Annotated in this window: 64 protein-coding genes and 5 tRNA genes (1 of these 69 only partly in view); 16 read left to right on the top strand and 53 right to left on the bottom strand. The window is 58.1% G+C overall.

The genetic code is table 11. The features are described 5' to 3' along the window. From rplK to QEP12_RS05330, 10 genes are all read right to left on the bottom strand, one after another. Positions 1-399, bottom strand: the 5' portion of a protein-coding gene (rplK, locus tag QEP12_RS05375) for a 50S ribosomal protein L11 (RefSeq protein WP_174862222.1). It extends 33 nt beyond the left edge of the window; the window shows 399 of its 432 coding nt (coding positions 1-399); it begins with the start codon at positions 397-399; its stop codon lies off the left edge, out of view. A gap of 93 nt (positions 400-492) precedes the next feature. Continuing rightward, the gene (nusG, locus tag QEP12_RS05370; RefSeq protein ID WP_219163545.1) at positions 493-1,083 is read right to left on the bottom strand and encodes a transcription termination/antitermination protein NusG; all 591 of its coding nucleotides are present in this window, start codon (positions 1,081-1,083) and stop codon (positions 493-495) included. Beyond that, positions 1,083-1,466 (bottom strand): preprotein translocase subunit SecE, encoded by a 384-nt coding sequence (gene secE / locus QEP12_RS05365; protein ID WP_284213583.1) that lies wholly within the window; start codon positions 1,464-1,466, stop codon positions 1,083-1,085. The genes nusG and secE overlap by 1 nt, the downstream gene beginning before the upstream one ends. An 88-nt stretch (positions 1,467-1,554) precedes the next feature. Beyond that, positions 1,555-1,630 (bottom strand) — tRNA-Trp (locus tag QEP12_RS05360). Positions 1,631-1,644: 14 nt separating this feature from the next. Beyond that, positions 1,645-2,835: an elongation factor Tu gene (gene tuf, locus QEP12_RS05355; RefSeq protein ID WP_174862220.1), complete on the bottom strand. Its 1,191-nt coding sequence runs from the start codon at positions 2,833-2,835 to the stop codon at positions 1,645-1,647. Positions 2,836-2,910: 75 nt separating this feature from the next. Next, a tRNA-Thr gene (locus QEP12_RS05350) sits at positions 2,911-2,985 on the bottom strand. A gap of 30 nt (positions 2,986-3,015) precedes the next feature. Continuing rightward, positions 3,016-3,089: transfer RNA gene (locus tag QEP12_RS05345), tRNA-Gly, on the bottom strand. 56 nt (positions 3,090-3,145) lie between these two features. Then, a tRNA-Tyr gene (locus QEP12_RS05340) sits at positions 3,146-3,231 on the bottom strand. Positions 3,232-3,301: 70 nt separating this feature from the next. Continuing rightward, positions 3,302-3,377 (bottom strand) — tRNA-Arg (locus QEP12_RS05335). Between the two features lie 78 nt (positions 3,378-3,455). Then, positions 3,456-4,094 (bottom strand): TetR family transcriptional regulator, encoded by a 639-nt coding sequence (locus QEP12_RS05330; RefSeq protein ID WP_174862219.1) that lies wholly within the window; start codon positions 4,092-4,094, stop codon positions 3,456-3,458. A gap of 195 nt (positions 4,095-4,289) precedes the next feature. Between QEP12_RS05330 and QEP12_RS05325 the strand changes: the two genes are divergently transcribed. The 4 genes from QEP12_RS05325 (at position 4,290) to QEP12_RS05310 (ending at position 10,772) form a co-directional block, all read left to right on the top strand. Continuing rightward, positions 4,290-5,555: an efflux RND transporter periplasmic adaptor subunit gene (locus QEP12_RS05325; RefSeq protein ID WP_284213582.1), complete on the top strand. Its 1,266-nt coding sequence runs from the start codon at positions 4,290-4,292 to the stop codon at positions 5,553-5,555. Positions 5,556-5,571: 16 nt separating this feature from the next. Next, complete coding sequence (locus QEP12_RS05320; RefSeq protein ID WP_284213581.1) at positions 5,572-8,727, top strand: efflux RND transporter permease subunit; 3,156 nt, start codon at positions 5,572-5,574, stop codon at positions 8,725-8,727. After that, positions 8,720-10,135 (top strand): efflux transporter outer membrane subunit, encoded by a 1,416-nt coding sequence (locus tag QEP12_RS05315; protein WP_284213580.1) that lies wholly within the window; start codon positions 8,720-8,722, stop codon positions 10,133-10,135. The genes QEP12_RS05320 and QEP12_RS05315 overlap by 8 nt, the downstream gene beginning before the upstream one ends. 118 nt (positions 10,136-10,253) lie before the next feature. Further along, a complete protein-coding gene (locus QEP12_RS05310) occupies positions 10,254-10,772 on the top strand; it encodes a c-type cytochrome (RefSeq protein WP_174862218.1) in 519 nt (172 codons plus the stop codon). A 72-nt stretch (positions 10,773-10,844) separates the two neighbouring features. Here QEP12_RS05310 and QEP12_RS05305 read toward each other — a convergent pair whose 3' ends face one another. Next, positions 10,845-11,378: a DUF2946 family protein gene (locus QEP12_RS05305; RefSeq protein ID WP_174862217.1), complete on the bottom strand. Its 534-nt coding sequence runs from the start codon at positions 11,376-11,378 to the stop codon at positions 10,845-10,847. 147 nt (positions 11,379-11,525) lie between these two features. On the opposite strand from QEP12_RS05305, the gene QEP12_RS05300 reads away from it, so the two are divergent. Genes QEP12_RS05300 through QEP12_RS05290 form a run of 3 tightly spaced genes read left to right on the top strand, consistent with a single transcriptional unit; the run spans position 11,526 to position 13,598 of the window. Beyond that, positions 11,526-12,113 (top strand): LemA family protein, encoded by a 588-nt coding sequence (locus QEP12_RS05300; RefSeq protein WP_174862216.1) that lies wholly within the window; start codon positions 11,526-11,528, stop codon positions 12,111-12,113. 45 nt (positions 12,114-12,158) lie between these two features. Next, on the top strand, positions 12,159-13,049 hold the full coding sequence (locus QEP12_RS05295) for a TPM domain-containing protein (RefSeq protein WP_431308062.1): 891 nt from the start codon (positions 12,159-12,161) through the stop codon (positions 13,047-13,049). 3 nt (positions 13,050-13,052) lie between these two features. Beyond that, positions 13,053-13,598, top strand: coding sequence for a TPM domain-containing protein (locus QEP12_RS05290; RefSeq protein ID WP_174862215.1), 546 nt, complete (start codon positions 13,053-13,055; stop codon positions 13,596-13,598). 105 nt (positions 13,599-13,703) lie between these two features. Here QEP12_RS05290 and QEP12_RS05285 read toward each other — a convergent pair whose 3' ends face one another. The 10 genes from QEP12_RS05285 to QEP12_RS05240 all read right to left on the bottom strand — a co-directional run bounded on the left by QEP12_RS05285 (position 13,704) and on the right by QEP12_RS05240 (position 21,671). Then, positions 13,704-14,378 carry a DUF1294 domain-containing protein gene (locus tag QEP12_RS05285; protein WP_284213578.1) on the bottom strand — a complete coding sequence of 225 codons (675 nt, stop codon included), beginning with the start codon at positions 14,376-14,378 and terminating at the stop codon, positions 13,704-13,706. A gap of 155 nt (positions 14,379-14,533) precedes the next feature. Beyond that, positions 14,534-14,950, bottom strand: coding sequence for a F0F1 ATP synthase subunit epsilon (locus tag QEP12_RS05280; RefSeq protein ID WP_219163533.1), 417 nt, complete (start codon positions 14,948-14,950; stop codon positions 14,534-14,536). A gap of 76 nt (positions 14,951-15,026) precedes the next feature. Further along, on the bottom strand, positions 15,027-16,436 hold the full coding sequence (gene atpD, locus QEP12_RS05275; protein WP_219163532.1) for a F0F1 ATP synthase subunit beta: 1,410 nt from the start codon (positions 16,434-16,436) through the stop codon (positions 15,027-15,029). 34 nt (positions 16,437-16,470) lie between these two features. Beyond that, a complete protein-coding gene (gene atpG / locus QEP12_RS05270) occupies positions 16,471-17,340 on the bottom strand; it encodes a F0F1 ATP synthase subunit gamma (RefSeq protein ID WP_219163531.1) in 870 nt (289 codons plus the stop codon). A gap of 18 nt (positions 17,341-17,358) precedes the next feature. After that, a complete protein-coding gene (gene atpA / locus QEP12_RS05265) occupies positions 17,359-18,918 on the bottom strand; it encodes a F0F1 ATP synthase subunit alpha (protein WP_219163530.1) in 1,560 nt (519 codons plus the stop codon). Between the two features lie 44 nt (positions 18,919-18,962). Further along, positions 18,963-19,499, bottom strand: coding sequence for a F0F1 ATP synthase subunit delta (locus QEP12_RS05260; protein WP_174862211.1), 537 nt, complete (start codon positions 19,497-19,499; stop codon positions 18,963-18,965). A 10-nt stretch (positions 19,500-19,509) separates the two neighbouring features. After that, entirely contained in the window at positions 19,510-19,980 is a 471-nt protein-coding gene (locus tag QEP12_RS05255) for a F0F1 ATP synthase subunit B (RefSeq protein ID WP_219163529.1), read from the bottom strand. A gap of 35 nt (positions 19,981-20,015) precedes the next feature. After that, positions 20,016-20,264, bottom strand: coding sequence for a F0F1 ATP synthase subunit C (gene atpE / locus QEP12_RS05250; RefSeq protein ID WP_011803767.1), 249 nt, complete (start codon positions 20,262-20,264; stop codon positions 20,016-20,018). A 46-nt stretch (positions 20,265-20,310) separates the two neighbouring features. After that, on the bottom strand, positions 20,311-21,174 hold the full coding sequence (gene atpB / locus QEP12_RS05245; protein WP_219163528.1) for a F0F1 ATP synthase subunit A: 864 nt from the start codon (positions 21,172-21,174) through the stop codon (positions 20,311-20,313). 20 nt (positions 21,175-21,194) lie between these two features. Beyond that, the gene (locus QEP12_RS05240; RefSeq protein WP_284213576.1) at positions 21,195-21,671 is read right to left on the bottom strand and encodes an ATP synthase subunit I; all 477 of its coding nucleotides are present in this window, start codon (positions 21,669-21,671) and stop codon (positions 21,195-21,197) included. Positions 21,672-21,956: 285 nt separating this feature from the next. Between QEP12_RS05240 and QEP12_RS05235 the strand changes: the two genes are divergently transcribed. The 3 genes from QEP12_RS05235 to lipA all read left to right on the top strand — a co-directional run bounded on the left by QEP12_RS05235 (position 21,957) and on the right by lipA (position 23,952). Continuing rightward, positions 21,957-22,247, top strand: coding sequence for a YbeD family protein (locus QEP12_RS05235; RefSeq protein ID WP_284213575.1), 291 nt, complete (start codon positions 21,957-21,959; stop codon positions 22,245-22,247). A gap of 71 nt (positions 22,248-22,318) precedes the next feature. Beyond that, positions 22,319-22,960 carry a lipoyl(octanoyl) transferase LipB gene (gene lipB / locus QEP12_RS05230; RefSeq protein WP_257469268.1) on the top strand — a complete coding sequence of 214 codons (642 nt, stop codon included), beginning with the start codon at positions 22,319-22,321 and terminating at the stop codon, positions 22,958-22,960. An 11-nt stretch (positions 22,961-22,971) separates the two neighbouring features. After that, entirely contained in the window at positions 22,972-23,952 is a 981-nt protein-coding gene (gene lipA / locus QEP12_RS05225) for a lipoyl synthase (RefSeq protein ID WP_284213573.1), read from the top strand. A 393-nt stretch (positions 23,953-24,345) separates the two neighbouring features. Here the strand turns inward: lipA and ptsP are convergent, their stop codons facing one another. The 4 genes from ptsP to QEP12_RS05205 all read right to left on the bottom strand — a co-directional run bounded on the left by ptsP (position 24,346) and on the right by QEP12_RS05205 (position 27,558). Continuing rightward, a complete protein-coding gene (gene ptsP, locus QEP12_RS05220; RefSeq protein ID WP_284213572.1) occupies positions 24,346-26,103 on the bottom strand; it encodes a phosphoenolpyruvate--protein phosphotransferase in 1,758 nt (585 codons plus the stop codon). Positions 26,104-26,192: 89 nt separating this feature from the next. Continuing rightward, positions 26,193-26,462: an HPr family phosphocarrier protein gene (locus tag QEP12_RS05215; protein ID WP_284213571.1), complete on the bottom strand. Its 270-nt coding sequence runs from the start codon at positions 26,460-26,462 to the stop codon at positions 26,193-26,195. Beyond that, positions 26,431-26,892 carry a PTS sugar transporter subunit IIA gene (locus QEP12_RS05210; protein WP_284213570.1) on the bottom strand — a complete coding sequence of 154 codons (462 nt, stop codon included), beginning with the start codon at positions 26,890-26,892 and terminating at the stop codon, positions 26,431-26,433. The genes QEP12_RS05215 and QEP12_RS05210 overlap by 32 nt, the downstream gene beginning before the upstream one ends. A 93-nt stretch (positions 26,893-26,985) precedes the next feature. Further along, positions 26,986-27,558, bottom strand: a complete 573-nt coding sequence (locus QEP12_RS05205) for a hypothetical protein (protein ID WP_174862202.1) — start codon at positions 27,556-27,558, stop codon at positions 26,986-26,988. Positions 27,559-27,697: 139 nt separating this feature from the next. Here QEP12_RS05205 and QEP12_RS05200 point away from each other — a divergent pair, with 139 nt between their 5' ends. Continuing rightward, positions 27,698-28,201 (top strand): TlpA disulfide reductase family protein, encoded by a 504-nt coding sequence (locus QEP12_RS05200; protein WP_219163520.1) that lies wholly within the window; start codon positions 27,698-27,700, stop codon positions 28,199-28,201. A gap of 160 nt (positions 28,202-28,361) precedes the next feature. Here the strand turns inward: QEP12_RS05200 and QEP12_RS05195 are convergent, their stop codons facing one another. Beyond that, a complete protein-coding gene (locus QEP12_RS05195; RefSeq protein ID WP_174862201.1) occupies positions 28,362-28,823 on the bottom strand; it encodes a c-type cytochrome in 462 nt (153 codons plus the stop codon). A gap of 150 nt (positions 28,824-28,973) precedes the next feature. Between QEP12_RS05195 and QEP12_RS05190 the strand changes: the two genes are divergently transcribed. Both QEP12_RS05190 and QEP12_RS05185 read left to right on the top strand, forming a co-directional pair. Beyond that, positions 28,974-29,660: a cytochrome b/b6 domain-containing protein gene (locus QEP12_RS05190; RefSeq protein ID WP_174862200.1), complete on the top strand. Its 687-nt coding sequence runs from the start codon at positions 28,974-28,976 to the stop codon at positions 29,658-29,660. Between the two features lie 123 nt (positions 29,661-29,783). Continuing rightward, positions 29,784-30,227 carry a GNAT family N-acetyltransferase gene (locus tag QEP12_RS05185; RefSeq protein WP_174862207.1) on the top strand — a complete coding sequence of 148 codons (444 nt, stop codon included), beginning with the start codon at positions 29,784-29,786 and terminating at the stop codon, positions 30,225-30,227. 64 nt (positions 30,228-30,291) lie between these two features. Here QEP12_RS05185 and QEP12_RS05180 read toward each other — a convergent pair whose 3' ends face one another. The 21 genes from QEP12_RS05180 to QEP12_RS05080 all read right to left on the bottom strand — a co-directional run bounded on the left by QEP12_RS05180 (position 30,292) and on the right by QEP12_RS05080 (position 44,989). After that, the gene (locus tag QEP12_RS05180; protein ID WP_174862199.1) at positions 30,292-30,798 is read right to left on the bottom strand and encodes a peroxiredoxin; all 507 of its coding nucleotides are present in this window, start codon (positions 30,796-30,798) and stop codon (positions 30,292-30,294) included. A 134-nt stretch (positions 30,799-30,932) separates the two neighbouring features. Next, entirely contained in the window at positions 30,933-31,202 is a 270-nt protein-coding gene (rpsQ, locus tag QEP12_RS05175) for a 30S ribosomal protein S17 (RefSeq protein WP_174862198.1), read from the bottom strand. A 9-nt stretch (positions 31,203-31,211) separates the two neighbouring features. Continuing rightward, a complete protein-coding gene (gene rpmC, locus QEP12_RS05170) occupies positions 31,212-31,409 on the bottom strand; it encodes a 50S ribosomal protein L29 (protein WP_174862197.1) in 198 nt (65 codons plus the stop codon). Between the two features lie 11 nt (positions 31,410-31,420). Continuing rightward, positions 31,421-31,837: a 50S ribosomal protein L16 gene (rplP, locus tag QEP12_RS05165; protein WP_042418921.1), complete on the bottom strand. Its 417-nt coding sequence runs from the start codon at positions 31,835-31,837 to the stop codon at positions 31,421-31,423. 2 nt (positions 31,838-31,839) lie between these two features. Beyond that, complete coding sequence (gene rpsC / locus QEP12_RS05160; protein ID WP_219163516.1) at positions 31,840-32,700, bottom strand: 30S ribosomal protein S3; 861 nt, start codon at positions 32,698-32,700, stop codon at positions 31,840-31,842. A 16-nt stretch (positions 32,701-32,716) separates the two neighbouring features. Further along, positions 32,717-33,049, bottom strand: coding sequence for a 50S ribosomal protein L22 (gene rplV, locus QEP12_RS05155; RefSeq protein ID WP_042418925.1), 333 nt, complete (start codon positions 33,047-33,049; stop codon positions 32,717-32,719). Positions 33,050-33,058: 9 nt separating this feature from the next. Beyond that, a complete protein-coding gene (gene rpsS, locus QEP12_RS05150; RefSeq protein WP_174862195.1) occupies positions 33,059-33,334 on the bottom strand; it encodes a 30S ribosomal protein S19 in 276 nt (91 codons plus the stop codon). A gap of 10 nt (positions 33,335-33,344) precedes the next feature. Then, complete coding sequence (rplB, locus tag QEP12_RS05145; RefSeq protein WP_219163515.1) at positions 33,345-34,169, bottom strand: 50S ribosomal protein L2; 825 nt, start codon at positions 34,167-34,169, stop codon at positions 33,345-33,347. Between the two features lie 2 nt (positions 34,170-34,171). Continuing rightward, positions 34,172-34,486: a 50S ribosomal protein L23 gene (gene rplW / locus QEP12_RS05140; RefSeq protein WP_174862193.1), complete on the bottom strand. Its 315-nt coding sequence runs from the start codon at positions 34,484-34,486 to the stop codon at positions 34,172-34,174. Further along, on the bottom strand, positions 34,483-35,106 hold the full coding sequence (rplD, locus tag QEP12_RS05135; RefSeq protein WP_219163513.1) for a 50S ribosomal protein L4: 624 nt from the start codon (positions 35,104-35,106) through the stop codon (positions 34,483-34,485). Before rplD ends, rplW begins: the two co-directional genes overlap by 4 nt. After that, positions 35,106-35,780 carry a 50S ribosomal protein L3 gene (gene rplC / locus QEP12_RS05130; protein ID WP_174862191.1) on the bottom strand — a complete coding sequence of 225 codons (675 nt, stop codon included), beginning with the start codon at positions 35,778-35,780 and terminating at the stop codon, positions 35,106-35,108. Before rplC ends, rplD begins: the two co-directional genes overlap by 1 nt. Before the next feature lie 203 nt (positions 35,781-35,983). After that, entirely contained in the window at positions 35,984-36,295 is a 312-nt protein-coding gene (gene rpsJ / locus QEP12_RS05125) for a 30S ribosomal protein S10 (RefSeq protein WP_005796953.1), read from the bottom strand. Between the two features lie 25 nt (positions 36,296-36,320). After that, positions 36,321-37,511: an elongation factor Tu gene (gene tuf, locus QEP12_RS05120; protein WP_174862220.1), complete on the bottom strand. Its 1,191-nt coding sequence runs from the start codon at positions 37,509-37,511 to the stop codon at positions 36,321-36,323. 175 nt (positions 37,512-37,686) lie between these two features. Then, positions 37,687-39,795, bottom strand: a complete 2,109-nt coding sequence (gene fusA / locus QEP12_RS05115; RefSeq protein WP_219163512.1) for an elongation factor G — start codon at positions 39,793-39,795, stop codon at positions 37,687-37,689. 151 nt (positions 39,796-39,946) lie between these two features. Further along, positions 39,947-40,420, bottom strand: coding sequence for a 30S ribosomal protein S7 (gene rpsG, locus QEP12_RS05110; protein ID WP_219163511.1), 474 nt, complete (start codon positions 40,418-40,420; stop codon positions 39,947-39,949). Between the two features lie 169 nt (positions 40,421-40,589). Further along, on the bottom strand, positions 40,590-40,967 hold the full coding sequence (gene rpsL, locus QEP12_RS05105; RefSeq protein WP_003059441.1) for a 30S ribosomal protein S12: 378 nt from the start codon (positions 40,965-40,967) through the stop codon (positions 40,590-40,592). 161 nt (positions 40,968-41,128) lie between these two features. Next, the gene (locus QEP12_RS05100) at positions 41,129-42,298 is read right to left on the bottom strand and encodes a D-alanyl-D-alanine carboxypeptidase family protein (RefSeq protein ID WP_284213567.1); all 1,170 of its coding nucleotides are present in this window, start codon (positions 42,296-42,298) and stop codon (positions 41,129-41,131) included. A 60-nt stretch (positions 42,299-42,358) separates the two neighbouring features. Further along, positions 42,359-42,991: an alpha/beta hydrolase gene (locus QEP12_RS05095; protein ID WP_174862190.1), complete on the bottom strand. Its 633-nt coding sequence runs from the start codon at positions 42,989-42,991 to the stop codon at positions 42,359-42,361. An 87-nt stretch (positions 42,992-43,078) separates the two neighbouring features. Further along, positions 43,079-43,423, bottom strand: a complete 345-nt coding sequence (locus QEP12_RS05090) for a (2Fe-2S) ferredoxin domain-containing protein (protein ID WP_174862189.1) — start codon at positions 43,421-43,423, stop codon at positions 43,079-43,081. A 12-nt stretch (positions 43,424-43,435) separates the two neighbouring features. Continuing rightward, positions 43,436-44,533, bottom strand: a complete 1,098-nt coding sequence (locus tag QEP12_RS05085) for a VanZ family protein (RefSeq protein WP_246253893.1) — start codon at positions 44,531-44,533, stop codon at positions 43,436-43,438. A gap of 39 nt (positions 44,534-44,572) precedes the next feature. Further along, positions 44,573-44,989: a CopD family protein gene (locus QEP12_RS05080; RefSeq protein WP_174862205.1), complete on the bottom strand. Its 417-nt coding sequence runs from the start codon at positions 44,987-44,989 to the stop codon at positions 44,573-44,575. 257 nt (positions 44,990-45,246) lie between these two features. Between QEP12_RS05080 and hemB the strand changes: the two genes are divergently transcribed. Both hemB and QEP12_RS05070 read left to right on the top strand, forming a co-directional pair. Continuing rightward, positions 45,247-46,257, top strand: coding sequence for a porphobilinogen synthase (gene hemB / locus QEP12_RS05075; RefSeq protein WP_284213566.1), 1,011 nt, complete (start codon positions 45,247-45,249; stop codon positions 46,255-46,257). Positions 46,258-46,376: 119 nt separating this feature from the next. After that, entirely contained in the window at positions 46,377-47,507 is a 1,131-nt protein-coding gene (locus tag QEP12_RS05070; protein ID WP_423119301.1) for a magnesium transporter CorA family protein, read from the top strand. Positions 47,508-47,631: 124 nt separating this feature from the next. Here QEP12_RS05070 and QEP12_RS05065 read toward each other — a convergent pair whose 3' ends face one another. After that, positions 47,632-48,324 (bottom strand): dienelactone hydrolase family protein, encoded by a 693-nt coding sequence (locus QEP12_RS05065; protein WP_219163506.1) that lies wholly within the window; start codon positions 48,322-48,324, stop codon positions 47,632-47,634. Between the two features lie 134 nt (positions 48,325-48,458). On the opposite strand from QEP12_RS05065, the gene QEP12_RS05060 reads away from it, so the two are divergent. Further along, positions 48,459-49,091: a MarC family protein gene (locus tag QEP12_RS05060; protein ID WP_174862188.1), complete on the top strand. Its 633-nt coding sequence runs from the start codon at positions 48,459-48,461 to the stop codon at positions 49,089-49,091. Between the two features lie 95 nt (positions 49,092-49,186). On the opposite strand, the gene QEP12_RS05055 is transcribed toward QEP12_RS05060, so the two are convergent. The 5 genes from QEP12_RS05055 to QEP12_RS05035 form a co-directional block, all read right to left on the bottom strand. Continuing rightward, a complete protein-coding gene (locus QEP12_RS05055) occupies positions 49,187-49,714 on the bottom strand; it encodes a hemerythrin domain-containing protein (RefSeq protein ID WP_174862187.1) in 528 nt (175 codons plus the stop codon). Between the two features lie 180 nt (positions 49,715-49,894). After that, on the bottom strand, positions 49,895-50,551 hold the full coding sequence (locus tag QEP12_RS05050) for an ABC-type transport auxiliary lipoprotein family protein (RefSeq protein WP_284213564.1): 657 nt from the start codon (positions 50,549-50,551) through the stop codon (positions 49,895-49,897). 11 nt (positions 50,552-50,562) lie between these two features. Further along, positions 50,563-51,540, bottom strand: a complete 978-nt coding sequence (locus tag QEP12_RS05045; protein WP_219163504.1) for an MlaD family protein — start codon at positions 51,538-51,540, stop codon at positions 50,563-50,565. A 2-nt stretch (positions 51,541-51,542) separates the two neighbouring features. Beyond that, positions 51,543-52,340 carry an ABC transporter ATP-binding protein gene (locus QEP12_RS05040; RefSeq protein ID WP_284213563.1) on the bottom strand — a complete coding sequence of 266 codons (798 nt, stop codon included), beginning with the start codon at positions 52,338-52,340 and terminating at the stop codon, positions 51,543-51,545. 3 nt (positions 52,341-52,343) lie between these two features. Next, positions 52,344-53,471: an MlaE family ABC transporter permease gene (locus QEP12_RS05035; protein WP_174862185.1), complete on the bottom strand. Its 1,128-nt coding sequence runs from the start codon at positions 53,469-53,471 to the stop codon at positions 52,344-52,346. Positions 53,472-53,547: the final 76 nt, after the last annotated feature.

Genomic DNA, 53,547 nt, shown 5'->3' with positions numbered 1-53,547 from the left:
AGCAGAACCAGCCAAAGTGCGCACCGCAGCGTCAACGTCCGCAGCGTTCATGTCCTTCAACTTGGTCTTGGCGATTTCTTCCAGCTGTTCGCGAGTGATCTTGCCAACCTTAGCCTTCAGAGGGTTCGAAGAACCCTTGTCCAGCTTGACAGCCTTCTTGATCAGCACGGTCGCAGGAGGCGTCTTAATGACAAAAGTGAAGCTCTTGTCAGCAAAAGCAGTAATCACCACAGGCAAAGGCAGTCCTGGCTCAACACCTTGAGTCTGCGCATTGAATGCCTTGCAGAACTCCATGATGTTCAGCCCACGCTGACCCAGCGCAGGACCGATTGGAGGGGATGGGTTGGCCTTACCAGCTGGCACTTGCAGCTTGATGAAGCCGACGATTTTCTTCGCCATTTTTAGCTCCTTACGGGTAATAACGCTGAAGCGATTTCAGCTCCCCGAGGGTTAACGCCCCTTTGTTTCAACACGCGGGGCTACAAACGTACCTCAGGTCTTTTCAACCTGAGAAAACTCGAGCTCAACAGGCGTTGAGCGACCGAAAATCGCGACAGATACGCGCAAACGGTTTTTCTCGTAATTCACCTCTTCAACACTACCGTTGAAGTCTGTGAAAGGACCTTCTTTCACACGCACCAATTCGCCCACCATAAATTCAATCTTATGACGAGGCTTATCGGAGCCTTCTTGCATCTGACTCACAATTTTTTGAACTTCTGCTTCAGAAATAGGAGCAGGGCGGTTTTTAGCACCACCGACAAAACCAGTCACTTTGCTAGTGTGCTTCACCAAGTGCCAAGTGTCATCTTCCATGACCATTTCAACAAAGACATAGCCAGGAAAAAGGCGACGCTCTGTGGTCTTGCGCTGACCGTTCTTCATTTCCACCACTTCTTCGGTGGGAACCAAGATACGACCAAACTTATCTTGCATACCTGCTCGATTGATACGCTCAGTAATATTGCGCTCTACAGCCTTCTCCATACCCGAGTAAGCATGGACGATATACCAGCGCAGATCAGGATTGACAGGAGTAGACGCACCAGCCTCGCCGGACACAGGTTCAATCGCATCAGTCATTAGCTTCTCCAGCCCAAAACGAGATCATACAGAACCCATTCGAGCGTTTTATCCGTCAGCCACAGAAACAGAGCCATGACCACCACAAACGCGAAAACGTAGAGGGTCATCTGCAAGGACTCCTTGCGAGTTGGCCACACTACTTTTTTGACTTCTTTCCAAGAGTCTTTGCCAAAGCCAAGCAATTGCTTACCCTGCTCTGAAACAAGAAAGGTAGCAGCAGCAGCAATCAACCCCACCGCTAAAACACCCCATTGAGCTGCAGCACCTTGCTTGGACAGCAGATAAAAGCCTGCAATAGAGGCTATCACCAAAAGCAAAGCTGCGACCAATTTAGCCTTATCGGCGCCTGAGCTAACTGTTTCTACTTGCGACGTGGCCATATCTCTCTTTTCTATCTGCAGCAAATGCTACAGCACAAGACACTTAAGCCCGCCAGTAACTGGCGGGCTTGGTGCTACCACTACATGGTGGCAGGGGCAGTAGGAATCGAACCTACAACCTTCGGTTTTGGAGACCGACGCTCTGCCAATTGAGCTATACCCCTAAACCCGTAATAAATTAGGCAATGATCTTAGCAACCACGCCGGCGCCAACAGTACGACCACCTTCGCGGATAGCGAAGCGCAGACCTTCTTCCATAGCGATAGGAGCGATCAGCTTCACAGTGATGGAGACGTTATCGCCAGGCATCACCATTTCCTTGCCTTCAGGCAGCTCAATGGAACCGGTCACGTCAGTTGTACGGAAGTAGAACTGAGGGCGGTAGTTGTTGAAGAAAGGAGTGTGGCGTCCGCCTTCGTCCTTAGACAGCACATACACTTCGGAAGTGAAGTGGGTGTGGGGCTTGATGGAGCCAGGCTTGCACAGCACCTGGCCACGCTCCACGTCTTCACGCTTGGTGCCGCGCAGCAGCAGACCCACGTTGTCACCAGCTTGACCTTGATCCAGCAGCTTGCGGAACATTTCCACGCCTGTGCAGGTGGTCTTTTGGGTGTCCTTGATACCGACGATTTCGATTTCTTCGCCAACCTTGATGATGCCGCGCTCGATACGGCCTGTCACCACGGTACCGCGACCGGAGATCGAGAACACGTCTTCCACGGGCATTGCAAAGGCACCGTCCACAGCACGCTCAGGTGTGGGGATGTAGGAGTCCAGCGCCTCAGCCAGCTTCAAGATAGCAGGCTCACCCTTGTCGGAAGTGTCACCTTCCAGGGCCAGCTTAGCGGAGCCACGGATGATAGGTGTGTCGTCGCCGGGGAAGTCGTACTTGTCCAGCAATTCGCGGACTTCCATTTCCACCAGCTCCAGCAGTTCTTCGTCGTCCACCATGTCGCACTTGTTCAGGAACACGATGATGTAAGGAACGCCAACCTGACGAGCCAACAGGATGTGCTCACGAGTCTGGGGCATTGGGCCGTCAGCAGCGGAGCAAACCAAGATAGCGCCATCCATCTGAGCAGCACCAGTAATCATGTTCTTCACATAGTCAGCGTGACCAGGGCAGTCAACGTGAGCGTAGTGGCGAGTAGCAGTTTCGTACTCAACGTGCGAAGTGTTGATGGTGATACCACGTGCCTTTTCTTCAGGCGCGTTATCGATCTGCGAGTAGTCACGTGCTTCGCCGCCGAAGTGCTTGGACAGCACGGTAGCGATAGCAGCTGTCAGGGTAGTCTTACCGTGGTCAACGTGGCCAATAGTGCCCACGTTCACGTGGGGCTTGGTGCGCTCGAACTTTTCTTTTGCCATTTTTTCGACTCCGAAAAAAACCAAATGCTAACGAGTTATCGGCGCAACCATCTAACACAGAAGCACCATCTAAATTGGTGCCCATGGGCAGGATCGAACTGCCGACCTCTCCCTTACCAAGGGAGTGCTCTACCACTGAGCCACATGGGCATAAGTTGCGCATGCAAACTTATGAATCTTTGGAGCGGGAGACGGGAATCGAACCCGCGTCATTAGCTTGGAAGGCTAGGGTTCTACCATTGAACTACTCCCGCAAACCTATGGTTTGCGCACACTGCCAGGCAGTGCCAAATCTCCCACCCAATAAAGGTGGTGGAGGGAACTGGATTCGAACCAGTGTAGGCGTAAGCCAACAGATTTACAGTCTGCCCCCTTTAGCCACTCGGGCATCCCTCCACAGAGATTTCTATTGTAGCAGATTTTTTGCTCTTAAAAATATTTTGAGTATTTTTTAGACGCTTTAGGCTGGTGCGGCTGGCGGGGATCGAACCCACGACCCTTGGCTTCGGAGGCCAATACTCTATCCACTGAGCTACAGCCGCTACGACGCCCGCTGCACGCGAACTTCCAAAAATCTACAGCGCAGATTCTAACCTGCACTTTTCATCTGCTCAGGAAGATTACGCAAATTCTTTCTCAACATCGAACCCCAGTCCCTTGATGTAAGTCTGAACCGCCAACATCCCCTCTTTTTCTAGATCAAATAATTGCTGCTCATGCAAAAGCCAAGACAGCAACACACCATCAAATACAGCACGCAGACCACGCGCAGCACTGGCAGGTGATTGCTGCAGCACGATCCCGGCATCTTTCGCTGCCAACTCTAGAAATACCTGGATGCGCAACGCGAACCTCTCCATATTTTCTATACGCCACGCACGCACCGCCTGCATCTCGCCTGCGTACTCCACCTTGTACAGCGCAATATCAAATACTCTCCGGGTCACAGGGTCTCTCACCACCTGGCGAAAAACCATTTCAAGCACCGCCGTCAATTGACGCAACGCCCGTCCTTTTTGCTCACCAAGGGCACTGTCGAGCGCAGCTTCAAAGGGCAGCGCAGAGCGCGAAATCAAAGCACCGAACAAGTCCATCTTGTCTTTGAAGTGCCAATAAATCGCCCCCCTGGTAACAGATGCAGCAACTGCCACATCCGTCAAAGACGCACCAGCCACGCCTTTTGCATGAAAAACCTCCAAGGCAGCATCCAGCAATTTATTGCGTGTTGCTTCCGCATCTTCCTTTGTTCGTCTCGCCATTGGATCTCTTCGCCCCCTTTGCATGGCATCAAAAATGCATCTTCGTCTATAGCACCGCTACAATTAGCACCATATACATTCAGTATTGTATGTATATCCAAATTCTGAATAAACGCAGGCCTGATGGCTGACGCCAGCGTAATTTGTGCGCGTGTAGCGTTCGTTCAAACTCTTTAGAGCACCCGAAAGAAAAACATGACTCTCTTTAGTACCGCTCCAGCTAGCTCATGGGCGCGCCTGATTCGTCCCGCTCCGATTGCGCTGGCTTGCGCACTTGTCTTGACTGCTTGCGGCAAAGATAACGCCAGCTCTCCAACTACAGCTGCGCAAAACGGTGCTCCACAAGTGCCGGTTGGCGTTATTACAGCCTCTTCCGGGGAAGTCGGGTTGGTCACTGAGCTACCCGGTCGCGTTGAAGCTTCTCGTGTTGCACAAGTGCGCGCGCGCAGTGCAGGTATTTTGCAAAAACGCCTGTTCAAAGAAGGCTCTGATGTCAAGGCTGGCCAAGCCTTGTTCCAAATTGATGCTGCGCCCTATGAAGCATCCGCCCAGAGTGCACGCGCAAGCTTGGCACGCGCTGAAGCCAACTTGGTACAGACCACCGCACAGCTGGAACGCTTTCGGCCATTGGTTGAAGCCAATGCCATCAGCAAGCAAGATTTTGTCAACGCCGAGTCCGCTCAGAAACAAGCACAAGCAGAGGTGGTGGCCGCCAAGGCTGCGGTCCGCACAGCAGACATCAACCTGGGGTACGCCAAAGTGACCGCGCCAATTTCTGGCCGCATCGGCCAAGCCTTGGTTACAGAAGGCGCTTTGGTTGGACAAGGGGAAGCCACTCCACTGGCTGTGATTCAGCAAATTGACCCCGTGTATGTGAATTTCACGCAATCCGCTACCGATGCATTCAAGCTACGCAAAGCCATGGATGAAGGTCTGCTGAAATCAGCGGGCCCACAAGCGGCAGAGGTACACGTTGTATTGGATGACGGTTCTGAATACGGAACCGCAGGCAAGCTGTTATTCAGTGATTTAACTGTAGATCCGAGCACGGGCCAAGTCACTTTGCGCGCCGAAATCCCCAACCCGAAGGGACTTCTGTTACCAGGCCTTTATGTACGCATCCGCATGGAGCAAGCACAGGCCACCAACGCGATTACCGTACCTCAGCAAGCAGTCACTCGCACGGAACAAGGTGACAGTGTCCGCGTCGTTTCCCCAGAAGGCCAAGTCAGCACACGCCCCGTCAAAGTCAGCATGGCCAGCGGCAATCGCTGGGTGATCCAAGAAGGCCTGAAAGATGGCGAAAAAGTGATGGTGGACGGATTCCAAAAGCTGCAAATGTTGCCACCGGGCACGCCCGTCAAAGCAGTGCCATGGACGCCTGCAGGCGCTTCTGCTGCACCAGCGCAACCTGCAGCACCTGCACAGTCGACGTCCGAACCCAGCGCTCAAGCCAAGTAAATAAGGACTCTGTCACATGGCTAAATTTTTTATTGAGCGCCCCATCTTCGCGTGGGTGGTTGCGCTTTTCATCATGGTGGTCGGAGCCGTCTCCATCACCCAATTACCGATCGCGCAATACCCTCCGGTTGCGCCCCCCGCCATTGTCGTGAGCGCGGTGTACCCCGGCGCCTCTGCACAGACACTCGAAGACAGTGTGCTCTCTGTGATTGAGCGTGAGATGAACGGTGCGACAGGCCTGCTCTACATGGAGTCCGTTGCCCAATCCAACGGCACAGGCTCCGTCACCATCAGCTTTGAGCAAGGCACCGATCCAGAAATGGCCCAGGTGGACGTGCAAAACCGTTTGTCGCGCGCCACGCCTCGTTTGCCTTCGGCCGTCACGCAGCAAGGCGTCAAAGTTGACAAGTCTGCCTCCAACTTTTTGCTGTTTTCGCTGCTGTCCTCGTCCAACCCAGACTGGGATGTGGTGCGCATCGGCGACTATGCCTCGCGCAACGTAGTGCCGGAAATTCAGCGTATTGAGGGCATCGGCCAAGTTCAGCTGTTTGGCTCCGAGCAAGCGATGCGCGTCTGGATTGACCCCGCCAAACTGGAAGGTTTCCAACTCTCCAGCGCCCAAGTCATTGCCGCGATTCGTGCACAAAACGCGCAAGTTTCATCCGGCGCTATCGGCGACCTGCCTGGCATCGCAGGGCAGGGCATTACGGCGACAGTGACCGTTCGCGGACAACTCTCTACCCCGGAAGAGTTTGGCAACATCATTTTGCGCGCCAACACAACGGGCGCCGCTGTACGCTTGAAAGACGTTGCCCGGATTGAAATTGGCGGTCAGACCTATGCAACCACTGCGCGTTTGAATGGCCAGCCCGCGGCGGGTATCGGTGTTCAACTCTCGCCATCGGGCAATGCTTTAGCGGCAGCCACGTCCGTGCGCGCCAAGATGGAAGAGTTGTCAAAGTACTTCCCAGAAGGGATGACCTACTCCATCCCCTACGACAGCTCTAACTTCGTGAGCATCTCGATTACCAAGGTGGCACACACGCTGCTGGAAGCGGTGGCTTTGGTGTTCCTGGTGATGTTCCTGTTTCTGCAGAATTGGCGCTACACCATCATCCCCACGATTGTGGTCCCCATCGCTTTGCTGGGCACATTTGCCACGCTGCTGGCGCTGGGCTTTTCCATCAACGTGCTGACCATGTTTGGCATGGTGCTCGTGATTGGTATCGTCGTCGACGACGCGATTGTTGTGGTGGAAAACGTTGAGCGCATCATGAGCGAAGAGGGCCTTCCACCCAAAGAAGCCACACGCAAAGCCATGGGCCAAATCTCCGGGGCCATTATTGGCGTGACCGTGGTACTGATCTCCGTGTTTGTGCCACTGGCTTTCTTCTCTGGGTCCACCGGCAATATTTACCGCCAATTTGCTACGGTGATGGTGGCGTCTATTGGCTTCTCCGCCTTCATGGCCTTGTCGCTGACACCCGCGTTGTGCGGCACCTTGCTCAAGCCCGTAGAAGCAGGCCACCACTTGGAAGGTAAAGGCTTTTTTGCCTGGTTTAACCGAAATTTCGCCAAAGGCGCAAAACGCTATGAAAGCTTGGTGGGACGCATGCTTAACAAGGCTGCGCGCTACTTGGTAATTTATGCGGCCATCATTGCTGCCGTTGCGCTGCTTTACAACCGCTTGCCCACCTCTTTCCTTCCAGGAGAAGACCAAGGCACAGTGCTGGTGAACGTGCAGCTTCCTGCGGGTGCTACCGCTGAACGCACCGTGGAGGTCATGAAGCAAGTCGAAGGCTTTGTGCTCCAGCAGCCTGAAATAAGCAGCATGGTGAGCGTGATTGGCTTTAGCTTCTCTGGCCAAGGTCAAAACGCCGCGCTGGCATTTATTACCCTCAAGGACTGGAACGAACGAAGCGCCCCCGGGCAGCATGCCGATGCCGTTGCAGGCCGCATCATGGGTGCCATGATGGGAGTGCGCGATGCCTTCATTTTCGCGCTCAGCCCCCCTCCTATTCCTGAGCTGGGCGTGTCCTCAGGCTTTACGGTGCGCCTGCAAGACCGTGGCAGCTTAGGGCACGATGCCCTGGTGAATGCCCGCAACATGTTCTTGGGCATGGCGGCTAAAAGCCCCATCTTGTCCCAAGTGCGTCCTGACGGCCTGGAAGATGCGCCTCAAATCCGCATCGACATTGACCGTGACAAAGCGAATGCCTTGGGTGTCGGTTTTGACAGCATCAATACCGCGCTGTCAACAGCCATGGGCTCTGCCTATGTGAACGACTTCCCCAATCGCGGACGACTGCAACGCGTGGTGGTACAGGCCGATGCCCCATCCCGCATGCAGCCCGCCGATTTGCTCAAGATCACCGCACCCAACAGCAAGGGTGAGGCTGTTCCACTGTCTGCTTTTGCGACCGTGAACTGGGTCATGGGTGCACAGCAGACCGTACGCTACAACGGCTATCCGGCCATGAAGCTTTCCGGCGCTCCTGCAGCGGGCTACAGCACTGGCGAAGCCATGGCTGAAGTAGAGCGCATCGTTGCACAATTGCCTGACGGCTTCGGCTTTGAATGGACAGGCCAGTCCTACGAAGAAAAGCAAGCAGGTTCCCAATCACTGATCTTGTACAGCTTTGCCATCTTGGCGGTTTTCCTGTGCTTGGCCGCGCTGTATGAGAGCTGGACGATCCCTCTCGCAGTGATTTTGGTCGTGCCGCTGGGCGTGATTGGCGTGTTGCTGGCTACTTGGATGCGCGGTTACGCCAACGACGTGTATTTCCAAGTCGGCTTGATCACGGTGATTGGTTTGTCGGCCAAGAATGCGATCTTGATTATTGAGTTCGCCAAAGACTTGCAGGCCGAAGGCAAAGGCATTATTGAAGCTGCCTTGGAAGCCGCCCACCTGCGCTTCCGCCCCATCATCATGACCTCCTTGGCGTTCGGCCTCGGCGTTGTGCCATTGGCGATTGCTACGGGCGCCAGCTCGGCCAGCCAGCGTGCAATCGGCACGGGCGTGCTGGGAGGCATGTTCACCGGCACCTTGCTGGCGGTATTCTTTGTGCCCGTCTTCTTTGTCGTAGTGCGCACGCTGTTTAGCGACAAGCGCGCCACTCCCCCCACCCCAACGCCCTCCGCTGGCACAGCAGGAGCGGACCACCATGCCTAAGCATTTATCTTTGATGGCCCTGGCCGCCGCTGCGGCCTTGTCTGGCTGCTCACTCATCCCGAACTATGAGCGCCCTGCCGCTCCGGTCCCTGCGGCTTATACCCAGGCAGCGGCGGAAGGTGCGAGCTCCGCCATCGCTTGGCGTGACTATTTCACCGACCCGCGCCTGCAGCAGCTGATTGACTTGGCTTTGACCAACAACCGCGACCTGCGTATTGCCACGCTGAACTTGGAGCAAGCCCGCGCCCAATTCCAGATTCAGCGCTCTGCGCTATTCCCTAGCGTTGGAGGCATCGCATCGGCCAACCGTGGCAATAACCAAATCACTGGTGATCTGGGCAGCACCTTCACGGCAGGACTGGCGATATCCGCCTGGGAAATTGATTTTTTCGGGCGTATCAACAGCCTCAAAGAAGCGGCTTTGGCCCAGTACCTTGCGACCTATGAAGGCCGCAAGGCCTACGAGCTCACGCTGGTTACCAGCGTGGCGCAAGGCTGGCTGACCTTGATTGCAGATGAAGAATTGCTGGACATTTCACGCCGCACCGTGGAGACGCGCAAAGAATCCATCAAGCTGGCCAAGCTGCGCTTTGATGCGGGCTTTGCGTCGGAACTCGATTACCGCCAAGCAGAGTCTCTGACCGAATCCGCGCTGGCCACCTTTGCACAGCAGCAACGCCAACGTGCCTTGGATGAAAACGCGCTGGCGCTATTGCTGGGCCAGCAAGTGCCCGCCGACATTTTGGCCAGCATCACCGGCGCAAAGTTGGCCAACGTAGCACCCATGGCAGACATCCCTGCTGGCCTGCCGTCTGACCTGCTGGTGCGCCGGCCAGACATCCGCGCAGCCGAGCAGCAGCTCATCTCCGCCAATGCCAACATTGGTGCAGCACGTGCGGCATTCTTCCCCAGCATCTCGCTCACCGCACAGTACGGCAGCGTCAGCAATGAACTGTCCAATCTGTTCAAGTCTGGGACTTGGGGGTTTAACGTTGGGCCTACGCTCAATCTGCCCATCTTCACCGCTGGGCGCTTGAGCGCCAACCTGGCTTCTGCCAAAGCTGCGCGCGAAATCGCGGTGGCCCAGTATGAGAAGAGCATCCAGACAGGCTTCAAGGAAGTCTCAGACGCCCTGGCTGGCAGAACCACCTTGGCCGAGCAAGCACGCGCCCAAGCCGCACAGGCAGAGGCCGAGCGCAAGCGCTTTTACCTGTCGGATCTTCGTTACCGCAACGGCGTAGCCAGCTACCTGGATCTGCTGGATGCACAGCGCTCGCTGTTTGCACTGGAGCAAGCGGACGTTCAGGTGCGACTGGCGCAGCAACTCAACCAAATCAATCTGTACAAAGCATTGGGTGGCGGCTGGTCAGAAGCCAGCCTTGGCAAGCAAGAAGTCACCAATCGTTGAGTTGCGTCAACTCTGTACCACAGTGCACGCCAAACGGCCGCTGTGGCACAGAGTAAAAAATAGGCGCTCGATATAATCCGCCGTTGGTTTTTCCCGCCCCCGATAACCAGAGGACGCCATGAGCGACAAGCACCACGAAGAAGGCCACACCGGCCCCATCAAGAACTCCAAGCAACTGCTGATTACGGTTGTACTCGCTTTCATCTTGCCCGTGATTTTGATCATCGGCCTGGTGAACTTTGTGGGCTCCGCCCCCAAAACGGGTGCGGGCGTTGGCATGCATGAGCTGGCCCAGGCACAGCGCATTCAAAAGATTGGCTCTATTGAAATTCGTGATGCCAACCGCCCTCTGCGGGGTGGCGAAGACGTATACAAGGGCCAGTGCGCGGCATGCCACGCAACAGGCGTGTCTGGCGCACCCAAGTTTGGTGATGCTGCGGCATGGGCCCCCCGTTTGGGTCAAGGGTTTGAAGTCCTGGTGCAATCGGCACTGAAGGGCAAGAACGCCATGGCCCCCCAAGGTGGTGGCGAATTCAATGATCTGGAAATCTCCCGTGCCGTGGCTTTCATGGCGAACGCTGGGGGTGCCAACTTCCCCGAGCCACAGCCTGAAGCCAAAGAAGGCGACGCCAAATAAACGGCTGCCAATCCACGAAAAAAGGACCCTCTGGGTCCTTTTTTGTATGCGTGATGCGTGGCCTTGCTGGCACTAAACCTGTGCCTGGGCCTGCTGCGGGCTGCGCACAAAACCAAAACGCTGGGGCAGATCTGCCGCTGCAACATCCTCCATCTGCCAGACCCCAGCCTCCACGGCATCTGCCGCATGCACCACGTCTTGGGTGTGCACAATACCCAGCACGCCATCGCATTGCAGGTACACATGGCCGTACTCATCCATCAAGCATTGTTGTACCTGCTGCACAGGCTGACCCGTGTGCGCGACCACCGAGGCACCTGCATGAACACGCCACACCATGGGTGCGCTTTCTAACTCCACATAGACCCGTTGTGGGCCATTCTGAAAAAACCAATGGCCCTGGGCATTGGCTTCGTAATTGCGGCCTATAAACGCCAGCAGCTTCTCGTGCTCCAAGCGGCTGCCTTTGCTGTGTGGGAACAGGCCCTGCGCTTGGGTATCCGCATCACGCAGCCACCAATTGCCACGCATGTCCAGACCCAGCCAGCCCCAGCAGTCAGGCACATGGGGCCATTTGGCCAATGCTTGTTTTACGATGTCATCCATACCCACCTACCTTTGGTATTTGTCACGATGTAGCGCGCAAAGATAACCGCAACCCGCCTTGCTTTGCACGTCGTTGCCCTACATATTGCTACCATACCGGGCCCGCACAATACGGCCCATAGATCACACCAAGACAAGGGATTGAACATGAAGCGCCTGTTTGCGATTTTGCTCATGGCCACGGCACTCACGGGCTGCGGCTACAACGATTTCCAGCGCTTGGACGAAGACACCAAATCCAGATGGAGCGAGGTACTCAACCAGTACCAACGCCGGGCAGACTTGGTGCCCAACATCGTGGCATCGGTCAAGGGGGAAGCCAACTTTGAGCAAGAAACGCTGACCAAGGTGATTGAGGCACGCTCCAAAGCCACGTCGATCCAAGCCACCCCGGAGTTGATCAACGATCCCGCGGCCTTTGACAAATTTCAGCAAGCGCAAGGCGAGCTCTCCAGCGCCCTGTCACGCTTGATGGTGGTGGCCGAGCAATACCCGCAACTGCAAGCCAACCAAGCTTTCCGTGACTTGCGCGTCACGCTGGAAGGCACGGAAAACCGCATCACCGTGGCCCGGAATGCCTACATCCAATCGGTGCAGCAATACAACGTGCTCGCGCGCAGCTTTCCCACCAACCTGACAGGCATGGTGTTTGGCTACAAGGCCAAGCCCAATTTCACCGTGCAAAACGAAGCTGAGATTGCGCGCCCACCAACCGTGGACTTTGGCAACAAATAAAGCCCGGCGGCCTGGGGTGGCCGCCTTCCTCTTCAGGAACAAAATATGGCTTTTACGCACATCTGGCAAGCGCTAGCAGCTCTCTTTTTTGCACTTTTTGGGCCTGCGCACATGGCACTTGCGCAGCCCTTGCTGCCGGTGCCTGCGCTCACGGCACGCCTGATTGACCAAACGCACACCCTCACTGCGCAGCAGGCCACCACCATCGAGTCACGCCTGCGTACCATCGAGGAAAAATCAGGCTCTCAGGTCGTAGTGTTGATGGTGCCCACCACCGCGCCGGAAGACATTGCACCCTACGCACACCGCGTGGCCAGCACATGGAAGATTGGCCGCAAAGACGTGGGCGATGGCCTGCTGGTGGTGATCGCCAAAGATGACCGCCGCATGCGCATGGAAGTGGCCCGTGCCCTGGAAGGCGCCATCCCTGATTTGGCGGCATCACGCATCATTGAGCAGCAAATGGCGCCGCATTTCCGCCAAAACGACTATGCCGCAGGCATTTTGGCGGCCCTCGACCAGATCGCCGCACGGATTGCCGGTGAGCAGTTGCCGGCGCCCTCTGCGCCCGCCAGCCACAAGGCGGCAGGTGTGGACCTGGAAGGCGCAGCCATCTTTCTGTTTTTTGGGGTGATGGTGGTTGGCCCCATCATCCGCCGTATTTTCGGCAGCAAACTCGGCTCGCTCATCGTGGGCGGCGGCGCAGGTGTCTTGGCGTTCATGCTGACTGCCAGCATCTTCCTGGCCTTGGTGGCCGCAGTGGTGGCACTGCTGGTCACCTTGCTGGCCAACAGCTCCAGCGGTGGCGGTGGCCCCTATATAGGTGGTGGAGGCTCTGGCGGTGGCCGTGGTGGCGGGTTTGGCGGCGGTGGTGGTGGTTTCAGCGCTGGCGGCGGTGGCAGTTTTGGGGGCGGCGGCGCCTCAGGGAGTTGGTAGGTCATGGCAACACTGATGCAAAAACTCGCACGCCTGTGGCACCACCGCTGGAGCGAGGGCCAGGTAGACCGCACCTTCCCGCCCGAAGTCTTGCTAAGGCTAGAACGTGCTGTGACCACCAGCGAATCCTTACACACCGGGCAAATTCGCCTGTGCGTGGAAGGTGGCCTGCCCTACAGCTACATCTGGCGCGGTGCCAGTGCACGCGAACGGGCGGTGGCCCTGTTTGGCAAACTGCGCATATGGGACACCGAGCACAACAACGGCGTGCTGATTTATCTGCTGCTGGCCGACCACGCCATTGAAATCATTGCAGACCGTGCTGTAGCACGGGCCGTTGCTCAATCCACCTGGGATGCCTTGGTACAAGAGATGCAGCAATCTTTTCAAAACCATGCCTACGCCGACGGCATGGAGCGCACGCTGCAACGCGTATCTGGGCTGCTGGCCGAACATTTCCCGCGCGATACCCACAGCGCCCGTACACCCGCTGCGGATGCATTGCCGGATGCGCCCGTGGTGCAAGGGCGTTTTTTCAAAGACCGGTAAGTTCTTTTCACAACGGCGGCTGCATCCACTTACCAACTGCGGCCAAGCCTAGTGCTTGCGCATTTGCGCGGTGCAAGCCTGCAAAGAATTTTGCAGAAGCCGCGCTCAAACCTGCAGCGCAGGCAACCAGTCACGCCCCCACGGGGAATGCAGCCACACAAACGCCGTCACGTTCAGCCCAACCGTCAACCAGAAAATGCTTCGAAATTGCGCCTTGCTGCTTTTATGGCGCAACCACTGCTGCGCCAAGAGTGCGCCCGGCCAACCACCCAGCACAGCCAAACTGTGCAAAGTTGACTCGGGCGTGCGCCAGTGGCCCGCCTGGGCCGCTACTTTGTCTTTCCAGTAGGCGAAAAAAGCGATCAGGCTCATCACCGCATACAGCGAAGCCACCCAGCGCGGAACGCCCCACAGCAACGCCACCAGCAAAAACACTGCAACAAAAGCAAATATCGACAAGTAAGTGCCCGCTGCGGTAGTAGGGCTCACAGATTCGCTGCGTCGGCTACCCTGCGGTGCAGGCGCAGCAGCACGCCGTGACACTTTGGCACCGGTCGAGCGAACGCCTTGCCGCCACACCACTTGCTGGGCCCGCTTTTTCCCGTTGTCTATCCCTACCGCAAACTCCACACGCTGCCCCACATACGGCCGCGCTGGAGGCATGGGCTTTGGCTGAAATGCGCTGATGTGGACAAACATACGCTCACCACCTGCATCGGCCTGAATAAAACCAAAGCCACGTTGATCGTTCCACTCCACCAAGGTACCGAGATAAGGCATATGTACTTATAAAATGAGAGCAGCTTGCGCTTGCTCTGCCTTTACTTCAGTGACTTACAAAGCCAAATACTCTGTAAACGCTGCGCCAATAGCTTTGATTTTTATAGCGGGCATAAAAAAACCACCCGAAGGTGGCTTTTTTATCGGTAGACCGATCAGCGCTTGCCGCTGTACTTGCGCAGAGCCGCCATTTGGGCAGCCAGCACGGCCAGCTCGGACTGGGCCTTGGCCAGATCAACGTCATTGCTGGCGTTCTTCAAAGCCTGCTCCGCAGCCGCCTTGGCTTGCTGGGCTTTGTGCTCGTCCAAATCCTTGCCGCGGATCGCGGTGTCGGACAGCACGGTCACGCAGTTGGGTTGCACTTCCAAAATGCCACCGGCGACGAAGATGAACTCTTCGCTGCCATCGGGCAATTCGATGCGCACGGAACCGGGTTTGATGCGAGAGATCAGCGGAGTGTGCTTGGGCAAAATACCCAGCTCGCCTGCTTCACCGGGCAGCGCAACAAAGCGTGCGGCACCCGAGAAGAGGGATTCTTCGGCGCTGACCACATCAACATGGATAGTGTTCATCTTTGCTCCTAGAAAAGGTGGGACTGGGCTTGTTTGCTTGAAAAACCGAGGCTTGCACCTCGGTTGTCACGGCAAATTAAGCAGCCAGCTTCTTGGCCTTTTCGAAGGCTTCGTCGATGGTACCGACCATGTAGAAAGCCTGTTCGGGCAGGTGATCGCACTCACCGGCGCAGATCATCTTGAAACCACGGATGGTTTCTGCCAGAGGCACGTACTTACCAGGCGCGCCGGTAAACACTTCCGCCACGTGGAAAGGCTGCGACAGGAAACGCTGGATCTTACGAGCACGAGCTACGGTCAGCTTGTCTTCGGGAGCCAGTTCGTCCATACCCAGAATTGCGATGATGTCACGCAGTTCCTTGTAGCGCTGCAGCGTACCTTGCACTTGGCGAGCTACGTTGTAGTGTTCTTCGCCCACCACTTGGGGGTCCAGCTGGCGGCTGGTGGAGTCCAAAGGATCCACCGCAGGGTAGATACCCAGCGAAGCGATGTCACGCGACAACACCACGGTCGAATCCAAGTGAGCAAACGTAGTTGCTGGCGAAGGGTCAGTCAAGTCGTCTGCAGGCACGTACACGGCCTGGATCGAAGTGATCGAACCCACCTTGGTCGATGTAATACGCTCTTGCAGACGGCCCATTTCTTCGGCCAGTGTAGGCTGGTAGCCCACGGCGGAAGGCATACGACCCAGCAGCGCGGACACTTCGGTACCGGCCAGTGTGTAACGGTAGATGTTGTCCACGAAGAACAGCACGTCCTTGCCTTCGTCACGGAAAGACTCAGCCATAGTCAGGCCAGTCAACGCAACGCGCAGACGGTTTCCTGGAGGCTCGTTCATCTGACCGTAAACCATGGCTACCTTGGACTCGCCCAGGTTCTCTTGGTTCACAACGCCGGCATCCGACATTTCGTGATAGAAGTCGTTACCTTCACGGGTACGCTCACCCACACCAGCGAACACCGACAGACCGCTGTGGGCCTTGGCGATGTTGTTGATGAGTTCCATCATGTTCACGGTCTTGCCCACACCGGCACCACCGAACAGACCCACCTTACCGCCCTTGGCGAAGGGGCAGACCAAGTCGATCACCTTGATACCGGTTTCCAGCAGTTCTTGCGAAGGCGACAGTTCGTCGTACGCAGGAGCCTTACGGTGGATAACGGCGGTGTGTGTTTGGTCCACAGGGCCACGTTCGTCGATGGGGTTACCCAGCACGTCCATAATGCGACCCAGGGTGGCCTTACCCACGGGCACGGTGATACCGGTACCTGTGTTGGTCACCATCAGGCCACGCTTCAGACCGTCGGAAGAGCCCAGTGCAATGGTACGGACGATGCCGTCACCCAGCTGCTGCTGCACTTCCAGGGTCAGTGCCGAGCCTTCCAGCTTCAGGGCGTCGTACACCTTGGGCATCTGGTCGCGAGGGAACTCAACGTCCACCACAGCGCCGATACATTGAACAATCTTGCCTTGTACTTGAGCCATTCTTTGCTCCAATCTGTATATCTGTTAAAGCCGATTACACAGCGGCAGCGCCGGCCACGATTTCCGACAACTCGGTCGTAATCGCTGCTTGACGCGTCTTGTTGTAGACCAGCTTCAACTCGCTGATGACGTTGCCCGCGTTGTCGGTCGCGGCCTTCATGGCCACCATGCGCGCCGATTGCTCGGACGCCATGTTTTCCGCAACTGCCTGGTACACGAGAGACTCTACGTAACGCACCAGCAGATCATCGATCACGCTTTGTGCGTCAGGTTCGTAGATGTATTCCCACGATGCACCCGTCTTTTCGGCTTGCATTTGCTCGTTCGACAATGGAAGCAGTTGCTCCACCACCGACTCTTGCTTCATGGTGTTGATGAATTTGGTGTAGCTCAGGTACACCGCATTCAACTTGCCTTCAGCGTATTGGTCCAACAGCACCTTGACCGGCCCAATGAGCTTTTCAAGGTGGGGCTGATCGCCCAGTGCTGTGGCTTGAGAGACCACCTTGGCACCAATACGGTTCAGGAACGCCAGTCCCTTGCTGCCAACGGCCACGGTCTCAGCCGAAACGCCTGCATCTTGCAGTTCACGCAACTTGTTGGTGACGACACGCAACACGTTGGTGTTCATGCCGCCGCACAACCCCTTGTCGGTCGTCACCACGATGACGCCGGCTTTCTTTGCATCCGCATGCAATTGCATGAACGGATGCACGTACTCGGGGTTGGCTTCGCCAAGATGGGCTGCAATGTTGCGGACTTTTTCGCTATATGGACGGGCAGCCAGCATCCGTTCCTGCGCTTTGCGCATTTTGGATGCAGCCACCATTTCCATGGCTTTGGTGATCTTCTTGGTGTTTTCCACCGATTTGATCTTGCCGCGTATTTCCTTGCCTGCTGCCATGATGGCTCCTCGTCCGGATTAAGCGAAGGACTTCTTGAACGCTGCCACTGCGGCGTTCAATTCAGCTTCGTCCTTGCCTTCCTTATCGAAAGCACGCTTTTCGTTCAGACGATCGAGCAAAGCACCATGGCTGGTCTTCAGGAACTGGTGCAGACCAGCTTCGAAAGGCAGCACTTGCTTGACTTCGATATCGTCCATGAAGCCCTTGTTCACGGCAAACAGCGAAGCAGCCATCAGCGCAGTGTTCAGCGGCGAGTACTGGGCTTGCTTGAGCAATTCCGTCACACGAGCGCCACGGTCCAGTTGCTTGCGGGTTGCATCGTCCAGGTCGGAAGCGAACTGTGCAAAAGCAGCCAGTTCACGGTACTGTGCCAAGTCGGTACGGATACCGCCGGACAGGCCCTTCACCACCTTGGTCTGCGCAGCACCACCGACGCGAGACACCGAGATACCGGCGTTGATCGCAGGACGGACACCAGCGTTAAACAGGTTGGTTTCCAAGAAGATCTGGCCGTCGGTAATCGAAATCACGTTCGTAGGAACGAAAGCGGACACGTCGCCAGCTTGTGTTTCGATGATGGGCAGCGCTGTCAAGGAACCTGTCTTGCCCTTGACTTCACCCTTGGTGAAGGCTTCGACGTAGTCGGCGTTCACACGCGCGGCACGCTCGAGCAGACGCGAGTGGAGATAGAACACGTCGCCAGGGAACGCTTCACGTCCTGGTGGGCGACGCAGCAGCAGCGAAACTTGACGGTAGGCCACAGCTTGCTTGGACAGATCGTCATACACGATCAGCGCATCTTCACCGCGGTCACGGAAGTATTCGCCCATCGTGCAACCCGAGTAGGCCGACACGTACTGCATGGCAGCAGATTCAGAAGCGGTAGCAGCCACCACGATGGTGTATTCCATCGCACCAGCTTGCTCCAGCGCACGTACCACGTTCTTGACGGAAGAGGCCTTTTGACCAATCGCCACGTAGATACAGGTAACGCCTTGACCCTTTTGGTTGATGATGGCGTCGATCGCAACAGCGGTCTTACCAGTCTGGCGGTCACCAATGATCAGCTCGCGCTGACCACGGCCCACGGGAACCATGGAGTCGATGGACTTGATACCGGTTTGCAGAGGCTGATCCACGGATTGACGTGCGATCACACCAGGCGCAACCTTTTCGATCACGTCGGTCATCTTGGCATTGATGGGACCCTTGCCGTCGATAGGCTGGCCCAGTGCATTCACCACGCGGCCGATCAGTTCGGGGCCAACGGGTACTTCCAAGATACGGCCGGTGCACTTCACAGTGTCACCTTCAGCAATGTGGGTGTACTCACCCAAGATCACTGCACCGACGGAATCACGCTCCAGGTTCAGCGCCAAGCCGTAAGAAGGCTGGCCATCTGCCGAAGCGGGGAATTCCAACATTTCGCCTTGCATCACGTCCGATAGGCCGTGCACGCGAACGATACCGTCAGTCACAGACACCACAGTGCCTTGATTACGGATATCGGCGCTAGCTTCCAGCCCTTCGATGCGGCTCTTAATCAGTTCAGAAATTTCTGCGGGATTGAGTTGCATGACTCTTTCCTTCTTTCTTTTGGTTAGCCGAGACCTCAATCCGCTTACGCAGTGAGGGCCGCTTTCATTTGTTCCAGACGAGCCTTAACGGAGGTGTCCAGCACCTCGTCGCCCACCACCACACGAACACCGCCAATCAAAGATGCATCGATCTTGACGGACAGATTCAGCTTGCGGCCGAAACGCTTTTGCAGCGCAGCGCTGATGTCGTTCAGAGCAGCATCCTCTACGGGGAAAGCGCTGTAAACGATAGCGTCGGACGAGCCATTGAGGCGGTTTACGATGCCGCGGAACTGCACAGCCACTTCAGGCAGCGCGTCCAGGCGACCGTTTTCAATGATGACGCGCAGGAAATTGCGAGCGGCATCGGGCAAAGCCGAACGGGCCACACCAGTGATGACATCGAGCACTTGCTCGACCGTCACCTTGGGGTTATCGGCCAGTTGACGCAATTGCGGATCAGCGGCAATCGCCGCCAGTTCCTCCACCCAAGCGACAGTGCTATTCAAGTCAGCTCCGTTGGAGCTGGCTTTGAACAATGCTTCAGCGTAAGGGCGGGCAATGGTGGCGAGTTCTGCCATTTTGCTTTCCTTACAGCTCTGTCTTCAGGCGGTTGAGCAGATCAGCATGAACGCCAGCATTGACTTCCTTGCGGAGGATTTGCTCAGCGCCCTTCACAGCCAATGCAGCCACTTGCTCACGCAGGGCTTCACGGGCAGCAATGGCTTGCTGTTCAGCTTCGGCGCGGGCAGCAGCAACAATTTTGTTGCCTTCTTCTGTCGCGCGGGCCTTGGCTTCTTCAACGATGGCCTGGGCGCGGCGATCGGCGTCCGCAAGCCGCGATGCTGTCTCGTTGCGTGTCTGAACCAATTCCTGCTCGACGCGCTTGTTAGCAGCGCTCAGCTCGGTCTTGGCCTTGTCAGCAGCAGCGAGGCCATCGGCGATTTTCTGGGCTCGCTCATCCAACGCCTTCGCAATCGGGGGCCACACGAACTTCATCGTGAAAAGCACCAAGATCAGGAAGACGATGCACTGAACGAACAGGGTCGCGTTAATACTCACGGCAACACCTTTCTTTCTAGGGCGTTGATCGGAGCTTAGGCCAGTACGAAGGGGTTGGCGAAAGCGAACAGCAGGGCGATAGCTACACCGATCAGGAAAGCAGCGTCGATCAGACCAGCCAAGATGAACATCTTGGTTTGCAGTTCGTTGATCAGCTCAGGCTGGCGAGCCGAGGATTCCAGGAACTTACCGCCCATCAGCGCGATACCGATCGAAGCGCCGATAGCGCCCAAACCAACGATCAGACCACAAGCCAGAGCGACGAGACCGAGAATGTTTTCCATGATGACTCCTAGGGATTAAAGGAAAGTTGAAGTTGAAAGGGAAAGGTCAGTGGGCTTCATGCGCCTGGCCGAGGTAAATCAGCGTCAGCATCATGAAAATGAAGGCCTGCAGGGTAATGATCAGAATGTGGAAGATCGCCCAGATAGAGCCTGCAATGATGTGCCCCACAGGGAGCAACACACCAGAGAGAGACATGGCAGCCGCACCACCCATCAGGGCAATCAGGCAGAACACCAACTCACCAGCGTACATATTGCCGAACAGTCGCATACCGTGCGAAACCGTCTTGGCAACATATTCAATGATCTGCATCAGCAGATTCACTACGCCCAAGATCAGGGCGAAGATAGGATTCTTGGAGGTGCCGAAGGGTGCTGTGACCAATTCATGGGCCCAGCCACCAGCGCCCTTGATCTTGACGCTGTAGTAGAAGCACAGCAGCAGCACGCCCGTCGACAAACCCAAGGTGGTCGACAGGTCAGCGGTGGGCACAACACGCAAGTAAGCGTGCGAGTCACCCTGCGCGGTCTGCCACAGCATGGGCAGCAAGTCCACGGGCAGCAAGTCCATGGCGTTCATCAGGAAGATCCAGACAAACACGGTCAGCGCCAAAGGAGCGATGAACTTGCGCGATTCTGCGTTATGAATATTGGCCTTGGCCTGGTTGTCCACCATCTCCACCAGCAACTCCACAGCTGCTTGGAAGCGGCCAGGAACACCAGCAGTCGCCTTACGAGCGGCCAGCCACAACACGAACAAACCGATCACGCCGCAGATCACGCTGACGGCGACGGAGTCCAGGTTCACCACCGAGAAGTCGATGATGGAGTTCTGCTTGATATTTTGCAGGTGCTGCAAGTGGTGAACAATGTATTCACTTGCGGTTGGAGCGTGCGCGTCGGCTGCCATCGGTGAACTCTTCTCTCAATTCAATCGGTTTTTCGGACACTGGCTCGTCCTGTAATCAGAACCAACCAGTACGTTTTCATTGTTACAACCATTCCCGCCAGCAACGCCAGCCAATGCAGGTTTGGCACCAAGAAGTGCGCTGCAGCCAGCATGGCAATGCAGAGCACCAACTTGACAAACTCCCAGGCAAAAAGCCTTGCGATCGCACCCGGTGCATTCGCCGCCCTACCGCTATTGCGCGCCACACCTCGGGCAAACAACGCTGCAGGCACCACAATGGCCAGCGCACCATAAGCGGCTGACCATCCGGCGGCACGACCCGCTATCCACCACGCCACCAGCGCAACCACGGCGCCCATCAGCACCTGCACCACCAAAATGCGCCACATGGACATCTTGGGCTGCCGTTTGCGCCACGCTGCTGCCTCTTGAGGCGTCAGGGGCTTGATTTGCGGCTCTTCGTCCTCAAATTCCGATTCAGGGGCTTGATGGTTCATGTATTCAGCGAGCCAAAACTCAAATCGGAATTTTTACAAAGCCTCTGATTATACGTAGAAACCCGTTTTGCACTTACGTCCTCTGACATCCTTTGGGGGTTTTCACGGACAATTCCACCTTTAGGTGTCTGAAGATCCCCACAAGATGCGGGTTTGCACGCTTGCAATACGCAGCTTTCACGCGCTAGGCAGTGGCATAACCAGCCACACGACCAGCGGCGCAACCATAGCGCACAATGGCCCTTCCTCCAAGCAAAAACCTTTGCTTTTAACTGCATCATTACCATGTCTGATACATCCGCTAGCACCGATCCCCGCAAGGACTCGCTGATTGAATACCCCAGCCTGTTTCCCATCAAAGTGATGGGCCTGCACGCGGATGACCTGGTGCACAACATCACCAAGCTGGCCAAAGAATTTGACCCTTTCTTTGACGCGACGACGGTTGAGTTGCGCCCCAGCAGCACCGGCAAATACCTGGGCGTGACGATCACCATCACAGCCACCAGCCGCGAACAGCTCGACGACCTGTACCGCGCCTTGACCAGCCACCCCATGGTCAAGGTGGTGCTTTGAGCGGCAACCACCTTCCCGCGCTGGATGCACGCCTGCTGGGCCGCGTGGACTATGCGGCCTGCAACATCGCCATGCAAACATTCACCGCCCACCGCGACGCCAGCACGGCTGACGCGCTGTGGCTGTGCGAACACCCCCCCACCTTCACCCAAGGCTTGGCGGGCAAACCCGAGCACGTGTTGGTTGCGGGCGATATTCCCGTGGTTGCCACCAACCGCGGCGGCCAGGTGACCTACCACGGCCCCGGGCAAGTGGTGGCCTACCCGCTGCTGGATTTGCAACGCCTGGGCTACTTCGTCAAAGAGTATGTCTACCGCCTGGAAGAGGCCGTGATTCGCACCTTGGCGCACTACGGCGTGACTGGCCACCGCGTGGCGGGCGCACCCGGTATTTATGTGCGGCTGGACGATCCGCGCAGCCATGCCGCACTGGAGCAGCGCCCGCAGCACCGCGCGCCCGGCAGTGCGGCGCCGCAACCTGACTTCACCGGGCTGGGCAAGATTGCAGCGCTGGGCATCAAAGTAAGTCGTCACTGCACCTACCACGGCGTGGCCCTGAATGTGGCCATGGACTTGAGCCCCTATCACCGCATCAACCCATGCGGGTATGCCGGCATGGCGACCGTGGATCTTTCTACAATCGGCGTCCAGACAACCTGGAACGAAGCGGCCCAAGTGTTTGGCAACCAGCTGATCACCCGCCTCGCGCCCTGAGACAACACACCATGAGCAGCAACGAAGTCGTGCGCGAAGCGCAGTCCGCCGAAAACTACAACCCGCTGGCCAAGCAAAAAGCGGCTGCCAAGCTCTCGCGCATTCCCGTGAAAGTGGAGCAGGCCGAAGTGCTCAAAAAGCCCGAGTGGATCCGCGTCAAGGCGGGCAGCCCCACCACACGCTTCTACGAGATTAAGGACATCCTGCGCGAGCAGAAGCTGCATACAGTGTGCGAAGAAGCCAGCTGCCCCAACATTGGCGAATGCTTTGGTAAGGGCACGGCCACCTTCATGATCATGGGCGACAAGTGCACACGCCGCTGCCCGTTCTGCGACGTGGGCCACGGCCGCCCCGACCCGCTGGACGTGGATGAGCCGCGCAAGCTGGCCGAGACCATCGCCCGCCTGCGCCTGAAGTACGTGGTGATTACCAGCGTGGACCGCGACGACCTGCGCGATGGTGGCTCGGGCCACTTTGTGGAGTGCATCAAGCAAACCCGCGCACTGTCGCCCACCACCCAGATCGAAATTCTGGTGCCCGACTTCCGCGGCCGCGATGACCGCGCGCTGGAAATCCTGAAGGCTGCGCCGCCCGATGTGATGAACCACAACCTGGAAACCATCCCGCGCCTTTACAAGGAAGCGCGCCCGGGTTCGGATTACCAGTTCTCGCTGAACCTGCTCAAGAAGTTCAAGGCCCTGCACCCGAATGTGCCGACCAAGAGCGGTCTGATGGTGGGCCTGGGCGAGACAGACGAAGAAATTCTGGAAGTGATGCGCGACATGCGCGCCCACGACATCGAGATGTTGACGATTGGCCAGTACCTGGCGCCCACCAACAGCCACCTGCCCGTGCGCCGCTACGTGCACCCCGACACCTTCAAGATGTTCGAGGCAGAGGCCTACAAAATGGGCTTTAGCCACGCGGCCGTCGGCGCCATGGTGCGCTCCAGCTACCACGCCGACCAGCAAGCCCACGCCGCGGGCGTGTAAAACGCAGCCCTGCCGCCGTCCTACAGCGGGCAACAAAAAAGCAACCCGAGGGTTGCTTTTTTAATAGCTGCTTGCGCTGGTGAAATCTTCATTTCACAGTGTTTTGATATTGAAAGCTAATGCACACAAGCGCTGATAGCTCACATTTTTCAAAACCCATTGCTTCATCATCAAAAAATGCGTGGCTAACCGGGAAAACCGCTGGCTGGCAAAAAACGACTCACAAGCCGGACAGGCTTGCTTGTCGCCCCACGATGAAACATAAACCACTGCAGTCCCTTGGAGTTCCCCCACCAGAGCAAGTTTGCGAGACTCAGTGCTGCGAACTATAACACTGAATGAGAATTAATCTCAAATAGTTTGTTTGCCCGAATGGCTTTTTTCGCTGCGCGGTCAGCTCGCCGCTGCCAGCACGTCTGCGGGAACATCCGCCTGCAGCACGGCCTGCGCCCACGGCTGCAGCTTGCGCGTGTCGGCGCGCAGCACCTCTTGCTTCACGCTCAGAATTTGCGCCGGGTGCATGGAGAAGCTGCGCAGCCCCAACCCCAGCAGCAAACGCGTCATGCTGGTGTCGCCCGCCATTTCGCCGCAGACGCACACCTGCTTGCCCATGTCATTGGCCGCTTCAATCACTTGCGCCACCAAGCCCAGCACCGCCGGGTGCAGCGGGTCGTACAGGTGCGCCACCGCTTCGTCCGCCCGGTCAATCGCCAGCGTGTACTGAATCAGGTCGTTGGTGCCAATCGATACGAAATCAAAGTGCTTGAGCAGACTGCGCACCATGATGGCGGCCGCAGGAATTTCAATCATGGCCCCCAGCTGCACCGCCCCGTAGGCGGCGCCCCGCGCATCCAGCTCAGCCTGCGCCAGTTTGACTTGCGCCACGATGCTGTGCGCCTCATGCTGGTGCGAGACCATCGGAAACAGCAAATGCACTTTGCCAAACGCCGCCGCCCGCAAAATAGCGCGCAACTGGGTGCGGAACATGGCCGGTTCCGCCAGGCTCCAGCGAATGGCACGCAGCCCCAACGCAGGGTTGAGTGACGTCTCTTTGAAGCCCTTGTCCAGGGGTTTGTCAGCCCCCACGTCGATGGTGCGAATGGTGACGGGCAAGCCTTGCATGCCATCCACTGCGGCCTTGTAGGCCTCGAATTGCTCTTCCTCGCCCGGCAACTTGCCTTCGCGCCCCATGAACAAAAATTCGCTGCGGAACAAGCCCACGCCCACCGCCCCCGCGCGCACGGCCGCGGCTGCATCGCTGGGCTGCTCAATATTGGCCAGCAACTCAACTTTCTGCCCGTCCAGCGTCACCGAGGGGGTGTGGCGCAAGCGCGCCAAGCGCTCGCGCTCCAGCACATCTTGCCGTTGGCGAAAGCGGTATTCCTCCAAGATGATGGGAGACGGGTCGACCAGCACAATGCCCGCATTGCCATCAATGATGATCCAGTCATCTTGGCGAATGAGCTGGCTGGCAGCGCGCGCCCCGACGACAGCGGGAATGTCCATGCTGCGCGCAACGATGGCGGTGTGGCTGGTTTTCCCCCCCACCGCCGTCACAAAGCCAGCAAACACACTGCGCTTGAACTGCAACATATCGGCCGGCGACAGGTCTTGCGCCACCAGCACCAGCGGGGCATCGGCCATGCCATCCAGCACGGGTTGCACCGCATCAGCAGCGGGCTCCGGCGGTTGCGCCACCGGGCATGCCGGGGCGCCCCGCATGTAGCGCAAGATACGGTCCGCCACCTGCTCCAAGTCGGCCTTGCGCTCGCGCAGGTAGGGGTCTTCCATTTCATCGAACTGGCGCGAGATTTGTTCCAGCTGCGTCATCAACGCCCATTCCGCGTTGTACAGGCGCTCGGAAATCCAGTGCCGCACGCCGGCCGCCAGCACCTCGTCTTGCAGCAGCATGAGGTGAACTTCCAGCAGTGCGGCCAGCTCGCCGGGCACATCGCCCGGAAGGTCGCTCATCAACCGCTGCAGCTCATCCACCACCGCGTTGCGAGCGGTGCGCGCACGCGCAATTTCTGCTTCGATTTGCGAGGACTCGATGAAATAGTGGCGCACTTCCATGCGGCTGGAAGCCACCACCACGGCACGCCCAATGGCAATGCCCCGCGAAACCGCCAACCCATGGATGGCAAATGTCATGCACTGATCCTTTTCAACTGTGCGCCAAGCAGCGCAAAGTGAGGCATCCCTGGCAGCGCCCAGCTACAGCGCTGCTGCACCGCCGTGTGTTACTGGCCTTCGCCAAACTTGTCGTTGATCAAGGCAACCAGCGCGTCCAGGGCTTCTTGCTCCTGGGGGCCGTCGGTTTCCAGCTCCACCACCGAGCCCATGCCGGCTGCCAGCATCATCACACCCATGATGCTTTTGGCGTTGATGCGGCGCTCGCCCTTGCTCATGAACACATCGCACGGGAAGCTGCCCGCCAGCTTGGTCAGCTTGGCCGAGGCGCGGGCGTGCAGCCCCAATTTATTGCTGATGGTGATCTCTGTCTTGACCATGTTCTTTCCGGGAATTCTGGTTTTGAGGTGCCCCACCACCACCGACTTGCAGCATGCCTTGCTGCCCCCCTGCCAGGGCGCGCGCAGTTTGCTGCTCCAACGGTTCATGCCGGTAGCAAATGGCGCGCAGCAACATGGGCAAATTGACACCAACCAGCAAGCGTGCGGGCGTGCCTTCCACCAAGCGGTGCGCCACATTGCTGGGCGTTGCACCAAACACATCGGCCAGCACCAGCGTGCGTGCCGCGCCGCTGTGCGCCAGCAAGGTCTGTGCAGCGGCCAGGGTTGCTTCGGGGCTTTCATGGGGCGGAACGTCCAGCACACTGACGTCATCGCCACAGTCTGCAAAAACGTGCAACGCGCATTCGCGCAGCGCATGCGCCAGGGGCGCGTGGGCAATCAACAGGATGTGGTTGGCGGTTGTGGTCATGGGCTTTGTTTTCCGTAGCCATTATGGCGCGGCGGCACGGCCCAAGCCCTGGGCATAAGCCTGTATGGCAGTCAGCCACACTGGTTGATTGCGTTATTTCAAGATAATGCTGTTGAAGAAGGTATTGGCCGTCTGGTGATAGGCCTTGGGCGCATAAATCACCGCGTGGTAGATGCGCGCTTTGTTGCCTTCTTGGCGGGCAAACCAGACACCGTGGGTGGTCACCGTCCAGCCTGCGCGCCCGACGCCCTGCACAGTGGCGCGGATCGAGCGGGGCAAGTCCATCGCACCAGCGGGCACAAACTGCGCTCCGCTTTTGGCGCCATCGCCATCGACTGCATCAAACTGCGAGAGCACCGCCACTTCCCAAAACGCCAGCGCATCGTCGGCCTGCGCTGCATCATTCAACACCCACTGCGACATGGCGAACGTGGAGTCCACCGCATCACAGCCCATCATGCTGACGGGGACACTGCCAATCTCCATGCCAAAATCGACCGGTGTGCGCGCAAACTCTGGCGCACAGGGGAAGCGCATTTCCAGCCCGGCCTCATCCCATGACACAGATTGCCACGGCATCTCTGGCTCTTGGCTGCCACACGCGGACAACACCAGCGCGGTGGCAGCCGCCGCGGCGTAACGCATCAGGGTTTGAATCTTGCTCATAGCTGCATTATCGGCAGCGCTGCACCAAACTGGATAGCGAACTTTTACCGATCCGCTCACTCCTAGAGAACTACACGCCGCGTGGGCTTGGCCCAGCGCTGTGCTTCGCAACTTGGCAAACTTGGCAAAATAGCAAGCTATGGCAATCAAACACATCGTGGCAGGCGTTGCGCTTGCAGCATTCGCGGGCTTAGGCGCCTATGTCTACGTGGGCGAGGGTGCGCAGGCGGCACCGTCTTCTCATTTTGTGCTGCTCGACGGCTCCAGCAAAAGCACCCAAGATCTGCAGGGCAAAGTCACCCTGGTGAACTTCTGGGCCACCAGCTGCGTCACCTGCGTGGCGGAAATGCCCGACATCATTGCCACCCACAACAAATACAAAGACAAGGGTTACGACACCCTGGCCGTGGCCATGCAGTACGACCCACCCAGCTACGTGGTGAACTTTGCCCAGTCGCGCCAGCTACCATTCAACGTCGCGCTGGACAACACCGGCAACATTGCCAAAGCCTGGGGCGATGTGAAGCTGACCCCCACCACCTACATCGTCAACAAGCGCGGCGAGATCGTCAAAACCTATATTGGCGCACCCAACTTTGAGGAGCTGCACCAGTTGATTGAAAAACTGCTGGCGCAAACCTAGGCCTGTACCCAGCCAAGCGCCATCGTCATAAAAAAGAGAGCTGCCAGCGCATACCTTGCAATGGTTTCAACGCATTAATGCTTTGAAACCCAGCAAAATCAAGCGCTATCAGCTCTCTTTTTGACTGACAAACCCAGGGACTGTGCCCTGCGGGCGGTGCTTAGCGGTTACGGAAAGCGTCGTGGCAGGCCTTGCAAGTTTGCGCAGCAGGGCCAAAGGCGGCTTTCAGCTGTGCCAAATCACCGGTCTTGGCCGCTGCGGCCAACTTGCCGGCTTCTGCCACAAACTTGTTGGCATGCTCATCAAACTTGGCCTTTTGCGACCAGGCCTCAGGCTTGGTCTTGCCACCTTCGGTGCCCGCGCCAAACGCTTGCCAAGGCAATGCAGCAATGGTTTCCAGCACTGCGCCATTTTGTTTGGCCAAGTCTGCGTTAAATTCTGCGCGGCCATTGGCCATGGCGCCCAAGCTGCCAAAGTGCTGGCTCATCACGAACAGCGAACTTTGGCGGTATTTGACGGCATCTTCTGATTTGCCAAACTTCAGCGTATCGGCTGAAGCAGAGACACCGACCAACGCGGCAGACAGTGCCAAAACTGCGGTGGCGAGGCTTTTCACTTGCATGGGGAACTTCCTTTCTTGCTATAAAACTGAGCGACATAGTTGCTCTGACCGTAGGGAGTATCGCTGGGCGAACCCGGTTCCCCAAGCGTTCTGCCTTTTTTTGATGCACCGCAGCAACCCATCACCTCTTGTACGTACATTCACCATCTTATGAGCACCACCCACACCCCTCGCCTGCGTATCTGGGACCTGCCGACCCGTTTGTTCCACTGGCTGCTTGCCGCAAGCATCATCGCCTTGGTGGTCACCGCCAAGGTGGGCGGCAACGCCATGGAGTGGCATTTGCGCTTGGGCCACGTGGTGCTGGCGCTGCTGCTTTTTCGCGTGGTCTGGGGCTTTGCGGGGGGCTACTGGTCGCGCTTTAGCACCTTCATCCCCAGCCCGACACGCTTGGTGCGCTACCTCCAAGGCCAAGGCACTGCGGCAGACAAAGCGGGCCACAACCCCTTGGGCGCCCTGTCGGTGATTGCCATGCTCCTCATCTTGGCTGGGCAGGTAGGTACAGGACTGGTGAGCGATGATGAAATCGCTTTTGCGGGTTCGCTGGTGCGCTTTGTGTCAGGCGACACCATTGCCTGGGCCACCAGCTGGCACAAAAGCTGGGGGCAGTGGCTGGTGTATGCGATTGTGGGGCTGCACATCGCCGCCATCGTGGGCTACAGCGTGTTCCGACGCGAAAAGCTGGTGCCTGCCATGCTGCACGGCGACAAACCCGACCTCCCCCAAGACCTCCCTGCCAGCCGCGATGGCTGGGGTGCCGTGCTGCCCGCTGCATTCTTTGCCGCCGCATGTGCCGTCATGGCTTATTGGGTATGGACGCGGGCGACATCGTTCTAACCCTATGCACCTGATGCCCTTGCGGGGCTACACTGAGGGCTTGTTCTTCTTTGCTTGAGCACACTTGTTTTGACTGTGGATCCGCATTGTGTGGCAATTGATGTCGCCACCTCCGCCCAAGACATGGCCATCGCCGCCCAACTGTTTCGCGAATACGCAGACAGTTTGGGGCTTGACTTGGCCTTTCAGAACTTTGACAACGAACTGGCCCAGCTCCCTGGCGACTACGCTGCCCCGCGCGGCGCCTTGCTTCTGGCCTATGTCGACGGCGCACTCGCTGGCTGCTGCGCGCTACGGCCACTTGATAACGCAGACATCCCCAACGCCGCAGAGATGAAGCGCCTGTATGTGCGCCCCGCCTTTCGCGGCTTTGGCTTGGGGCGCCAACTGGCCGAAACCATTCTCGATGCGGCGCGCCAAGCAGGTTATACCAGCGTCCTGCTGGACACACTGGACGATATGGAAGCTGCGCGCAATCTCTACGCAGATTTGGGTTTTCAGAGCATCGAGCCCTACTATCACAACCCCATTCCCGGGGCCCACTACCTCAAGGCTGATATTTACTGAGCTTTGTGCAGCCATGAAAAAAGCGCTGCCTTGGCAGCGCTTTTTTGTACAGAACACCCGAAGATCAGGCCTTGGCTTGCGCCAGCAAAGTAGCCGCATCCGAGACTTCAAACTTGCCCGGACCTTCCACGTTCAGCGTCACCACCTTGCCATCCTTGATCAGCATGGAGTAGCGATTGCTGCGCAGACCCAGACCCTTGCCATTCAGATCCAGCGTCAGGCCCAAAGCCTTGGCCAGCGCTGCATCGCCATCGGCAATCATACGCACCTTGCCGCCAGCCTTTTGTTCACGGCCCCAAGCGCCCATCACAAAGGCGTCATTGACCGCCACGCACCAGATCTCGTCCACGCCCGCGGCCTTGAAAGCATCAGCCTGCTGGATGTAACCAGGCAGGTGGCTGACCGAGCAAGTGGGGGTAAATGCACCAGGCACCGCAAACAACGCGATGGTTTTGCCAGCTAACGCAGCAGGCAGCTCTACGGGGTTGGGGCCAATGCTGCAGCCATTGCCCTCCACTTCCACGTATTCCATCAACTTCACTGCGGGCAGTGCATCTCCAACTTTAATCATGAGTGTCCTCCAATGTGGTTTGAATCGCTTGGGTGTTCACTGGCTGCGCACACGATATGTCGAGCCTGAAAACAAAAAAGCGACCCACATTGTGGGTCGCTTTTCAAGACTATGCAGTCAAAGCGGTTGAACGCTTAAACCAGTGCAGCCTTTTGCACCAAGCGGGTTGCAACCCAGTTCTTGGTCTTGGACAGAGGACGGCTCTCGGTGATTTCGATGGTGTCACCCATCTTGAATTCACCTTGCTCGTCGTGTGCATGGTACTTGCTCGACTTGATCATGATCTTGCCGTAGATGGGGTGCATCACGCGACGCTCCACCAACACAGTCACAGTCTTTGCGCGCTTGTCGCTCACCACCTTGCCAATCAAGGTGCGCTTGAGGGATGTTTTAGCTTCCGTCATGTCGGCTCCTTACTTGGCGGCTTGCTTTTCAGCAAGGATGGTCTTGGCACGAGCGATATCGCGGCGAGTAGCCTTCAATGTCGCAGTGTTGCCCAGTTGTTGCGTGGCTTTTTGCATACGCAGACCGAAGTGAGCCTTTTGCAAGGACTTCACTTCAGCTTCCACAGCGGCGACGTCTTTTTGGCGGAGTTCAGCAGCTTTAGTCATGTTGATTCTCCTTATTCACCAATGTGACGCGACACGAATGTCGTACGCAGAGGCAGCTTTGCAGCGGCCAGACGGAACGCTTGGCGTGCCAGCTCTTCAGGAACACCCACGATTTCGTAGATGATCTTGCCGGGCTGGATTTCGGCCACGTAGTACTCGGGGTTACCCTTGCCGTTACCCATACGCACTTCAGCAGGCTTAGTGGAAATAGGCTTGTCGGGGAACACACGAATCCAGATACGGCCGCCACGCTTAACGTGACGCGAAATCGCACGACGTGCGGCTTCGATCTGACGGGCTGTCAGACGACCACGGTCGGTAGACTTCAGACCGAAATCGCCGAAAGCAACAGCGTTGCCACGGGTAGCGATACCGGTGTTGCGGCCTTTGTGTTCCTTACGGAACTTGCGGCGTGCAGGTTGCAGCATGTTTATTCTCCTTTACCGTCCGCTGCTGTAGCGGGCGCGTCAGTCTTGCGAACGCGCTTAACGGAGTCAGCACCAGCGCCAGCAGGCTTGTCGCTGCCGTCTACAGGAGCTGCGTTACCGCCTGTGGGGCGGCGGGCACCACGACCTGCACCGTCACGACGGCCATCGCGGCGGGGGCCACGTGGACGACGCTCGTCGTCAGGACGGGGAGTTTCTACGGCGGGCAGGTCGTTGCGGCCCAAGGTATCACCCTTGTAAACCCACACCTTCACGCCGATGATGCCGTAAGTGGTCTGCGCTTCAGAGAAGCCGTAGTCGATGTCAGCGCGCAGAGTGTGCAATGGCACGCGGCCTTCGCGGTACCACTCAGTACGGGCGATTTCGATACCGTTCAGACGACCGGACGACATGATCTTGATACCTTGGGCACCCAGACGCATGGCGTTCTGCATCGCGCGCTTCATAGCGCGACGGAACATGATGCGCTTTTCCAACTGCTGGCAGATGGAGTCGGCGATCAGCTTGGCATCAATTTCAGGCTTGCGCACTTCTTCGATGTTCACAGCAACTGGCACGCCCAGACGAGCAGTGAGTTCCTTCTTCAAGGCCTCAATGTCTTCGCCCTTCTTGCCAATCACAACACCAGGACGTGCCGAGAAGATCGTGATGCGGGCGTTCTTTGCAGGACGCTCGATCACAACGCGTGCCACAGCAGCGTTCTTCAACTTAGCCTTCAGGTACTCGCGAACCTTGATGTCTTCGGCCAGCATGCCGGCGAAGTCACGGTTGCTAGCGTACCAACGGCTAGCCCAGTTACGGCTTACAGCAAGGCGGAAGCCGGTAGGATGGATTTTCTGTCCCATATTCTTCCTTTAGGCCTCAGTTACCAACTGTCACGTAGATGTGACATGTGGGCTTGCTGATGCGATTGCCGCGACCCTTTGCGCGCGCTGTGAAGCGCTTGAGCGTAGTGCCTTGCTCGACGTAGATGGTCTTAACCTTCAATTCATCGATATCGGCGCCGTCATTGTGCTCAGCGTTAGCGATAGCGGATTCCAGAACCTTCTTCACGATCACAGCAGCTTTTTTCTGCGTGAAAGTCAAGATGTTCAGAGCTTGATCCACCTTCTTGCCGCGGATCAGATCCGCGACGAGGCGACCCTTGTCAACCGACAAGCGGACGCCACGGAGGACTGCACGTGTTTCAGACATGGTCGTTCCTTACTTCTTGGCCTTCTTGTCGGCGGGGTGACCCTTGAAGGTACGAGTCAGAGCGAATTCGCCCAACTTGTGACCTACCATTTGGTCGGTGATGTAGACAGGCACGTGCTGCTTGCCGTTGTGCACAGCAATGGTCAGACCGATGAAATCGGGCAGAACCATGGAGCGACGCGACCAAGTCTTGACGGGCTTCTTATCCTTAGTAGCTACGGCTTTTTCAACCTTAGCAACCAAGTGATGGTCAACAAACGGACCCTTTTTGAGAGAACGAGTCATTTGCTACCCCTTACTTTTTACGACGCGACACAATCATGTTTTGTGTGCGTTTGTTGTTACGGGTGCGGTAGCCCTTCGTCAGGTTACCCCATGGGTCAACTGCGTGACGGCCTTCGCCAGTCTTACCTTCACCACCACCGTGCGGGTGATCGATTGGGTTCATTGCAGTACCGCGGACGGTAGGACGAATACCCATCCAACGCTTCACACCGGCCTTACCGTAGCGGCGCAGGCTGTGTTCTTCGTTGGCAACTTCACCGATGGTGGCGCGGCATTCGATGTGAATTTTGCGCACTTCGCCGGAACGCATACGCACTTGGGCGTAAACGCTTTCGCGGGCCAGCAATGTAGCGGATGCACCAGCGGAACGAGCGATTTGAGCGCCGCCTGCAGGTTGCAGTTCGATACAGTGGATGGTCGAACCCACGGGGATGTTGCGGATAGGCAGGGTGTTACCAACACGGATAGGCGCTTCAGAGCCGCTCACGATGGTTGCACCCACAGCCAAGTTGCGAGGAGCAATGATGTAGCGACGCTCGCCGTCTGCATAGCATACCAAAGCGATGTGCGCGGAACGGTTAGGGTCGTACTCAATGCGCTCAACCTTGGCGGGGATACCGTCCTTGTTGCGCTTGAAGTCCACCACGCGGTAGTGGTGCTTGTGACCACCGCCCTTGTGGCGTGTTGTGATGTGACCGTTGTTGTTGCGACCGGCCTTTTCGGATTGCGCTTCCAGCAAAGGAGCGAAACCAGCACCCTTGTGCAGGTGGTCACGAGTCACCTTCACCGCGCCGCGACGGCCAGGCGAAGTTGGTTTGAGTTTGATAACAGCCATGATTAAGCAGCCTCCCCAGACAGGTTCAGCTCTTGACCGGGCTTCAGACGCACATAAGCCTTGCGAACATTGTCGCGACGGCCAATGGTCTTGCCAAAGCGCTTGGTCTTGCCCTTGGTGTTCACTACAGAAACGCCCAAAACTTCAACCTTGAACATCAATTCCACAGCGGCCTTGATTTCGTGCTTGGTAGCGTTTTGCAGCACCTTGAATGTCACTGCGTTGGACTGCTCAGCAACCATGGTGGCCTTTTCGGACACGATGGGAGCAACCAGCACTTGCATCAGACGACCTTCGTCAAACTTGAGTGTGCTCATGCGAACATCTCCTTGAGTTTGTCGATCGCACCCTTGGTGATGAGTACTTTCTTGTAATGCACCAGAGAAACGGGGTCTGCGTAGCGGGGTTCCACCACAAACACGTTCTTCAGGTTGCGCGAAGCCAGGTACAGGTTTTCGTCGATTTCTTCAGCGATCACCATCACTGACGACTGCAGGTTCATGGACTTGAACTTGTCAGCCAAGACCTTGGTCTTGGGAGTGTCAACAGTCAACGAATCCACCACTGCCACACGACCTTCGCGGGCCAGCTGAGACAGGATCGAAGCCATACCAGCACGGTACATCTTCTTGTTGATCTTCTGCGTGAAGTTTTCTTCAGGCAAATTGGGGAATGTGCGACCGCCCCCACGCCACAGAGGCGAGGAAGTCATACCAGCACGTGCACGGCCTGTACCCTTTTGTTTAAAAGGCTTGGCTGTGCTGTGGCGAACTTGCTCACGATCCTTTTGAGCGCGAGTGCCTTGACGACCGTTGGCACGGTAGGCAGTCACGATCTGGTGGATCAGATCTTCGTTATAAGCACGACCGAACACGGTTTCAGGAGCGTCGAAAGTCGACGCCGCTTGGCCTTGTTCATTCAGGAGTTCGAGCTGCATTAGTTCGCTCCTTTGGAAGCTTTAGCCTTGATCGCAGGACGGACGGACACAAAGCCACCCTTGGAGCCAGGAATGGCACCCTTGATCAACAGCAGTTGGCGTGCTTCGTCAATGCGAACCACATCCAGGTTTTGGGTAGTCACGGTGTCAACGCCCATGTGACCTGTCATACGCTTGCCGGGGAACACGCGACCGGGGTCTTGTGCCATACCGATAGAGCCAGGTACGCGGTGCGAACGGCTGTTACCGTGCGAGTTGCGTTGTGCGCCGAAGTTGTGACGCTTGATCGTGCCAGCAAAGCCCTTACCGATTGTTGTGCCTTGCACATCAACCTTTTGGCCTACGCTGAACAGATCAGCCACGGGCACAGTAGCGCCAGCTGCGTACTTGGCAGCTGTATCTTCTGTCACGCGGAATTCTTGTGTAACTTCACCGGCTTCAACGCCCGCCTTAGCGAGGTGGCCAGCTTCAGGCTTGGTCACGCGCGATGTCTTGCGTGTACCGAATGTGACTTGCAAAGCCACATAGCCATCGTTCTCTTGGGTTTTGACCTGAGTCACGCGGTTGTTAGAAACATCTACCACTGTGACAGGCACTGCGTCCCCATCATCAGTGAACAGACGCATCATGCCCACCTTGCGACCCAGCAACCCCATGGAGTTGCTCAGACTCATTTGTTTCTCCAAAACTCTCGCCGCTGTAACTGCAATTGGCCCAGCGTTGCACCCAACTCAGAGATCTGAAAGTGCACGAAAGAAGGTTAATAAAACTTCGCCATTTTGGCGAAGCTCCAAATTCTAACGCGAACTGCTTTTTCAAGCAAGTTCGCGTTAAAAGAAGACCTTATAAGGCGCCGCAAGCAGCGCCCAAGAAGTTCTTATTGCAGTTTGATTTCGACGTCCACGCCAGCAGGCAGGTCCAGCTTCATCAAGGCATCAACAGTCTTGTCGGTAGGATCGACAATATCCATCAGGCGTTGGTGAGTACGGATTTCCAACTGGTCACGCGAAGTCTTGTTCACGTGGGGCGAACGCAGGATGTCGAAGCGCTTCATGCGTGTAGGCAGAGGCACAGGACCCTTAACGATCGCGCCAGTACGCTTGGCGGTATCGACGATTTCAGCTGCAGACTGGTCGATCAACTTGTAATCGAAAGCCTTCAGACGGATACGGATTTTTTGCTTAGACATTGTTAATTCCTAGCTTTCCTAAGAATTAGGCAATGATCTTAGCAACCACGCCGGCGCCAACAGTACGACCACCTTCGCGGATAGCGAAGCGCAGACCTTCTTCCATGGCGATAGGAGCGATCAGCTTCACAGTGATGGAGACGTTATCGCCAGGCATCACCATTTCCTTGCCTTCAGGCAGCTCGATGGAACCAGTCACGTCAGTTGTACGGAAGTAGAACTGAGGGCGGTAGTTGTTGAAGAAAGGAGTGTGGCGACCGCCTTCGTCCTTGGACAACACATACACTTCGGAAGTGAAGTGGGTGTGGGGCTTGATGGAGCCGGGCTTGCACAGCACTTGGCCACGCTCCACGTCTTCACGCTTGGTGCCGCGCAGCAGCAGACCCACGTTGTCACCAGCTTGGCCTTGATCCAGCAGCTTGCGGAACATTTCCACGCCTGTACAGGTGGTCTTTTGGGTGTCCTTGATACCGACGATTTCGATTTCTTCGCCAACCTTGATGATGCCGCGCTCGATACGGCCTGTCACCACGGTACCGCGACCGGAGATCGAGAATACGTCTTCCACGGGCATTGCAAAGGCACCGTCCACAGCACGCTCAGGTGTGGGGATGTAGGAGTCCAGCGCTTCAGCCAGCTTCAAGATCGCAGGCTCACCCTTGTCAGAAGTGTCACCTTCCAGGGCCAGCTTAGCGGAGCCACGGATGATAGGTGTGTCGTCACCAGGGAAGTCGTACTTGTCCAGCAATTCGCGGACTTCCATTTCCACCAGCTCCAGCAGTTCTTCGTCGTCCACCATGTCGCACTTGTTCAGGAACACGATGATGTAAGGAACGCCAACCTGACGAGCCAACAGGATGTGCTCACGAGTCTGGGGCATTGGGCCGTCAGCAGCGGAGCAAACCAAGATAGCGCCGTCCATCTGAGCAGCACCAGTAATCATGTTCTTCACATAGTCAGCGTGACCAGGGCAGTCAACGTGAGCGTAGTGGCGAGTAGCAGTTTCGTACTCAACGTGCGAAGTGTTGATGGTGATACCACGGGCCTTTTCTTCAGGCGCGTTGTCGATCTGCGAGTAGTCACGTGCTTCGCCGCCAAAGTGCTTGGACAGCACAGTAGCGATAGCAGCCGTCAGGGTAGTCTTACCGTGGTCAACGTGGCCAATGGTGCCCACGTTCACGTGGGGCTTGGTACGCTCGAACTTTTCTTTTGCCATTGCAAATTCTCCAAATAAAAGAGCAAACCTGTGTGGGGTTTTAAGGTCTGCATCGCATTGCTGCTTCACTTCGCACAGGTAACAAAGTGGCACACGATCGCAGACCGGCAATCTGCACCCAAATCACTTCAAAAAGCACTTTGGGCCAAATGATCAATTATGACCGATTTGCGAATTACTTAGCGCGGGCAGCCACGATGGCTTCAGCCACGTTGCGAGGAGCTTCTGCGTAGTGCTTGAACTCCATCGTGTAAGTAGCACGGCCTTGTGTTTGCGAACGCAGCGAAGTGGCGTAACCAAACATTTCCGACAGTGGCACTTCTGCCTTGATGGCCTTGCCGCCACCAACCATGTCTTCCATGCCCTGCACCATGCCGCGACGTGAAGACAAGTCACCCATCACGGTACCGGCGTAGTCTTCAGGCGTTTCCACTTCCACAGCCATCATTGGCTCCAGAATTACAGGATTTGCCTTCTTAGCGGCTTCCTTGAAACCAAAGATCGCAGCCATCTTGAACGCTTGCTCGGACGAGTCCACATCGTGGTACGAACCGAATGTCAAGCGAACCTTTACGTCCACCACAGGGTAGCCAGCCAACACGCCCGAGGTCAGGGCTTCGATCACACCCTTTTCGACTGCAGGGATGTATTCGCGAGGCACCACACCGCCCTTGATTTCGTCCACAAACTCAAAGCCCTTACCAGCTTCCTGGGGCTCCAGCGTGAACACGACGTGACCGTATTGACCCTTACCACCGGACTGGCGAACGAACTTGCCGTCCACATCCTTGACGGTCGAGCGCACGGTTTCGCGGTAAGCAACCTGGGGCTTGCCCACGTTGGCTTCCACGTTGAACTCGCGCTTCATGCGGTCAACGATAATTTCCAGGTGCAACTCGCCCATACCGGCAATGATGGTCTGACCGGATTCTTCGTCGGTACGCACGCGGAAAGATGGGTCTTCAGCAGCCAGACGCGAGAGGGCAATACCCATCTTTTCTTGGTCGGCCTTGGACTTGGGTTCCACAGCCTGTGCAATCACGGGCTCAGGGAACACCATGCGCTCCAGCACGATAGGTGCTGCGATATCACACAGAGTTTCGCCTGTGGTCACATCCTTCAGACCCACACAAGCAGCGATGTCGCCAGCGCGAATTTCTTCAACTTCTTGACGCTCGTTCGCGTGCATCTGCACGATACGACCGATACGCTCTTTCTTGCCCTTCACAGCATTCAGAACGGTTTCGCCCTTGGTCAAAACGCCCGAGTACACGCGCACGAAAGTCAGCTGACCAACGAATGGGTCAGTCATCAGCTTGAATGCGAGCGCAGAGAACTTCTCTTCGTCGTCAGCCTTGCGCGACAGCTTCTTCTCTTCGTCATCAGGATCGGTACCTGTAACGTCAGGAATGTCGGTAGGTGCAGGCAGCAAGTCCAGCACGGCGTCCAGCATGCGCTGCACACCCTTGTTCTTGAAAGCCGAGCCGCACAACATGGGCTGGATTTCGGTTGCGATGGTACGCTGACGCAGTGCAGAGATGATCTCTTCTTCGGACAAGTCACCTTCTTCCAGGTACTTGTTCATCAACTCTTCGCTGGCTTCAGCCGCAGCTTCCACCATGTTTTCGCGCCACTTCTGAGCCACTTCGACCAGCTCAGCAGGGATCTCACGGTATTCAAACTTCATGCCCTGGGAAGCTTCGTCCCAGAAGATGGCCTTCATCTTGATCAGGTCAACCACGCCTTGGAAGTTGTCTTCCGCGCCGATTGGCACCACGATTGGCACGGGGTTGGCCTTCAGGCGCAGCTTCATCTGGTCCACGACCTTGAAGAAGTTCGCACCGGTACGGTCCATCTTGTTCACAAAGGCCAGACGAGGCACTTTGTGCTTGTTGGCTTGGCGCCACACGGTTTCGGATTGGGGCTGCACACCACCCACCGCGCAGTACACCATCACAGCGCCGTCCAGCACGCGCATGGAACGTTCCACTTCAATCGTGAAGTCCACGTGGCCGGGGGTGTCGATGATGTTGATGCGGTGCTCAGGGCGGGTCAGGTCCATACCCTTCCAGAAGCAGGTCACAGCAGACGATGTGATCGTGATACCGCGCTCTTGCTCTTGCTCCATCCAGTCAGTGGTCGCAGCGCCGTCGTGCACTTCGCCCAGCTTGTGGGTTACGCCTGTGTAGAACAGGATACGTTCGGAAGTGGTGGTCTTACCTGCGTCGATGTGTGCCGAGATACCGATATTGCGGTAGCGGCTAATGGGGGTCTTGCGAGCCATGATTGATCCTTGATTGATCGGGGAGAGAGTCTGCGATCACCCTGCCTTGTGCGCTGGGGCCAGCAGTTCTATATGGGGGCGCCTTGAATCGAGACAAGGCCGCAGGCAAGATTTGCGAGCGGCCCGTCTGGTTTCAAACTGCTACAGCAGCTTAGAAGCGGAAGTGGCTGAATGCCTTGTTGGCTTCGGCCATGCGGTGCACTTCGTCACGCTTCTTCATGGCGCCGCCACGGCCTTCGGTGGCTTCCATCAGTTCGTTGGCCAGACGCTGGGCCATCGACTTCTCACCACGCTTGCGGGCAGCTTCCTTGATCCAGCGCATGGACAGAGCCAGACGACGGACGGGACGCACTTCAACGGGCACTTGGTAGTTAGCGCCACCCACGCGGCGGGACTTCACTTCCACCATGGGCTTCACGTTGTTGATAGCTGTAACAAACACTTCCAAAGCTTCCTTTTCAGGCTGCTTCTTGGCGATCAGATCCAGAGCACCGTAAATGATGCGCTCTGCAACCGCCTTTTTGCCGCCTTCCATGATCACGTTCATGAATTTGGACAGCTCTACGTTACCGAACTTAGGATCCGGCAGAATTTCACGTTTGGGGACTTCGCGACGACGTGGCATTTTTTACCTCTATCTTTGCTTCAGTTGGTGACTTTTCAGACACCGCGAGAGCTAATCAAAGTCTCTCACTTACTCGACCCACGCAAAACATTTGCGCTTCGGGCCACTACGTTTGACCGCGCCAGTCAGGCGAATCAAACACCGATGTTTTTCAGAACCGAAAGGCTGATTACTTAGCCTTAGGCTTCTTGGCACCGTACTTGGAACGGGCTTGCTTACGATCCTTGACGCCTTGCAGGTCCAAGGAACCGCGCACGATGTGGTAACGCACACCTGGCAAGTCCTTCACACGGCCGCCGCGCACCAGCACCACGCTGTGCTCTTGCAGGTTGTGGCCTTCACCGCCGATGTACGAAATCACTTCGAAACCGTTGGTCAAGCGAACCTTCGCCACCTTACGCAAAGCCGAGTTAGGCTTCTTAGGAGTGGTGGTGTACACACGGGTGCACACGCCACGGCGTTGGGGGCAGTTTTCCATAGCAGGGCTCTTGGATTTAACAACTTCGACCGTGCGGCCCTGGCGCACGAGTTGATTAATGGTTGGCATATATACGTCCCTAAACGTAAAAAACGAAAACGTGAAACCCTTCGGAATTTCCGAAAAGCCCTCGAATGTACCAGTTTGGAAAACCCGGGGCAAGTCACATGTGATTAAACGGTAGGCACTTTCTCAGAATGCGAAATTTGCCTACCTCCCAGGGTGCCGCCTTAGCGAATCCAGAGTCGAATGGTGTCCCACAGTCGGCTAAAGAATCCACCTTCTTCCACGCTTTCCAGCGCGAAGATGGGCATTTCTGCAGCCACTTGATCGGCCACCAACACCTTCAAAGTCCCCACCTGCTGGCCCTTGGTGATAGGAGCCATCAAAGGATCGGTGCGCACCACCTGGGTCGACACCTTGCCGGAGCTGCCCGAGGGCACCGTCACCACGGTGGCGCCTTCACGGCCAATCTTGAGCGTGCCTTGCGAGCCCTTCCAGATTTGCGCCACTTCCATAGCCTGCCCGGCATCAAACAGCTTCACGGCGTCGTAGGCGGTGTAGCCCCAGTTCAGCAGCTTCTGACTCTCGTTGGCGCGTGCGTTGTCCGAGGCAGCACCCAGCACGATGGAGAGCACACGGCGGCTACCCACATTGGGGATATCACGGTTGGCCGTGGCCACCAGGCAGTAGCCTGCCGCGTTGGTGTGACCAGTCTTCAGGCCATCCACCGTGGGATCGCGGAACAGCAAGGTATTGCGGTTGCGCCCGTTGGCCGCTGGTGTGCCTTCGTAGCGGTACTCCTTGATGGAGTAGTAGTGCGTGTACTCGGGGAAGTCACGCAGCAAGCGCATGGCCAAAATGGACAGGTCACGCGCCGTGGTGAAGTGGCCAGGCTCTGTCAGGCCTTCGGGGTTTTTGTAGCTGGTGCCGGTCATGCCCAGTGCTTTGGCCTGCTCATTCATCAGCCGCACAAAGTTTTCCTTGGTGCCACCGACACCTTCGGCCAGCGCCATGGTGGCGTCGTTGCCCGACTGCACGATCATGCCTTTGAGCAGATCTTCGACTGGCACTTGCATCTTGGGGTCGATGAACATGCGCGAGCCTGGCATCTTCCAGGCCATCTCGCTCACGGGCAGGCGCTGCTCCAGGGTGACCTTCTTGGCGCGCAGGGCGTCAAACACCAGGTATGCCGTCATCAGCTTGGTCAGCGATGCCGGCTCTACCGGCGCATCCACATCTTTGGAGGCCAGCACCTGGTTGGCGGTCACATCCACCAACATATACGTGTGTGCAGCAATCTCTGGGGGTTGCAGCTGCGCGATTTGTGCGTTCGCCCACAGGGGCGCCAAGGCCGCGGTCAATGCCAGCGTGCGCAAATTCTTCAAAACAGGCTTCATGAGCAACTCGGTTGGTCTACAAAATTTCAGTCGGTACAGCCCGCAGGCCCGCTGAGCGTTTTACAAGTGCGTGGCCGTCAGGTGGCGGGCCACCAGCCCTTTGAGCAAGGGCAATTGTCCGTGGAAGAAATGACCGCCAGCGGGCACAACTGTTACAGGCAGTGTCTGCGGGCGCGCCCAGTCCATGACGGATTGCAAAGGCACGGTGTCATCTGCTTCGCCATGCAGCACCAGGGTGCGGTCGTGCGCGGCAGCAGGTACGGGGGCGGGGTCAAAACGGCTGGCCGCCGTGCCCACCAGCACCACTTTCTCCACGCGCCCTTCGTCCCACAGTGCCTGCAGCACATGCGTGGTCACAAAGGCACCAAACGAAAACCCCGCCAGCGCCACCGCACCGGTGGGTGCCACTTGGCGCACCACTTCCAACATGTCTTGTGCCTCACCACGGCCCGCATCGTGCTCGCCCTGGCTGGCGCCGACACCGCGAAAGTTAAAGCGCACCACTTCCCAGCCGGTTTGCACAAAAGCACGCGCCAAAGTCTGCACCACTTTGTTGTCCATGGTGCCGCCAAACAGCGGGTGCGGGTGGGCGATGACCGCCACGCCCCGGGGTGTTCCCGCAGGGCGATCGCGCAAGGCTTCAATGAGGCCGGCCGCGCCGGTAAGGGTGAAGCGTTCAGTGTGAGCGTTCAATTGCAACCACCTATTTCATAGCTATTAGCGCTTGATAGACAAGCGCTAGAGGCCAAAAACACTTGTAATGGGGTGTAGGAGTCTGTTTCAGCGGCCAAGTTCCGGCGGCACCAACAAACGTTCCACCACCTGCCCGTTTTTGAGGTGCGACTCCACAATCTCGTCGATGTCCGCAGTATCCACAAAGGTGTACCACGTGCCTTCGGGGTAGACCACGGCCACGGGGCCGGCGGCGCAGCGGTCCAGGCAGCCTGCCTTGTTCACGCGCACCTGGCCTTTGCCCGCCAGGCCCGCATCTTTGATGGCGCGCTTGCAGTGGTCAAAGCCTTCCTTGGCGCCGTGCAGGTGGCAGCAGTCTTCGCCGTTGGGGCGCTCATTCAGACAAAAAAAGATATGGCGGCTGTAGTAGCCGGTGGGGGTGTTCTCACTCATGGTGCAAGCATTCTAGGATTGGGGCTGGCGCTGGGTCAGGCGCAATGCCACATACGCAAGCACGGCATAGGGCCAGACCCAGCCCAGCCATTGGCCCAATCCGTAAAACCGCATGAAGCGCCCCTGTTCCCAGGACTGCAGCGTGTCCGCAAAGTACGGGTTCAGCGGCGCCTGATTCAGCCAGTTGAGTTGCCACATCAGCACCAGCAGCAGCAGCACCGCGCACCAGCGGCGCGGCACCGGCAAGGCACACGCTGCCAGCAAGATGGCGGCCACCACGCCGGCTTGCGTGGGCAAGGTCAGCCACTCCCACGCATGCACGGGGCCATAGGCCATTGCCGAAGACAGCCCCGTGGCAGCCAGCCCGGCCAGCAAAACCACGGCCGCAAATACCGCACGGCGGCCCAGGTGCGCAATCAACATATAGCCCAGCAAGCACGGCGCCAGCAGCCCCAGCATGACGCACAGCATTTCAGCGCTGGGCATCAGCGGCACCAAGGGCTCTTCACGCAAGGGCAGCCAGTCCATGAAGGGCGTACCCTCCAGCCATACATCCAGCGTTTTGTCCAAACGCTCCAGCACCTGCCCCAAACCAAAAGGCAGCACCAGCGGAAACAGCAGTGACACGGGCCATAGCGCAATCAGCACCAGTCCGCCATGCGGCTGTTGGCCAAACCAGCGTTCGCGAAAGACGCTCCAGCGTGCCAGCAGCCCCCACCACTCCAGCGTCCAGGCCAGCAGCGCACCCAGCAACACGCCTGCTGCGTTGAGCACAAAGTCCATGTTGGAGGGCACCCGGCGCGGCAGGTAAATTTGCAAAAACTCCATGCACAGCGACAGGGCTGCCCCACCCAGCCATGCCACGGGAATCGCCCAGCCCCGCAAGCCGCTGCGCACACCCCCTAAGGTCAGCAAAAAACCTAGCGGCGCGTAGCCCAGCACATTGATATTGACGTCAAACCACGTCCAGTACGGCGGGGGCAACGAGGCTGTGACAAACACCGACGGCGCAATCCCTTGCGCACGCCAGCCCTCGAAGGGAAACAGGCTCGCAAAAACAATCAGTGCGGTGTACAGCATGGCCAGCGGCCACGCCGAAGTCTTGAACACAGGCAGCCCCTTTCCGTTTGGGCCCACGCGGTGGAAAAGTTAGAAAGGTTTGACAACCACCAAGATCACAATGACCGTGAGCAGCAGCACCGGCAGTTCGTTGTACCAGCGGAACCAGCGGTGGCTGTGCTGGCAGCTATCGGCCTGCAACTGGCGCAGCAGCACGGCGCAGCTGTAGTGGTAGCCCATGACGGCCAGCACCAGCAGCAACTTGGCATGCAGCCAGCCGCCAGCAAAGCCGTAACCCAGCCACAACCACAGACCCAGGCCCAGCGCGGGCACTGCCAAGATGGTGGTAAAGCGCAGCAGGCGCTGCGACATGCCGATCAAACGCTCGCGCTCCGCCACGGAACCGGGCGTCACCATGGCCAGATTCACGAAAATGCGCGGCAGATAAAACAGGCCGGCAAACCAGCTGGCCACGAAGACGATATGAAAAGCTTTAACCCACAACATGGGCACAGTGTAAGGCGCATGGCGGCGGCAAAAAAAAGCCCGGCACATACCGGGCTTTGAAAATCCTCAGTCAAGAGGCCTGCTCAGGGAGGTGAAGCAGGGAAAGCGGCGGGCCGCTCTCAGCAACCAAATCTATCTGTGCCCCCTGCCTGCGTACACAGGGCTATCCCCAAGCTGGGCGCGGATCCGGCCTAAGGTTTACCTGTATCAAGCGCTATCACTCGCATGCTTGCGCGGACAAGCGCACAATGGCGGCCATGCATCTGTCTAGCCCTACTCCTTTCCCACAAAGCCGTCCTCGTCGTTTGCGCCGCAATGCGTTCACCCGCAACTTGGTGCGAGAGAGTCAGCTGTCAGCCCATGACTTCATCTACCCTGTGTTTGTGCACGGAGGCAGCAACCGCCGTGAGGCCGTGGCGTCCATGCCGGGCGTGGACCGCCTGAGTCTGGATCTGCTGCTGCCCGTGGCCGAGGAATGCGTGAAGCTGGAGATCCCCTTCCTGGCGCTGTTCCCCGCGATTGATGCCAGCCTGAAAACGCCCGACGGCAAAGAAGCCCTCAACCCCGACGGCCTGATCCCCCGCGTGATCCGCGCGCTGAAGCAGGAATTCCCCCAACTGGGCGTGATGACCGACGTGGCACTGGATCCCTACACCAGCCACGGCCAGGACGGCATCCTGGATGAAACCGGCTACATCCTCAACGATGAGACCATGGAAGTACTGGTGGGCCAGGCCCTGAACCACGCCGAAGCAGGTGCCGACATGGTGGCCCCCAGCGACATGATGGACGGGCGCATTGGTGCCATCCGCGAAGCGCTGGAGCTGCAAGGCCACATTCATACCCAGATCATGGCCTACAGCGCCAAATACGCCAGCGCGTTCTACGGCCCCTTCCGCGATGCCGTGGGCACGCGCGGCGCCTTGGGCAAGGCCGACAAAAACGTCTACCAGATGGACCCCGCCAACTCCAACGAAGCCCTGCGCGAAGTGGCGCTGGACATCGCCGAGGGCGCGGACATGGTCATGGTCAAGCCCGGCATGCCGTATCTGGACGTGGTGCGCCGCGTCAAGGACGAATTCCAGGTGCCCACCTTTGCTTACCAGGTCAGCGGCGAATACGCCATGCTCAAGGCCGCGGCCGCCAACGGCTGGCTGGACCACGACGCCGTGATGATGGAATCGCTGCTGGCCTTCAAGCGCGCCGGGGCCGATGGCATCTTGACCTACTTCGCGATTGACGCTGCCAAAAAGCTGCGCGGCCTGTAAGCTCCAGCGATCCCTTCGCACCAGGCAGCCGCAGGGCTGCCTTTTTTATGCGCACCTTGTTTTGATAGCTGTCAGCGCTTGCGCCACAAGCGTTACCAGCCATTTTGAGCACCAACTCCATGCGTCTGCTGCTGATTCAGCCTTCCACCAAACTCGTGCAAGACCTGGGCACCTGGCCCGCAGACACCGCCAGTGCAGCGGCTTTACCGTCGCCACCCGCCCCCGGCAGCTTTTACTGGCTGTCGTGCGAGCGCACCGAGCTGGAGCGCCAACTGCCCGCCGTGCAAAGCCTGCTGCAACAGCTGTGCGGCACGCCGCTGCTGGATCTGCACATCTCCGACTTGCTCAATGCCCAGATTCCATCCACCTTCGACTACACCTCCGACTACGACGTGATGCTGTTTCGCCGGCTGGAAGGCGCAGCCCCCCCGACCCCACCAACGCCCACCCCCACCAACCTGCAGAACCTGGACACCGCCCCCGTTGGCTTTGCCGTATTTGACCCGCTGCTGTTCAGCGTGCACCCCGCAGACTGCCCGGTGCGCGCACAGCACCTGCAGCGCCTGCTCACCCCCAGCACCGCGCCGGAAAAACGCAGCACGGCCAACAGCCGCCTGCCTGCCAGCAGCGCCGACCTGATGCTGCGCCAGCTGGACCTGATGGTGGACGGCTTTCTCAGCCTGCGCCGCGACATGGCCAGGCAGATGGAGCAGTGGCAGATGGCCCTGCTCAACCCCAACTCGCGCTTTCACGACTGGAGCAAGGTGTTGCAGGCGCAGCTGGGCCTGCACCAGCTCAATGAAATCTGTGAAGACCAGCGCGCCGCCGTGCAGGACTGGATCGACGCGCTGGAGAGTTGGCCCGAGGAAAATGAGACGGCCGAGCGCCGCGCGCGCGAGCTGCTGCGCGTGCGCTCGCGCGACGTGCTGGAGCACATTGAGCGCGTCAGCCACCACGTGCATCGCATGGAGCAAAGTGCCGAAGCCGCTTTGCAGATGCACTTCTCGGCCCAAAGCAACCGCGCCAACGACATCATGCGCACGCTGACCACCTTGACCGCCATCTTCCTGCCGCTGAACCTGATTGCCGCCGTGTTCGGCATGAACTTTGATGTGCTGCCGCTGGTGCACGCAGAAGACGGTTTCTGGTGGGCCATGGGCGCCATGGCCTTGATTGGCGCGGCCTTGCTGGTGTTCTTCCTGCGCCGCCGCTACATTGAGCGCGACAGTCTGCTGGGAGAAAACACCTGACTTGGTGCCATCAAAACCAGAGCGGCCTGTGCTTGCAATTGCTTGTTTTCCTTAGGTTTGTATATGGAAAGCACGCAGACATGAGCAGAAGCAGCTCTTGTTTTTGAAAACCCAGCAGCGGCAATCAACCCAGGTGCTGATCGAAGAATGCCAGCGTGCGGTCTTTGGCCTGGATGGCGCTGATCTGGTCAAAGCTGGCGCGCTGGTCACAGTTAAAGCCGTGGTCGGCTTCATAGACATGCACCTGTACCTCGGGGTGCAGGGCGCTGAAGGCCATCACGCTCTCGATGGAGATGTGCGCATCGCGCGCGCCAAAATGCGCCAGCACCGGCACCAAGGGCGTGCGCAGCACCTCCGGCTCCACCGTCATGCCGCCGCCGTAGTAGCACACCACTGCGCCCAACTCGTCCACCAGATTGGCGGCCCGCCACGTCAGCAGCCCGCCCCAGCAAAAGCCCACCATGCCCACCTTCTGGCCGCCCACACGCTGCTGCGCCCACTGCGCGGCCGCGCGCACATCTTGCAGCACGCCCTCATCGGGCAAGGCCTCTGCAGCGGCTTTCAGGGCCTTGCCACGGGCCATGCTTTCGGCGTCATAGCCCAGTTGCACATCCGCCTCCAGCCGCGTGAACAGCGCCGGTGCAATCGCCAAAAAACCACGGGCCGCCATGCGATCGGTCACATTGCGGATATGGGCATTCACCCCAAAAATCTCCTGCGCCACGACCAGCGCGCCCCGCACCGGCCCGTCGGGCTGCGCCACCCATGCGGGAATTTCCGTGCCATCTGCTGCCGTTAGCTGTACAAACTGACCCATGCTTGCTTCTCCTGATTGTGGTGCGGCGCTGCCCCGACGCCTTCAAGGCTCTATAGACTTCGTCCATTGCGCAGGCGACTTTAAGCATTCTGCGTTCCACGTCCGCTCTTATTTTTCGCAGGCCTAGACTCCCCATGGATTTGAAACCGCTCATCACCTTGGTCGCCATCGTCAATCCGCTGGCCATCGTGCCGTTTTTTATCCACTACACCGAGGGTTTTGATGCCGCCCAGCGCGCACAAACCATTCGCACTGCCGCCTTCAGCGCCTTTGTGGTAATTGCAGCGTGCGCGCTCATCGGATTGCAGGTGCTGGACTTTTTCAACATCTCGCTGCAAAGCTTTCAGGTTGGCGGTGGGCTGCTGCTGCTCATCAGCGCCATGAATATGCTCAACGCGCGCCCTGCCGAAGACCGCCGCCCTGAAGACACCCTGGAAGCCGGTGCCGAAAAGGCCGCCATGGGCAACAGCATTGCCGTGGTGCCGCTCACCATCCCGCTGCTGACGGGGCCTGCGGCCATGTCTACGGTGGTGATTTATGCCGATCAAGCCGCCACCTTCTGGCAGCATTTGGCGCTGGTGGGTTATGGGGTGGTGGTAGCCGCCGCCGTGTGGGCCAGCTTTTCCATGGCAGAGCCGATTGCCCGCGTATTGGGCAAAACCGGTATCAACGTGATGACACGGTTAATGGGCCTGATTTTGGCCGCCCTGGCGGTGGAAGTGATGGCGGGCGGGCTGATGAAAATTTTCCCGGTTCTGGCCGGGTAAAGCCGCTGTACAGCGCCGCTGCTCCACCAGACTGCAGTTGCCGCTGCGGTCTGGATGCTTGAAAGCAAGCAACGGGAGGTTGGCAGTGGGCCGGTTTACAGCGCTGCCTGCGCCACTTTGTCCGCTTGCTCGGCGTGCTGATCGTGGTCCTGGGGGGTGGAACATGCGCCACCGCAGCCGCTGATCAGCGCTGGCGGCAACGCCTGTGCGTTGCTGACGACACCAGAGACGGGGTCAAACCCCACGCTGTCCATGTGCTGTGCCAGCGCCGCATCCATGGTCTGCGCGTGGTAGCTGAACCAGGAGGCCAGCTCCGGCGTCATGCCGCGAATCATGGAGGCATCGCCTTCGGCATAGCGTTTGCCGCCTTCGCGCATGATTTCCAGCACCACCTTGTGCTGCGTTGCGTGGCAGTTGCCGACGGAAAAGCCCGTGGCCACCATCCAGCGGTCTTCCTGACCAAAGTGCGCCTCAGTGTGCGCAATCAGCGCTTGCCACAAGCTGCCCAGCTGCTCGTTGTCTGCGCTTTCCACGGCGGCCAACAGCTCGACAAATTCTTTGTGCGTTTCATCCATGGCTGGAACGTTCAGCACCAAGTCTGCGCTCCACTCAAGTGTTGCCATAGTGCAACTCCTTTGTTATATGGGTTGTTTCAATGGGCGTCAGCTTAGGGTTGACAGTTCTTAAGGATTTGCGTCACATCAAAGTCCGCCCAGCACAAGGCATTGCCTTACACCAGTGTTTTGCCCAACGCAAAAAAGCCCCGACAAGCGGGGCTGCAAAGCGCGCATGCGGCGTATGCGCTAAGGTTTGGCGGGCACGGCTTGCTGCAGCCATTGCTGCAGCTGCCCCCCCACGGCATCCACGGCCTGCGACAAGGCTTGGGCGCCCCCTGCGGCATTGGCTGCGCCAGCGGGTTGGCGCACCTCAAACACCTGCTGCGCCAGCAAGACATCACCGCGTGGCGCGGGATCGACCAAGGTGGCGCGAATGCGCACCCAGCCCACGCTGTCACGGGTGCTGCTAAACACCTGGCTGAATTCTTCCAGCGACAGGCTCAGCACCGGCACGGACCGCCCCTGCACCAGCGGCGGCAATTCCCCGGGCTGCGCCGACAACACCACGCGCCCGCCTTGACTCAAATGCTCACGCAAACGCTGTTGCACCATTTGCGCAGGTTGCAGACTCCAGCGGGCCTGGGCATAGGTGCGCAGCTCCTGGGCATCGGCGTAGGCCAGCCGGTAGCGCAGCCCCGTGCTGCCTTCAACTTGCAGCGGCGCCTGTATCTGCGCCAGCGCAATCGGTTGCAATGGCGCGCTGGCAGCCACCAGCGCAGGGGCTGCGCCGAGGTCATAGCGCACCAGCGCCTGCGGGGGGCTGGGCAAATTGCTGCAGCCCGCCAAGAACAGTGCGACGGCACCAGCCGCCCACCACGATTTTTTGTAGAAGTGCATGTGCATCGCGCGTGACCTCATGGTGCTGGTTGGGGTGCCACAAAGCCGGGCTCACCCGGGCCGGGCTTGCCGCTGACGCCATAGAGCAAAGACTGCGGGTTGTCGCCAATCCCCGCCGCCGCACTGCCCATACGGCGTGCGGCAGAAGACACGTCGCTGGCAGCCTGGCTGATGCCTGGCAACGTGGCCCGGTCCAACCGATCGGCCGCACGCGCCATGCCCTGGGTGCTGGCCGTGATTTGTTCCAGCGCGCCGCCGGGGCCTTGGATGGCCACGGCTATGGTGCGCACATCCTGGGCCAGCGCCCCGGCTTCATTGCCTGCGCGCTCCATGGCTTGCATGGCTTTGCGCGCATCCTGAGCCAAGCCCGGGAACTCTTGCACCGCAGGCACCACCTGTTCGCGCAAGGTGGTATTCATGGCCCGCGTGACTGCGCTCACATTGCCTGCAGCATCCGACAAGTTGCCCAGCAAACTGCTGAAGCGCTCCTGGTTCTCATCGCCCAGCAGTTGATTGATGCGTTTGGTGGCCTCATCCACCTTGCTCAAAATGGTCATGCCCTGGTCTGCCAGCACACTCAAGGGCGAGGATTTCATGGGCAAACGCGGCAAGTCGCTGGCACCGTGGGGCAGCTCAGCCATTGGCTCGGTCACATCATCGAGCTGGATGTGCGCAATCCCCGTCACCCCCTGGTAGCCCAGCATGGCGTACGTGCCGGTGGTGGACACGGGTGCTTTGCTATCGACCGCAATCCGGATCAGCACATTGCCTTTTTGCACATCGTCAAAGGTAATGTCAGTCACCTTGCCCACAGCCACACCTTTGTAGCGCACCGTGGCCTGGTTTTGCAGACCGCTGATGGTGTCCGATGTCGACAGCTCATAGAGTTGGTACTCATGGCGATCGCGCGTCAGCCACAGGGCAACGCCCGCCAGCAATACGGCCAGCGCCAGCACAAAGGTGCCAGCCGCCATGGCGTGTGATTTGTTTTCCATGCTTAATGCTCTCCCACCGGGGCGGGTGCCATCGCTCTGCGACCGCGTTCGCCCTGAAAGAAAGTTTCAATAAAGGGGTGCTGAAACTGCGCCACCTCCCGCGGCGTGCCCGTCACCAGCACGCGTTTTTCGGCCAGCACCGCGACGCGGCTGGACAAGGCAAACAAGGTGTCCAGGTCATGCGTCACCATGATCACGGTCAACCCCAGCTCGGCATGCAAGTCACGCAGCAGTGCGCAAAACTCATCCGAACTGGTGGGGTCCAGCCCCGCCGTGGGTTCATCCAGCAGCAGCAGCGGCGGGTCCATGATGAGTGCCCGCGCCAGCGCAACACGCTTGACCATACCGCCCGACAAATCTGCAGGCATGCGCATGGCATGCTCCGGCTTGAGGCCCACCATCTGCAGCTTGATCATGGCAGCCGCATCCACCATCGCATCCGGCAGGGTGCCCTGCTCACGCAGCGCAAAGCCAATGTTTTCCAGCACATTGAAGGCGGAATACAGCGCGCCGTGCTGAAACAGCATGCCCACCCGCGCCGCCGCACCTTCTTGGCACAGCTCTGCCGCCGGCCGGCCCAAGGTGGTCACCGTGCCTTTACCCGGGTGCAGCAAGCCCAAAATCTGGCGCAGCAGCACTGTTTTCCCTGTGCCAGAGCCGCCCACAATAGACAGCATTTCGCCCCGGTACACCGTCAAATCCAGGTCTTGGTGCACCGCAAAAGCTTTGTCGCCCTCGCCAAAGATACTCCACAGCTTGTCGACCACGACGACCGGTTCAGTGTTGTGTGTGCGCTCCATGGCTCAGAACCCCACATCCTTGAAGGCGATGGCAAACATCGCGTCCACCAAAATCACCATGGTGATGGAGGACACCACCGATGCCGTCGTGCCTTGCCCCAAGCTTTGGGTATTTGGTTTCACGCGCAGGCCCCAGTGGCAGCCGATCAAGGCGATGAACACGCCAAACACCACCGACTTGGCCACCGCCAACACCAAATTGCCAATTTGCACGGCATTGGGCAAGGCCTCCCAGAAATACGCGGCAGAAATACCCATGGTCGCATCCGCTGCCAGCATGCCGCCGCCCAGCGCGGCCAGCGTGGTCCACAAGCTGATCAAGGGCATGGCCACGGCCAACGCCATGGCACGGGGCATGACCAGCCTGAAGCCGTGGCGAATACCCATGACTTGCATGGCGTCCAGCTCTTCGGTTACACGCATCACGCCAATCTGCGCCGTGATGGCGGAGCCGGAACGCCCGGCCACCAAAATGGCAGCCAGCAAGGGGCCCAATTCCCGGATCAGCGAGATGCCCAGAATGTCCACAATAAAGGCTTCTGCGCCAAACTGCCGCAGCTGCAGTGCCATCAAGTAGGCCAGCACCACCCCAATCAGAAAACCCACCAGCGCTGTAATCGGCAGCGCCGTTGCACCCATGCTGTAGAGGTGCCCTGAAAAATCCCGCCACGGGCCTTTGCGCGGGTTGCGCAGCAAATGCCCCAAGTCCAGGGCCAGCTGGCCAATCAGCTGCACCAAGTGCTGGAAATGACCCAGCGCCCGCAACACCAGCAACCCCAGTTGGTTGATATGCCCCATCCAGCCCAGTGCCGGGGCCTCGGGCACGGGGGCCTGCTGGAATGCCGCAATGCGCGCCAGCATGGCTTTTTGCGCATCGCTGGCTTGGAGCCTGGCGGGCCATGCTTGCTGCCAGTGGTTCCACAGCAACTGTGCGCCAATGTGGTCCAGCCATTCCAGCTGTGCTAAATCCCAGCCTTGATCGGCACCCGCAGGATGCCTGCGCAAGGCTTTTTGTACCGCCTCCCAGTTCGCACGCTGCCCCAATTCCGCGGCACCCCAGCGCCCCTGCAACTGCACCCACGCACCCTCTGGGGTCGAGGTGGGGTGAAGGCGAGGGGTGCTGTCTTTCATAGTGCGGGAGAGAGCCAAGTTGCCTCAAGCTTACAAGCTTTCTGCGCCGACGCCGAAGGTTCAGCGCCAGCACGCC

Origin of the sequence: Comamonas jiangduensis, from assembly GCF_030162955.1 — a bacterium.
Classification (GTDB): Bacteria; Pseudomonadota; Gammaproteobacteria; order Burkholderiales; family Burkholderiaceae_C; genus Comamonas; species Comamonas jiangduensis.
Note: the sequence above shows the minus strand (reverse complement) of the source record. Positions and strands in the feature narration are given on the sequence as shown.

What these genes read in the sequence shown, in the direction of transcription:
- nusG (WP_219163545.1), bottom strand. Translation starts at nt 1,083, where the DNA reads ATGACTGATGCGATTGAACCTGTGTCCGGCGAGGCTGGTGCGTCTACT.
- secE (WP_284213583.1), bottom strand. Translation starts at nt 1,466, where the DNA reads ATGGCCACGTCGCAAGTAGAAACAGTTAGCTCAGGCGCCGATAAGGCT.
- tuf (WP_174862220.1), bottom strand. Translation starts at nt 2,835, where the DNA reads ATGGCAAAAGAAAAGTTCGAGCGCACCAAGCCCCACGTGAACGTGGGC.
- QEP12_RS05330 (WP_174862219.1), bottom strand. Translation starts at nt 4,094, where the DNA reads ATGGCGAGACGAACAAAGGAAGATGCGGAAGCAACACGCAATAAATTG.
- QEP12_RS05325 (WP_284213582.1), top strand. Translation starts at nt 4,290, where the DNA reads ATGACTCTCTTTAGTACCGCTCCAGCTAGCTCATGGGCGCGCCTGATT.
- QEP12_RS05320 (WP_284213581.1), top strand. Translation starts at nt 5,572, where the DNA reads ATGGCTAAATTTTTTATTGAGCGCCCCATCTTCGCGTGGGTGGTTGCG.
- QEP12_RS05315 (WP_284213580.1), top strand. Translation starts at nt 8,720, where the DNA reads ATGCCTAAGCATTTATCTTTGATGGCCCTGGCCGCCGCTGCGGCCTTG.
- QEP12_RS05310 (WP_174862218.1), top strand. Translation starts at nt 10,254, where the DNA reads ATGAGCGACAAGCACCACGAAGAAGGCCACACCGGCCCCATCAAGAAC.
- QEP12_RS05305 (WP_174862217.1), bottom strand. Translation starts at nt 11,378, where the DNA reads ATGGATGACATCGTAAAACAAGCATTGGCCAAATGGCCCCATGTGCCT.
- QEP12_RS05300 (WP_174862216.1), top strand. Translation starts at nt 11,526, where the DNA reads ATGAAGCGCCTGTTTGCGATTTTGCTCATGGCCACGGCACTCACGGGC.
- QEP12_RS05295 (WP_431308062.1), top strand. Translation starts at nt 12,159, where the DNA reads ATGGCTTTTACGCACATCTGGCAAGCGCTAGCAGCTCTCTTTTTTGCA.
- QEP12_RS05290 (WP_174862215.1), top strand. Translation starts at nt 13,053, where the DNA reads ATGGCAACACTGATGCAAAAACTCGCACGCCTGTGGCACCACCGCTGG.
- QEP12_RS05285 (WP_284213578.1), bottom strand. Translation starts at nt 14,378, where the DNA reads ATGCCTTATCTCGGTACCTTGGTGGAGTGGAACGATCAACGTGGCTTT.
- QEP12_RS05280 (WP_219163533.1), bottom strand. Translation starts at nt 14,950, where the DNA reads ATGAACACTATCCATGTTGATGTGGTCAGCGCCGAAGAATCCCTCTTC.
- atpD (WP_219163532.1), bottom strand. Translation starts at nt 16,436, where the DNA reads ATGGCTCAAGTACAAGGCAAGATTGTTCAATGTATCGGCGCTGTGGTG.
- atpG (WP_219163531.1), bottom strand. Translation starts at nt 17,340, where the DNA reads ATGGCAGCAGGCAAGGAAATACGCGGCAAGATCAAATCGGTGGAAAAC.
- atpA (WP_219163530.1), bottom strand. Translation starts at nt 18,918, where the DNA reads ATGCAACTCAATCCCGCAGAAATTTCTGAACTGATTAAGAGCCGCATC.
- QEP12_RS05260 (WP_174862211.1), bottom strand. Translation starts at nt 19,499, where the DNA reads ATGGCAGAACTCGCCACCATTGCCCGCCCTTACGCTGAAGCATTGTTC.
- atpE (WP_011803767.1), bottom strand. Translation starts at nt 20,264, where the DNA reads ATGGAAAACATTCTCGGTCTCGTCGCTCTGGCTTGTGGTCTGATCGTT.
- atpB (WP_219163528.1), bottom strand. Translation starts at nt 21,174, where the DNA reads ATGGCAGCCGACGCGCACGCTCCAACCGCAAGTGAATACATTGTTCAC.
- QEP12_RS05240 (WP_284213576.1), bottom strand. Translation starts at nt 21,671, where the DNA reads ATGAACCATCAAGCCCCTGAATCGGAATTTGAGGACGAAGAGCCGCAA.
- QEP12_RS05235 (WP_284213575.1), top strand. Translation starts at nt 21,957, where the DNA reads ATGTCTGATACATCCGCTAGCACCGATCCCCGCAAGGACTCGCTGATT.
- lipB (WP_257469268.1), top strand. Translation starts at nt 22,319, where the DNA reads ATGCAAACATTCACCGCCCACCGCGACGCCAGCACGGCTGACGCGCTG.
- lipA (WP_284213573.1), top strand. Translation starts at nt 22,972, where the DNA reads ATGAGCAGCAACGAAGTCGTGCGCGAAGCGCAGTCCGCCGAAAACTAC.
- ptsP (WP_284213572.1), bottom strand. Translation starts at nt 26,103, where the DNA reads ATGACATTTGCCATCCATGGGTTGGCGGTTTCGCGGGGCATTGCCATT.
- QEP12_RS05215 (WP_284213571.1), bottom strand. Translation starts at nt 26,462, where the DNA reads ATGGTCAAGACAGAGATCACCATCAGCAATAAATTGGGGCTGCACGCC.
- QEP12_RS05210 (WP_284213570.1), bottom strand. Translation starts at nt 26,892, where the DNA reads ATGACCACAACCGCCAACCACATCCTGTTGATTGCCCACGCGCCCCTG.
- QEP12_RS05205 (WP_174862202.1), bottom strand. Translation starts at nt 27,558, where the DNA reads ATGAGCAAGATTCAAACCCTGATGCGTTACGCCGCGGCGGCTGCCACC.
- QEP12_RS05200 (WP_219163520.1), top strand. Translation starts at nt 27,698, where the DNA reads ATGGCAATCAAACACATCGTGGCAGGCGTTGCGCTTGCAGCATTCGCG.
- QEP12_RS05195 (WP_174862201.1), bottom strand. Translation starts at nt 28,823, where the DNA reads ATGCAAGTGAAAAGCCTCGCCACCGCAGTTTTGGCACTGTCTGCCGCG.
- QEP12_RS05190 (WP_174862200.1), top strand. Translation starts at nt 28,974, where the DNA reads ATGAGCACCACCCACACCCCTCGCCTGCGTATCTGGGACCTGCCGACC.
- QEP12_RS05185 (WP_174862207.1), top strand. Translation starts at nt 29,784, where the DNA reads ATGGCCATCGCCGCCCAACTGTTTCGCGAATACGCAGACAGTTTGGGG.
- QEP12_RS05180 (WP_174862199.1), bottom strand. Translation starts at nt 30,798, where the DNA reads ATGATTAAAGTTGGAGATGCACTGCCCGCAGTGAAGTTGATGGAATAC.
- rpsQ (WP_174862198.1), bottom strand. Translation starts at nt 31,202, where the DNA reads ATGACGGAAGCTAAAACATCCCTCAAGCGCACCTTGATTGGCAAGGTG.
- rpmC (WP_174862197.1), bottom strand. Translation starts at nt 31,409, where the DNA reads ATGACTAAAGCTGCTGAACTCCGCCAAAAAGACGTCGCCGCTGTGGAA.
- rplP (WP_042418921.1), bottom strand. Translation starts at nt 31,837, where the DNA reads ATGCTGCAACCTGCACGCCGCAAGTTCCGTAAGGAACACAAAGGCCGC.
- rpsC (WP_219163516.1), bottom strand. Translation starts at nt 32,700, where the DNA reads ATGGGACAGAAAATCCATCCTACCGGCTTCCGCCTTGCTGTAAGCCGT.
- rplV (WP_042418925.1), bottom strand. Translation starts at nt 33,049, where the DNA reads ATGTCTGAAACACGTGCAGTCCTCCGTGGCGTCCGCTTGTCGGTTGAC.
- rpsS (WP_174862195.1), bottom strand. Translation starts at nt 33,334, where the DNA reads ATGACTCGTTCTCTCAAAAAGGGTCCGTTTGTTGACCATCACTTGGTT.
- rplB (WP_219163515.1), bottom strand. Translation starts at nt 34,169, where the DNA reads ATGGCTGTTATCAAACTCAAACCAACTTCGCCTGGCCGTCGCGGCGCG.
- rplW (WP_174862193.1), bottom strand. Translation starts at nt 34,486, where the DNA reads ATGAGCACACTCAAGTTTGACGAAGGTCGTCTGATGCAAGTGCTGGTT.
- rplD (WP_219163513.1), bottom strand. Translation starts at nt 35,106, where the DNA reads ATGCAGCTCGAACTCCTGAATGAACAAGGCCAAGCGGCGTCGACTTTC.
- rplC (WP_174862191.1), bottom strand. Translation starts at nt 35,780, where the DNA reads ATGAGTCTGAGCAACTCCATGGGGTTGCTGGGTCGCAAGGTGGGCATG.
- rpsJ (WP_005796953.1), bottom strand. Translation starts at nt 36,295, where the DNA reads ATGTCTAAGCAAAAAATCCGTATCCGTCTGAAGGCTTTCGATTACAAG.
- tuf (WP_174862220.1), bottom strand. Translation starts at nt 37,511, where the DNA reads ATGGCAAAAGAAAAGTTCGAGCGTACCAAGCCCCACGTGAACGTGGGC.
- fusA (WP_219163512.1), bottom strand. Translation starts at nt 39,795, where the DNA reads ATGGCTCGCAAGACCCCCATTAGCCGCTACCGCAATATCGGTATCTCG.
- rpsG (WP_219163511.1), bottom strand. Translation starts at nt 40,420, where the DNA reads ATGCCACGTCGTCGCGAAGTCCCCAAACGTGAAATTCTGCCGGATCCT.
- rpsL (WP_003059441.1), bottom strand. Translation starts at nt 40,967, where the DNA reads ATGCCAACCATTAATCAACTCGTGCGCCAGGGCCGCACGGTCGAAGTT.
- QEP12_RS05100 (WP_284213567.1), bottom strand. Translation starts at nt 42,298, where the DNA reads ATGAAGCCTGTTTTGAAGAATTTGCGCACGCTGGCATTGACCGCGGCC.
- QEP12_RS05090 (WP_174862189.1), bottom strand. Translation starts at nt 43,423, where the DNA reads ATGAGTGAGAACACCCCCACCGGCTACTACAGCCGCCATATCTTTTTT.
- QEP12_RS05080 (WP_174862205.1), bottom strand. Translation starts at nt 44,989, where the DNA reads ATGTTGTGGGTTAAAGCTTTTCATATCGTCTTCGTGGCCAGCTGGTTT.
- hemB (WP_284213566.1), top strand. Translation starts at nt 45,247, where the DNA reads ATGCATCTGTCTAGCCCTACTCCTTTCCCACAAAGCCGTCCTCGTCGT.
- QEP12_RS05070 (WP_423119301.1), top strand. Translation starts at nt 46,377, where the DNA reads ATGCGTCTGCTGCTGATTCAGCCTTCCACCAAACTCGTGCAAGACCTG.
- QEP12_RS05065 (WP_219163506.1), bottom strand. Translation starts at nt 48,324, where the DNA reads ATGGGTCAGTTTGTACAGCTAACGGCAGCAGATGGCACGGAAATTCCC.
- QEP12_RS05060 (WP_174862188.1), top strand. Translation starts at nt 48,459, where the DNA reads ATGGATTTGAAACCGCTCATCACCTTGGTCGCCATCGTCAATCCGCTG.
- QEP12_RS05055 (WP_174862187.1), bottom strand. Translation starts at nt 49,714, where the DNA reads ATGGCAACACTTGAGTGGAGCGCAGACTTGGTGCTGAACGTTCCAGCC.
- QEP12_RS05050 (WP_284213564.1), bottom strand. Translation starts at nt 50,551, where the DNA reads ATGCACATGCACTTCTACAAAAAATCGTGGTGGGCGGCTGGTGCCGTC.
- QEP12_RS05045 (WP_219163504.1), bottom strand. Translation starts at nt 51,540, where the DNA reads ATGGAAAACAAATCACACGCCATGGCGGCTGGCACCTTTGTGCTGGCG.
- QEP12_RS05040 (WP_284213563.1), bottom strand. Translation starts at nt 52,340, where the DNA reads ATGGAGCGCACACACAACACTGAACCGGTCGTCGTGGTCGACAAGCTG.
- QEP12_RS05035 (WP_174862185.1), bottom strand. Translation starts at nt 53,471, where the DNA reads ATGAAAGACAGCACCCCTCGCCTTCACCCCACCTCGACCCCAGAGGGT.